Below are 57,671 nucleotides of genomic sequence, written 5' to 3' on the forward strand. Positions count from 1 at the left end.
GGGGTGTGTGGGGGGGGGGGTTGCGGTTTCGCTGTTTGCCTACCGGTGCGGTTGCGTGTGTGTTTTTTTGGGGGGGGGGGTCCCCCGGGGGGGCGGCTTCGTACGAAGCCGCCGCCCGGCTCACCGACAACAAGGCGGAGCAGGACTTCCTTCGACACCGCCGGGACGCGCTGCCCGGCAGCTGACCGGTCCCGGCGACCCGCCGCCTGACCCGTCCCGTCAGTCGTTGACGGCCGTGAGCAGCACCGCGGCGTCCTCCAGGGCGAGCAGCCCGTGCCGTTCCTGCGGGATCGGATGCAGTTGCCCGGCGGCGAGTTCCACATCGCCCGAAGCGGCCGTGAGCCGGACCGAGCCGCGCAGCACCTGGAGGGACGCGGCCGGCGGGGCGTTGTGCTCGTCGAGCGAGCGGCCCGAGGCCAGCGCGATGACGGTCTGGCGCAGCGGGTCCTCATGGAGCAGGAGGTGGGCGCTGCGGCCGTGCGGGGAGGTGCGGGCGGCGGCCAGGTGCTCGTCGGCCAGTGCGTTCAGATCATTGGGTACGTCCATGTGCCCCACTGTGCCGCAGCCCTCGCTCCCCCGCGATCCTGACGGACCCGGCCGTGCTGAGCGCGGCCGGGTCCGTCGGCAGGTGGGTTCTCGGCGGGGCGGTCAGACGCGCAGCCAGACCGCGGTGTCCCGCGGCAGTCTTCCCGTACCGTCCAGGGGGCCGCTGCTCAGCAGAATCCTGGTGTACGGGGGCAGCTCCGCGGCCTCGGCGGCCAGGTTGACCACGCAGACGAGACCTTCGCCCCGTGTGAAGGCGAGCACCTCGGACCCCGTGTCCAGCCAGGTCAGTCTGCGTATCCCGGGCTCGCCCGCCGTTTCGAAGCCCGGTTCGCTCCGGCGCAGCCGCAGGGCCTCGCGGTACAGACCGAGCATCGAGTCCGGGTCGTCGGCCTGGAGCTCGGCGGCATACCGGGACCAGTCGGCCGGCTGCGGCAGCCAGGGTGCGGTGGTGGCGCCGAATCCGGCATGCGGTTCCCCCGCCGACCAGGGCAGCGGGACCCGGCAGCCGTCGCGTCCCGGGTCGGTGCCGCCCTTGCGGAAGTGCATCGGGTCCTGGATGCGGTCCAGTGGGATGTCGGCCTCCGGCAGTCCGAGTTCCTCACCCTGGTAGAGGTAGGCCGCGCCGGGCAGGGCCAGCGAGAGGAGGGCCGCGGCGCGGGCCCTGCGGGTGCCGAGGGCGAGGTCGGTGGGGGTGCCGAACGTCTTCGCGGCGAAGTCGAAGCCGGTCTCCGCACGGCCGTAGCGGGTGACGGTGCGGGTCACGTCGTGGTTGCACAGGACCCAGGTGGCCGGGGCGCCGACCGACGCGTGCTCGGCAAGGGTGTCGTCGATCGCGGTCCGCAGCATCGCGGCGTCCCACGGGCAGGCCAGGAAGTTGAAGTTGAAGGCGGTGTGCAGTTCGTCGGGTCGCAGGTAGCGGGCGAACCGCTCGGTGTCCGGGAGCCACACCTCGCCGACGAACACTCCGTCGTACTCGTCGGCGATGGCGCGCCAGGAACGGTAGATGTCGTGCAGTTCGTCGCGGTCGACGAAGGGGTGCGGGTCGCTGCCCGGGACGAAGTCGGGCAGCGCGGGGTCCTTGGCGAGCAGGGCGGCCGAGTCGATCCGTACGCCCGAGACACCGCGCTCGAACCAGAAGCGCAGCACGTCCTCGTGCTCCTGGCGGACCGCGGGGTGGGCCCAGTTGAGGTCGGGCTGCTGGGTGGCGAACAGATGGAGGTACCACTCCCCGTCGTCCAGCCGGGTCCAGGGCGTGCCGCCGAATTCGGATACCCAGTCGTTGGGCGGGATCTCACCGTCGGCGCCGCGGCCGGCACGGAAGTGGAAGAGGTCGCGCTCGGGACTGCCGGAGCCGGCTTCGAGGGCGGCCCGGAACCATGCGTGCTGGTCGGACACGTGGTTGGGCACGATGTCGATGATGGTGCGGATGCCCAGCCCGCGGGCCTCGGCGATCAGCTTCTCCGCCTCGGCGAGGGTGCCGAACGCGGGATCGATGGTGCGGTAGTCGGCCACGTCGTAGCCGCCGTCGGCGAGCGGTGAGAGGTACCAGGGGGTGAACCAGAGTGCGTCCACGCCCAGTTCGACGAGGTAGGGCAGCTTGGCCCGGACCCCCGCGAGGTCGCCGGTGCCGTCACCGTCGCCATCGGCGAAGCTGCGTACGTAGATCTGGTAGATGGCGGCGTCCCGCCACCAGTTCGCGGTGGCCTCGGACGGACGGTTGGCTGCCACGTGACGTTCCTTTCGGGCAGGTGGGACTCCGCCGCCGGCCCGGCGAGCGGGGCAGGATGGAGGGCCGGCGGCGGAGTGCTGGGGGATGGCGGCCGGACGGGGCCCCCGGCCGGGCGGGGCGCGGTCCTGGAAAGGGCTGCTAGCCCTTGAGGCCGCCCGCGGTCAGACCGCTCATGATGTTGCGCTGGAAGAGCAGGAAGATGAGCAGCGTCGGGATCGACGCGATGGTGAGTGCGGCGATGAGTACGTTCTCGGGCACGCCACTGGCCAGCGAGTAGATACCGACGTTGAGCGTCTGCTTGCTGGGGTCGGGCAGGGTGAGCATCGGCCAGAGGAAGTCCTTCCACACCCCGACGACGGCGAAGATGGAGACGACGCCGAGAATCGGCCGGGAGATCGGCAGGACGATCGAGCGCAGGGTGCGCACGGGCGATGCGCCGTCGATCGCGGCGGCGTCGAGGAGTTCGCGCGGGATGGAGTCGAAGAACCGCTTCAGCAGGAAGATGTTGAAGGCGTTGGTGACCGACGGCAGCCAGATCACCCAGGGCGAGTTGACCAGATTGCGCTGGAAGACCGGGACGTCCAGCACGGTGAGGTATTGGGGTACGACCAGAACGGTGGCCGGGATCATCAGGGTGGCCAGCATCATCCCGAGGATGACCTTGCCGAACACCGGCCGCAGCTTGGACAGCGAGTACGCGGCCGCGACGTCGAAGACGAGCTGGAAGAAGAGCGCGCCGAAGGCGTAGTACAGGGTGTTGAAGAGCAGCTTGGACAGGTCCATCACGGTCCAGGCCTGGCTGTAGTTCTCGGTGTGGAGTGAGCTGGGGAAGGCGGTGGGCGGGCTCTGGACGACTTCCTGGGTGGTTTTGAGGCCACCGGTGACCATCCAGTACAGCGGCCCGAGGAAGGCCACCGTGAACAGGACGACCACCAGGCCGAAGACGATCCAGTAGAAGGCCTTGCCACGGGGTCTGCCGAGCTGGGCCGGTGAGATCAGGGTGCGCTGGCGCCCCGCGTCGGCCGCGCGTCCGGCCCTGCGCCGGCCGGCTCCGCGCCCGTGGCTCCCGCGCCGGGAGACCAGTGTGTTCGATGCCATGGTCGTTCTCCCGTCCTAGTCTTCGCTGTTGCGGCTCAGCCGTACGTACACCGCGGAGAAGCCCGCGAGCACGACGAGCAGGACGAGGCCGAGTGCCGCAGCGCTGCCGTAGTTGTTGAAGTTGAAGGCGTACTGGTAGATGAGGTAGACGACGGTGGTGGTGGAACCTTCCGGTCCGGCGCCGTTGGTGAGCAGGAACGGCTCGGTGAAGACCTGCATCGTGGCGATGACCTGCATGAGCAGGAGCAGGGAGAGGATGAGCCGGGTCTGCGGGATGGTGACGTGCCAGACCTTTCGCAGCAGCCCGGCGCCGTCGAGTTCCGCCGCCTCGTAGAGCTCCCCGGGGATGCCCTGGAGCGCGGCCAGGTAGATCAGGGTCGCGCCGCCCATGTTCATCCAGGTCGCCGCGATGACGACCGAGAGCATGGCGGTGTCGGTGTCCTGGAGCCACTGCTGGGCGGGCAGGTGGAAAACGTCCAGGATGCGGTTGAAGAGTCCGTAGCCGGGGTCGTAGAAGTACTTGAAGAGCAGGACCGAGGCCACCGGCGGCAGCATCACCGGAAGGTAGACGAGCAGTCGCAGATAGCCCTGTCCGTGGCGGAACTCGTTCAGCACGACCGCGACGACGAACGGGACGACGAAACCGAGCAGCAGCGCGAGCACGGTGAACAGCAGGGTGTTGCGCCAGGCCTGCCAGAACGCCGGGTCGTTGAAGACGTAGGTCAGGTTGGACCAGCCGGCCCAGCTGGTCTTGCCGTCCTCGGTCTTCTGGAAGGCCAGGATGAACTCCCTGACCATCGGATACCAGGAGAAGAGCGAGAAGCAGAGCACCGCTCCGATCAGGAAGCCGTGTGCCGAGATGTTGCGGCGCACGGCGCGCAGGAACTCCTCGCGGGCGGAGCTGCGGCGGGCGGGGCCTGGTTGTCCCGGGCGGGCTCCGGTCGCCTTGCGGGCGGACAGGGTAGGGGCCGACATGGTGTGTCTCCTCGGTGCCGGTGAACTTCGAGCGCAGTCGGACGGGTCCGGATGCGGGACCGGGTCCGCGTGACCCGGTCCCGCGCGTCCGTTACTGGTTCGCCAGAACCTGGTTGACCTGCTGCTCGGCGGTGGAGAGCAGCTTGTCGACGTTCGCGTCCCTGTTGGTCAGCACACCGGACATGGCGTTGTCGAGGATCTTGTAGATCTCCTGCGCCTTCGGCGGCTCGGCCTTCCCCTGGACGGGGTTGTCCATGAAGGCCTTGAAGTTCTCGATGGGCATCGAGGCGTTTGCGGTGCGTGACGCGTCGTCCTTGGCCTTGCTGTCCCCGAGGAAGAAGTTCGGCTGCGGAAGCCCGACGGGAAGCTTGTCGGCCTTGGTGCGGGCCCAGTCGAACTGCCCCTTGCCCGGGGTGAGGTTCTTGAAGTTCAGCCAGGCGACGGCGGCCTTGATCTGGTCGGGCGAACTGCCCTTCTTGATCATGTAGTTGTTGCCGCCGAACAGGGTGCCCTTGGCGCCGGGGATCGGGCCCAGGCCGAAGGTCTCGTACTGGGCGCCGAGCTGCTGCACCATGTACGCGATGTCGTCGGGGGCGGCGAGGAACATGCCCAGTTTGTCGCTGGATATCTGCTTCTGCAGGTCGCCCCACTTCAGCAGCTGGGTCTTGCCCATGCTGTCGTCCTCCCAGCGCATGTCGTGCAGCTGCTGGAGGACCTGCTTGCCGGTGGCGTCGTTGAAGGCGGCCTTCTTGCCCGAGGCGTCGACGACGTCCCCTCCGAGGCCGTACTGGGTGGCGGCGAAGTGCCAGCCGCCGTTGTTGCCGGCGCTGTACTCGCCGAAGCCGGCGATGCCCTTGCCCAGGCCCGCGATCTTCTTGGCGGCGGTGCGGACCTCGTCCCAGGTGGCGGGCGGGGTGTTCGGGTCGAGACCGGCCTGTGTGAACAGCTTCCGGTTGATCATCAGGCCCATGGTGTAGTTGCTGGTCGGCAGGGCGTAGAGCTTGCCGTCCTTGCGGGCCACATCGATGACCTGGGGCTGGATGTCCTTGAGCGCGGGGACGGACTTGTCGTTGACGTAGGCGGAGATGTCCTCGGCCCCGTCGTTGTCCAGCACCTGCTGGAGGTCGGTGAAGTACGCGTAGAAGACGTCGGGTTGCGACTTCCCCTTCAGCATGGCGGTGAAGCGGGGCGGCTCGTTGCACTGGCCGGGGGTGGACTTCCCGTTGATCTTGACGTTCGGGTAGGTCTTGTTGAACGTCTTGATGTCCTCGTTCCACTCACGCAGCTCCGCGGCCTTGGCCGCCGGCGGCATGCAGTCGATCGAGATCGTCACCTTCGTCTTCGGGTCCAGCGGAGCCGAAGGGTCGGACGAACCCTTGGACGCACTGCTCGAGTCGTCGTCCTTGCTGCTGCTCGTGCCGCAGGAGGCGAGCGAGGTCAGGGCAAGTGCGGTGACAAGGGCAGCCGCGGAGGCACGGCTGATACGGCGTGTGCGGCGCAACCCAGCACTTCTCATCGATGTTCCCCTTTGGGCATGAGCGTGGATGGCCCTCGGCCGACTCTCTGCCGGGGCGAGCCACACTCAACCAGTGCCGACATGTGAACGCAATATCTCGCGCAGTTTTCGTAAAAGTTTGACAGCTCTTCGCACGCGGCGTGCGAGGGGCGGCGCGCACGCAGCACGGGGCGCCGTCCGGCAGACCGGACGACGCCCCTGGATGCCGTGCCGGCTACGGGTTGATGTTGATCTTCATGGTGGACGTCGTGTTCTTCACGTCCTGGGCGTTGTTGCTGAACTTCAGCCCGTTGAAGGTGACCTCACCGACGGCGGGCCCCTGGCCGGACTCCGGCATCTCGTTGGCCCACAGCCCGAAGCCGGACTTGGCGTCGAAGGCATCCCCGCTCTTACGGGCGCCCGAGATCGAGATGTCGGTCAGGATCGTGTCCTTGATGGGGAACTGGGGCTGGCCCCCGACGTAGTTGGTCTGGAACATGATGCCGCTGTACGTCGGATCGACGATGTCCACGTGGTTGATCCGGATGCCCTGGAAGACCTTGGACGCGGAGAACAGCCAGATCCCGGGGAAGGTCTGCGTCCCCCAGAAATGGCCGCCCGAGCGGACCACCGAGACGTTCTCGACCGTCGTCGGATCGGTCCCGAAGCCGTTCATCGGGTAGCCGAAGTCCAGCGAACTGACGGTGATGCCGGAGTAGACGAGGGTGTCCGCGATGTGGATGTTGCGGAAGGTGTTGTTGTAGCCGCCGTAGACGGCGACGCCCGCCGCACGCCAGGTCAGCAGGGACGTGAGGTTCTCGTAGACGTTGTTCTTCATGTCCGCGCCGCCGGAGTCGATCGCCGAGAACAGCGCGAAACTGTCGTCTCCGGTGGCCCGGGACTCGTTGTTCACAACGTGGTTGTCCGTCGAGCCGTTCGTCATGTTGATGCCGTCGGCGAACGTGTCGCGGATGCGGGAGTTCTTGATGGTGATGCCGTCGGTGTTCGCGCCCCAGTAGAGGCACACCGTGTGCTCGTTCCAGACGTTGTCGATGACGATGTCCGAGACGTTGGAGAAGTCGAACACCTTGCCCGGCCCGTCGATGCGCGAGGTGTAGTTCCCGAAGTACGCGAAGTTCGCGAACGTGGACCCCTTGGCGCTGGCCTCGGCGCGGAAGCCGTTGTCGGTGTTCTCCTGGCCGGAGGGGGCGAAGAACCTGGTGTACCAGGGACCGGCTCCGACGACCTTGACGGCCTTCCCGTAGACCTGGAACTTGCTCGCGGTCTGGTAGTCACCTGCCGGCAGATAGACGCCGACCAGCTTGCCCGTGGTGTCCATCCGGACCTTGTCCAGGGCGTTCTGGACGTCCTGGTGGGTGAACCCGGCGGGAACGGCGTAGGCGGCCGCGTCCGGGTTCGGGATCTGCGTCGCCTGCTCCAGGCTGATGAAGTCGATCGCGTAGGTGCTGGTGTTCGCGGCGTCCTTCTGGAGCCGGATCCTGCTGCCGGCCGGGACCGTCCTGCCCAGCAGCATGTTCGCCTCGTCGTAGATGTGCCGCGGCGAACCCGAACCCGGGGAGTTGCCGGGACCGGTCTCGGCGCCGTACAGCCACGCGTACTTCGAGGTGAGGTCGATCGCCTTGAGGAAGGTGCCGTCCACATAGACGTTCAGCTTGGAGTCGATGCCCCCGCCGCCCGCCGAGTCCGGGACGGAGAAGCGGGTCACCAGGGAGTTGGTGCTCGCCCTGGTGGTGAACTCCACATAGTTGCCGGTGCTGTTGAGGGTGACGGCCTTACGGCCGGACGCCTCGCCCGCGATGTCGCCGACGGTCCTGTTCGGGCCGACGACCTGGGCGCCACCGCCGGTGACCCCGTCCTCCGCCTCGTACATGTCGTACGGCATGTTGGCGCCGCGTCCGACGAAGAGCGAGCTGGTGGCGGTGTTGTTCTCACGCTTGACCGGGAGTTCGTTGGCGTCGTCCGCGATCACCGTCCTCACGGAGTACGAGCCGTTGACCGCGGTCCAGCTGCCCAGGTTCACCGGGGCGCTGGTCGCGCCCGCGGCTATCGCCCCGGAATAGGTGCCGGTGAGGGTCTTCACCGTGGCGCCCTTGGAATCGGTCAGCGTCAGCGTGATGGCGTGGCCGCCGGAGGCGGAGGCCACCGAGCCCTGGTTCCTGACGGCGACCGAGAAGGCGACGTTCTGACCGGCGGACGGCGCCGACGGAGAGGTGCTGACCCCGGTGGAGACCAGGTCCGAGCTGGCGACCGGCTTCACGACCAGGCCCGTCGTGCTGGTGTAGGTGTTGTCGGTCTCGTTCTGCTCGATGACCTCGTTCGCCGGGTCGGCCACCGCGCTCAGTGCGTACGTGCCCGCGTCGCGCGGGCCGATCTCGGCGCTGACCTGGGCCGAGGCCCCGCCCGCCAGCGCACCCACGGACGCGGTGGCGATCTTGGAACCACCGAGCCGGAACTCGACCTTGCTCGCCGGCGCCGCGACCGGACCGCTGTTGCGCACCGTGGCGGTGAGCGTGACCGGGTCCGACTCGACCGGCGCGGCCGGGGCCGCGGTCACCGCGCTGACCTGGAGGTTCGGATTGGGTGCCGGTGAGCCCAGCACCTGGAACTCCGCGACCTGACCGGCGGGCGCGCCGGTGTTGGAGGTGAACTTCAGCTGGACGTCGGCGACCCGGGCGCCGACCGGGATGGTCACCGCGTTGCCGCTTGCCGGGCTGAACGCGTAGTCCTTGGCCGCGACCAGACCGGTGAAGGACGACGCGCCCTGCTCCCGGCCGAGGACCTGGATGTTCTGGGTCCTGGCCCCCCAGCTGCTGTCCGGGTTGAGCTTGACGACGACGCTCTCGGTGTCGGCGTTGGCCCCCAGCTTCACGGTCAGCGTGTTCGGGTAACTTCCCCCCGCGCCTTCCCAGTAGGTGGTCACGCTGTTGTCGTTGGCGTTCTCCGCGGCGAACGTGTGGACCACGGACGAGGCGGTGATGGGCTTGCCGATCGCGAGGTTGGACGCGGCGCCCGTGCTGCCGTTGCGGGTGACGGTGTTGCTGTCACCCGATACGTTGCCCGCCGCGTCCTTCGCCCGGACGGTGTAGGAGACGGTGGTCCCGGCCGACTGGGCGTCGGTGTAGGTGGTGACGTCGCCCGCCACGCTCTTGCGCAGCACGTTGTTGGCGTAGATGTCGTACCCGGTGACGCCCTTGTTGTCGGTGGAGGCCTGCCAGACCAGTTTGATCTGGCCGGCGGTCGCCTCGGTGAAACTCAGGCCGGCCGGCGCGGTCGGCGCCTGGGTGTCGCCGGTACTGCCGGTACGGGTGACGGTGTTGCTGTTCGCCGAGGCGTTGCCGGCCGCGTCCTTGGCGCGGACGTAGTACGACACGGTCGCCCCGGCCGGACGGGTGTCGGTGAACGTGGTGACGGTGCCGGCCACGCTCGTCAGCAGCGTGTTGTCGGCGTAGATGTCGTAGCCCGTGACGGCGGTGTCGTCCGTCGACGCCTTCCAGGTCAGTCGGATCTGTCCGGTGGCCGGTTCGGTGTACGCCAGCTGCGACGGTGCGCTCGGCGCCACGGTGTCACCGGATGCCGGTCCGTAGATCTCCAGCTCGGAGACCTGGGCGCCCGGCTGGACGGAGTTGGCGCTCACGAGCACGCGCACGTAGCGGGTGGTCGTGGCGTCGAAGGAGATCGTCGCCGACTCTCCTGCCGTGGGGCTGAAGGTGTAGGGCGTTGCCTGCGTCAGATCGCTGAAGTCGGTGCCGTTGGAACTGCCCTGGATCTTCAGGGTCTGGCTGCGGGTCTCCCAGCCGTCCGGCAGGCGCAGCACCACTCGGTCCACCCGGACGGATGAACCGAGGTCGGCCTGGATCCACTGCGGCAGCTCGTTGTTGCGGCTCTCCCAGTAGCTCGCCGCGTTGCCGTCGTTGGCGTGGGCGGCGACGTAGGTCTGGGTGTAGCTGCTGGCCGTGAGCGTGCGGCCTGCCGCCAGGTTCACCGACGACTCGGCGGCCGCCCGGACCTCCAGCTCGGCGAGCTGGCCGTTCTTCGAGGCGGAGTTGGCGGTGATGTCCGCCCGCACGAACCGTGCCCGGGTCGCGGGGACGTCGATGGTCACCTTGTTGGAGCTGCCCGGCGCGAAGGTGTAAGCGGCCGAGGTCTTCAGCGTGGTGAAGCTGGTGCCGTCGGCACTGGCCTGGAGCGAGAGGGTCTGACGGCGGCTCTTCCAGCCCTCGGGAAGTTTCAGGGTGACCCGGTCGATGCGGGTGACCTTGCCCAGATCACTCTGCACCCACTGCGGCAGGGCACTGCCCGACCCCTGCCAGTACGTCGACGGATCTCCGTCGGCGATGTTCCCGGCCCCTCTCCCACTGCCCGCGCTGCTCGCTGCCGCACGGTGACCGGCGGCGATGTTCGGGCCGTCGGCGGCCGACGCGTCGAGCGCCGGCCAGCCGACCATCAGCAGGCTGGTCGTGAGCGCGGCGGAAAGGACCCGCCATCGGCGGCGTTGCGTTCTCATATGTCCCCGATCTTCGGCCTCGGCGCAGGGCGCGACCAAGGCGCGGCTCTGTCTGCGTACCTGCTGGAGCATGATTTCCTGCACCAACAGGATGGACTTTTGCGTTTAGCGGTCAGAGAATTGCAGAGAAGTGAGGGATCGTCCACCGTTGCGACAGAAGTGAGAACCTAAACGGACTCCGCCATGCCGCCACAACTAGGCTGACAATTAACGCATTTGACGTGCCCGCGCTCGATCGTCCACGCGGCCGCACTCAGCGCAAGAAATTTGCGCAGATATGAAAGGCGCTGAAAGGTGCCAGCTCGGAACCGGAGCCGAGAGGGGAGGGCCGCTGGACGGCCGGACCGTCGCGCCGAGCGCCGGCACGCGCGACGGGCGGGCGCCGGGTCGGCCATTCATCCGTTCGCCGGGCCGTGCGGCAGGGGGGCGCCCCCGGTCCGACGAGGGCGCAGGCCCGGCGCTAACCTGCGTCACCATGATGCGCGCATGGATTCTGCCGATGTTGCTCGTGCTCTGCGGCTCAGTCGTTGCCACCGCACTGATCGTGCGGGGACGGGCCGGGGAAGCCGCAGCGGTCCTGCCGATGTTCGTGCTGCTCGCAGGGGTGAACTCGCCCCTGGTCTTTCCGAGGTCCATCGGTGCGCTGGAGGCACAACGCCGCAGCGCGGTCGACGGCCGGCCCGTCGTCTTCTGGCGGTCGGGCTGCAAGTACTGTCTGCGGCTGCGCGTCCGGTTGGGCGCGAGCGCCGGCCGATTGCACTGGGTCGACATCTGGCGCGACCCGGACGGAGCGGCAGTGGTGAGGGCGGCCAACGACGGCAACGAGACCGTGCCGACTGTCGTCGTCGCAGGCCGGCCCCATGTCAACCCGGATCCCGCGTGGGTGCGCGAACAGCTCCCCCCGCTCGCATGACCGGGCCCGGGTGGGACGGGGGAACGCCCCTCTGCATGTCCGTTCGCCGCGGCCACCTGGAAGCACGACGAGGAGCGGGGCCCTGCCACGGGACCCCGCTCGTCGTTCCCGTCGCGTACGTCCGCCGGTTCAGTCCGACGGGCTCCAGCGGTATCTGACGTCCGGCTCGTTCTCCTCGTTGCGGCTGCCGTCATCGAATGCGACGGCGGTGAATCCGTGCCGCTCGTAGAAGGCACGGGCGCCCGCGTTGCGCTGGAAGGCGTGGAGAGCGAGCCCCTGCGGGCTGCGCTCCCTGGCCTTTGCCAGCAACAGCGTTCCGATGCCCCGCCGTCGCATGTCCGGGCGCAGATAGAGGTGTTCGAGTTCCTCGCCGTCGAGCGAGACGAAGCCGACGGGCCGTGCCGCTCCCCCGCTCTCGCGGAGCTCGGCCACCCAGACGTCCGTGCCGGGCAGCACGACGTGGGTCATCCAGCCGAGCGTGGCCTCGTCACTGTGCACCCTCGCCAGGTAGGGCATGGCAGCGGCGCGGGAATCGAGGAAGAGCCGGGTGAGGCGTTCGGCGTCCTCGACGCGTGCCTCCCGCAGCAGTACAGCGTCTGGGGGCGCGGGGCTGTCCGATGACATCCGGTTCTCCTGTCCGAAGGGTCCGGGTGACGGGAAAGGTCGGCCGCCCGTGAGCGCGGCGAACTGGCCACCCTGTGATCGAACGTACGTCGGGCCCGGCCCCCATCTCCATAGGATATGGGTGACCGCTCCGCCGTGACACGTCCTCACGGCGCCCGCCCGGCGAAGGAATCGACGTAACGGTGTATCAGCCCCACGTGTTCGCTTTCCCCGGAGACGGCCACCGGATCCCGGCTCCTCTCTTCCCACCGGGCGTCCCCGCGTTGTGGCTGGTTGACGCGGTACGAGACGGCGGGCAGGCGCAGCGGCTAGCGCCGGGGGTCTTCGACGCCGGCGAACTGGACAGGGCGGCGCGCCTGGTGGTCGAGGCCGACCGCACGTGCTACGTCGCCGCGCACGTGGCCCTGCGACTGCTGCTGGGGGCGCGACTGGGCCTCGCTCCGCACGCCGTGCCCTTCACCCGGGAGCCGTGCCCTTCCTGCGGCGGCCCTCACGGCCGTCCCGCGACCGAAGGCAAGGTGCACTTCTCCCTTTCGCACACCCGGGGGGTCGCACTGCTGGCTTTCGCGGACGCCCCTGTGGGGGTGGACGTCGAGCTCGTCCCGAAGCCCGGGACCGTGTCCGAGATAGCCGGTCAGCTGCATCCGGCGGAGTCCCGCGAGCTGGCGGAGCTTCCCGAGAATGAGCGTCCGGCCGCCTTCGGCCGGGTGTGGACCCGCAAGGAGGCCTATCTGAAGGGCGAGGGCATTGGCCTGGCCGACGGTCTCGCGGCCGAACACGTGGGCACCGGCCTCCGGCCCCGGCCCGGCCCCGGGGGCTGGACGGTCACCGATGTCGAGGTCCCCGCGGGATATGCGGCGGCGGTGGCCGTCCGCGCGGCGGGGCAGCCGCCCGCCCGCGAGGGCGACCCACGAAAATGACGGGGCGGGCAAATCGTACCGACCGACCGATACGGAGGAGTGGCAGATGCCGCAGACACGAGCCGGGCAGCAGGCGCGCCCGGAGGATTTGACCGATGTGGCGCGGCTGGTGACGGCGTACTACACGCTGCATCCCGACCCCGCCGAACCGGGCCAGCGGGTCGCCTTCGGTACCTCGGGGCATCGCGGGTCGTCGACGGCCACCGCGTTCAACGAGGACCACATCGCGGCGACGAGCCAGGCGATCAGCGAGTACCGGGCGCGGCAGGGCACGGACGGGCCGCTCTTCCTAGGGGCCGACACCCACGCGCTGTCGGAGCCCGCGCGGGTGACGGCCATCGAGGTGTTCGCCGCGAACGACGTCACCGTGCTCATCGACTCCGCCGACGGCTACACGCCGACCCCCGCGGTCTCGCACGCCATCCTCACGTACAACCGGGGCCGCACCTCGCACCTCGCGGACGGTGTGGTGGTGACCCCTTCGCACAACCCGCCGGGTGACGGCGGATTCAAGTACAACCCGCCGAACGGCGGACCGGCCGGGTCGGAGTCCACGGGCTGGATCCAGGAGCGGGCCAACGAGATCATCGCCGGCGGCCTCAAGGACGTCCGCCGTATGCCGTACGTGCGGGCGCTGGCGGCGCCCTCGACCGGAACGTACGACTTCCTGGGCGGCTACGTGTCGGACCTGCCGTCCGTGCTCGACCTGGACGCGGTGCGTGCGGCGGGGGTGCGGATCGGCGCCGATCCCCTGGGCGGCGCCTCGGTCGCGTACTGGGGCCGGATCGCCGAGCAGCACCGGCTCGACCTGACGGTGGTCAATCCGCTCACCGACCCCACCTGGCGGTTCATGACGCTGGACTGGGACGGCAAGATCCGGATGGACTGCTCCTCGCCGTACGCGATGGCCTCACTGATCGGGCAGCGCGACCGCTTTTCGATCGCGACCGGCAACGACGCCGATGCGGACCGGCACGGCATCGTCACCCCGGACGGGGGTCTGATGAATCCGAACCACTACCTCGCCGTGGCCATCAACTACCTGTACGCGCACCGCGACCGCTGGCCGGCGGACGCAGGCATCGGCAAGACCCTGGTGTCGTCCGGCATGATCGACCGGGTCGCCGCCGATCTCGGCCGGAAGCTGGTGGAGGTCCCGGTCGGCTTCAAGTGGTTCGTCGACGGCCTGGCCGACGGGTCGCTCGGCTTCGGCGGCGAGGAATCGGCCGGGGCGTCGTTCCTGCGCCGTGACGGATCGGTCTGGACGACGGACAAGGACGGCATCCTGCTGGCCCTGCTGGCCTCCGAGATCCTCGCGGTGACGGGCGAGTCGCCGTCCCGGCACTACGCCGCTCTGACCGCCCGGTTCGGTGAGCCGGCATATGCCCGGATCGACGCTCCCGCGGACCGCGATCAGAAGGCTGTGCTGGCACGCCTCTCCCCCGAGCAGGTCAGCGCCGACACCCTGGCGGGCGAACCGGTCACGGCCGTGCTCACCTCGGCCCCGGGCAACGGGGCGGCGATCGGCGGGATCAAGGTGACGACGGAGAACGCCTGGTTCGCGGCGCGTCCCTCGGGCACCGAGGACGTCTACAAGATCTACGCGGAGTCCTTCCGGGGCACCGAACACCTGGCCCGCGTCCAGGAGGAGGCGAAGGCCGTCGTCTCCGCGGCCCTGGACGCCTGACGGAAGCCGCCTCCCCCCGCGCCGGCCGGTGCGGGGGCGAGCGGGCTCCCCCCGCCCCGCACACAGTCGTCTTGCCGGGCACATAACGGTACCGGTCGATAGAATTCAGGCATGGGAGAGCGGCCTGTCGCGCCAACGGCGCCCGAACTCGTACTCGAAACCGACGCAGGGCCCACGGTGATGAGTCCGGGCCGGGAGTACCACGTCGGACGCGACCCCTTGAGCGACATCGTCATCGACGACGTCCGGGTCTCATGGCACCACGCGGTGCTCAGGGCGCTGGACGGCCACTGGTCCATCGAGGACGAGGGCAGCACGAACGGTACCTACACCGGTGGCCAACAGGTCCATGAAGCGGACGTCGGGCCCGGCACCCGCATCCGCTTCGGCCATCCGGAGGACGGGCCGCAGGCCGTACTGAAGGTCCGGCCGGTACCGAAGCCGATCCCCACCACGCCGGACCGGCCCTCGGCCGTCTCCATGCCAGCCGCGACCGGCACCTTCCGGCAGCCGACCACCGTGCGACCCCTGCCGTCCCGCACCGTACGGATCGGGCGCGGCTCAGGAAACGACCTGGTCGTCGACGATCTGAGCGTCTCCCGCCACCACGCCGAACTGCTGGCCCATACGGACGGCACGTACGAGATCGTCGACCTCGGCTCGCACAACGGAACCTTCCTCAACGGTCAGCCGGCCGACCGCGCACCGGTCTCCCCCGGAGACATCGTGGGCATCGGGCACTCCGCCTTCTGTCTGGTCGGGGACACGCTGCAGGAGTTCGTCGACACCGGCGAGGTGTCGCTCGACGTCCAGGACCTGGCAGTCACCGTCGACAAGGGACGCAAGACGCTGCTCGACCACGTCGCCTTCCCGGTGGGCGAGAAGTGCCTGCTGGGTGTGGTGGGGCCGAGCGGCGCGGGCAAGTCCACGCTTCTGAACGCCCTGACCGGACTGCGCCCTGCTGATGAGGGGACCGTCCTGTACGACGGCCGTGACCTCTACCATGACTACGCCGAACTGCGCCAGCGCATCGGCCTGGTGCCGCAGGACGACATCCTGCACGCCCAGTTGACCGTGCGCAGAGCGCTGGGTTACGCCGCGGAGCTCCGGTTCCCGCAGGACACCGCCAAGTCGGAGCGCCGGGAGCGGGTCGACGAAGTGGTGCGTGAACTCGGTCTCGACCAGCGGGCGGGCCAGCCGATCCACAGCCTTTCCGGCGGCCAGCGCAAGCGGGTGAGCGTGGCGCTGGAGCTGCTGACGAAGCCGTCGCTGCTCTTCCTCGACGAGCCGACGTCGGGCCTCGACCCCGGCATGGACCGTTCGGTCATGCACATGCTGCGCGGACTGGCCGACGACGGGCGCACGGTCATCGTCGTCACGCACAGCGTGCTGAGCCTGGACGTGTGCGACCGGCTGCTGGTGCTCGCGCCCGGCGGGAAGATCGCCTACTACGGTCCGCCCGGGGACGCGCTGGCCTTCTTCGGATTCGCCGAGTGGCCGGAGGCGTTCGAGGCGTTCGAGAACGACCGCGACCGGCCCTGGGCCGAGGAGTTCGCCGCTTCCCCGTTCCACCGGCAGTACATCGCCAACGCCACCGCGCAGCCCCGGCTGCCGCACGCGGCGGCGGCGGCCGTCGCCCCACCGCCGAAGACCCGCAGCTGGGGTGCGCAACTGCGGACCCTCGTGCGCCGTTACGCGGCCGCGCTCGGCGCCGACCGGACGTTCCTCGTCATCATGATCGCGCTGCCGTTCGTGATGGGCGCGATGGCCCGAGCCCTGGCCGGAAGCCGGCTGACGCAGGAGACGGCGATGAACGCGCTGCTCATCCTGTGTGTCGGCGGTGTCCTGACGGGCGCTGCGAACGCGGTCCGGGAACTCGTCAAGGAACGGGTGATCTACCAGCGGGAACGGGCCGTCGGGCTGTCCAGATCCGCATATCTGATGTCCAAGGTCGTGGTGCTGGGCACCATCACGGTGCTCCAGGCCATCGTGCTGACCCTGGTCGGTCTCGTCGGGGTCGACCTCAACGCCCCGGGCGGGCAGGGTGTGCTCCTGCCACCTCTGGCCGAAATTACCCTGACGGTGGCGCTGTTGTCCTTCACCGCGATGATGCTGGGCCTGTTGGTGTCCGCCCTGGTACGCAAGGAGGAGGTCACCATGCCCCTCCTGGTACTGCTCGCGATCGTCCAGGTCGTCTTCTGCGGCGCGCTGCTGAAGCTGCACGGCGTGCCCGGCATCGAGCAGTTGTCCTGGCTGATCCCCTCCCGCTGGGCGCTGGGCGCCATGGCGGGGACGATCGGGCTGGCGCGGATCGTGCCCGGGAAGCTGACCGCGGACCCCTTGTTCGAGCACTCCGCCGGGATCTGGCTGCTCAACATGGGGATGCTCGTGGTGCTTTCCGTCGTCTTCGGATTCGCGGTGGCCAGGCTCCTGCGCCGACACGAGCCCGCCATCATGCGGAAGTAGGGGCGGTCCATGGAGACCGAGGACTTCCGCCCCACCCACGTCGTCCCCCAGGACGGGCTGCCCGCCTGGGAGGCTCCGGACGTGTCCCGTCCCACCGAGCCCCTGGACCCGCTGCTCCCCGTCCAACTGCTCGACCGGCGCGGCGACTGGGGGCAGGTCCTGTGCGCCAACGGCTGGTCCGCCTGGGTCGACGGCCGGCTGCTCGTGTCCGTACCGCACGACCCGCCGCAGGCCGGACAGCCGATGGCCCGCACGGCGGACCCACGGCCGCTGATGGCCCGGGTCCAGGAGTCGCTGAACCGCTTCCGACAGGCATCCGAGGAACTCGTCGAGGGCCGCATCGACGGCGAGGCCTTCCGCCGCCGCACCCAGGGGCTGCGCGCCGGCATGGTCGTCGACGGCGAGGCCGTGTGGCTGTTCGACGCGGAGCACGAGCGCTGGCTGTACACGGACGGCACCCGGCTGACGACCTACGCGGCCCAGTCCGCCCCCGGCCGGCCGAGCAGCGCCCCGGCTCCCGCGGCCGCCCCGGAGGCGACCCGGCTCGTCGACGACCCCGGCACGCATCCGCGGACCCGGCCCGGTGACGGGTGATGACCCCTGCCACCGGCCCCCCCGACGACTCCGCGCTGCCCACCGGACGGCCCTCCGACCTGATCGGCCTGCAGATCGCCGACTACCTCGTGGAGGGCGAGATCGGGCGCGGCGGGATGGCTGTCGTCTACCGGGCCAAGGATCTGCGCCTGGACCGCACGGTCGCACTCAAACTGCTCGCCCCGGAGCTCGCCCGCAACGACACCTTCCGCAAGCGCTTCACCCATGAGTCGAGAGTGGCGGCCGCGATCGACCACCCGCACATCGTGCCGGTCTTCGAGGCGGGCGAGACCGAGGGCATCCTCTACATCGCGATGCGTTACGTGGCCGGCCAGGACCTGCGTGCCCTCATCGACCGGCAGGGACCGCTTCCCCTGGGAACCGCGGTCCGGATCGCGGCCCAGGTGGCGTCCGCCCTGGATGCCGCGCACGACCACGATCTGGTGCACCGGGACGTCAAACCGGGAAACATCCTGGTCGCGGCGGGTACGGACAGCGACCATCCGGAGCATGTGTACCTCACGGACTTCGGCCTGACGAAGAAGTCGCTGTCGCTGACCGGTTTCACCTCCGTGGGCCAGTTCGTCGGAACGCTCGACTACGTGGCGCCCGAACAGATCTCGGGCCGTCCCGTGGACGGGCGCTGCGACGTCTACAGCCTCGCGTGCGTCGTGCACGAGACGATGGCCGGCGCTCCGCCGTTCCAGCGCGACGACGACATGGCGTTGTTGTGGGCCCACCAGTACGACCCGCCGCCGGCGCTGACGGAGCTGCGGCCCGATCTCCCGGCAGGCGTCGACTCGGTGCTGGCGAAGGCCCTTTCCAAGAGTCCGGACGACCGCTACGACTCGTGCCTCCAGTTCGTGGCCGCCCTGCGTGCCGCGGCGCGGGGCGACATGCAGGGCGGGCATCCGCCGACGCAGGTGGCCCGGAGGATCGGCACCTGGCAGTCGGGGCCCGAACCGCCGCCCGAACCGCCGCCGTGGGCGTTGCCGGTGTTCCGCGGCTAAGGACTTGCAGATCATTAACACGTTGTTTTGATCTTGTTGTCCTCGCCGGCCTGTGCCTGGACCCGGGCCTGTAGGGCGGCGAGGGCCGTGGGTGGGGTTGTCGCCGGTGGGATGGTGATGCCGTGTGCCTCGAGCAGTCGCCGGTTCTTCAGGAGGGTGCGGTGCATCGCGGTGCGGCTGGTGCCGAACAGCACGGCGAGGGGTTCCGCGGCCAGGGCGGCCTGTAGGTGGAGCACGGTGGCCAGGACCTGGTCGGCGAAGGCCAGCCGAGGCGGCCGACCGCGCCGGATATCCCCGTCCGAGGCCAGGGTCTCGGTGAGGTCGTTCAGTTGCTGGCGGGTCATTCCGGTCAGTGCTGGATCGGAGAGCAAGGCCTGGTCCCACTCCGGATCCGGTGTCTGCGGGTCCCGGGCCACCGGGATTACGGGTGATGGGTGGGGGTGCAGTGCATAGTTCCAGGTGCCCTGGAACGCGTGCCGGGTCAGCGGCAGGGCGGCCATTTCCGCGTCTTTGATGCGGACTCCGGTCGGGTAGGTGTTGGTGTCGAGTTCGGCTCTCACACGCAGTCCGGTCCGGGTGGTGGTCGCGGCGATGGACTGCACGATGACTTCGTGGCTGGTCAGCGGGCGGCCGCTCCAGTTCATGGTGATGTGTGAGAAGAGCCGGTGCTCGATCTTGTTCCACTTCGATGTGCCTGGTGGTAGGTGACACACGGTGATCGTCAGCCCTGTTTCAGCTGCGAGTTGGGCTAGCTCGAGCTTCCAGGACCGGGTGCGGTAGCCGTTGGATCCGCCGGCGTCGGCGGTGATCAGCAGCCGTGTCGCGCGCGGGTAGGCAGCCTGGCCCTGGCCGTGCCACCAGCGGCGGATCGATTCCACTGCGAACGCGGCGGTGTCGTGATCGGTGCCGACGTTGACCCAGCCGGTGTTCGCGGTCTGATCGTAGATTCCGTAGGGGACGGCTTTGCCCAGCTGCGGGTCGGGGAAGTCGTGGACGCTGACCGGGACTGGCTCGCCGGCGGGACGCCACTGGCGGCCGCTGTTCTTGAAGTCGCCGACGAGTTCCTTCTTCTTGGTGTCCACGCTGATGACCGGCTGGCCGGCGTCCCGGTAGTTGCGGGCCTGCTCGTTGAGGTAGCGGAACTGGGCGTCCCGGTCCGGATGCTGACTGCCCTCGAGCGTCTTTGCGTTGGCCTGAAGACTGAACCCTTCCTCCCGCAGCAGGTCGCCAACGGTATCGGCGCTGATCCGGTGCCCGGCCCGGGCCAGCTCCGCCGCGAGCGTGCGGGTCGATTTCACCGTCCACCGCAGCGGCGACATCGGGTCGCCTCTCTCGTCGGGCTCGACCAGGGCCAGTAGTGCCGGCCGCAGCCCCGGATCCAGATCGGCGACCCGTTTGCGTCCTCCGCCGGGACGCCGGACCCGCCCCAACGGCTCCTCTCCGGATTCCAGCTCGAACACGCCATTGCGGACCGTCGTCTCGCTGACCTGGGCCGCCCGAGCGACAGCGCGGATGCCACCATGCCCCAGCAGCCGGGCCTCGGTTCCCATCAGCAGCCGTCGCTGCCGCTCGTCAAGGTGCGGGAACAACACCGCGAACTTCGCGCAGAGTTGGTCACGAGTCTCATCCGGGATGCGCATACCAGACCAACGAGCCTCAGGCCGGGAAGCAACACCTTGATGATCTGCAATCCCTAAGGACTGTCCCGCAGTTCCTGGCGGGCGCACGACGACAGCTACGCCACCTCTCCCCCGTAGCCTGAACGCAGCCTGAACGGCACGGGGGGACCCCCTCCGTTGTCGAAACGCCCGAATACGTCCCGTATGCGGGCACCTCTCCGCCTTGCGATGCACCGCATCCGACGCCGCGCGCGGATCCACCAGGAAGTGCGGGACAACCCTTAGGTTTCGGGACGCACCTCGCCGCGCCGGTGGACGCGGGCGGCCAGCAGCCCGCCGAGGAAGCCGGTGACGAGCCCCCACAGCACGGCGAGTCCGAGTGCGCCCCACAGCCGCGGTCGCAGCAGCACCTCACCGCCCAGCCCACCGCCGAGGTCGCCGAGGCCGAGCAGAGACAGGCCGTAGTGGGCCGAGATCCGGACGAGCAGGCATACGGCGAGCACGGTGAGGGCGAGCGCCGCGGCCATGTGCACGGCATGCTGCCAAGGACGCATCCGGGCCGGGGAGCGCGCGGCCGCCAGGAACGCGGCCGCCAGGGTGGACAACGCCGCGGCGGCGACACACCACCAGACACGACCGTCCTGCTCGGCGAGCGTGCCGACGTTCAGCGTGGAGAGGTCGGGTGTCCGCAGGACGGAGTCCAGTACCTGAGGCATCGGCAGTCCGAACGGCCCTTCCACCTTTCCTTCCCAGGACACCCCGAGGCCCAGGGTGAACACCAGCCAGACGAGGTTGGGCAGTCCGAGCAGGATCACCGCGAACGTCTCGGCAGCATGCCCTCGGGTCGCCGCGACGACGAGGGAGACGACCAGGCCCACCACGACGTAGGCGAGCAGCAGAGCCACCATCGCGTACGCGGCCGGGCGCACGGATTCCTGGAAGCGCACCAGGCGGGCGGGGAGGGGCGCCCCGCGCGAGACGAGCAGGGCCAGGACGAGGACGCCGGCCAGCCAGAGCAGGCCGAGGACCAGGGTGAGCGGGATCTCGGCACGGAAGCCGGCCCTCGGCTCGGCGTCGAGCACGTCACCGATGACCCCGCCCGTCGGGTCGGCCCCCGGCACGGCGAAGGTCTGCCGGGCCAGCAGGCACAGACCGATGAGCACCAGGATCCACAGAGCCGCGATCCGGCCTGCCCATCCGGCCAGTTCGCGGGTGGTGGCCACGGCCCGGTGGCGCAGCGGGCGGAGGAATCCCGCGGCGAGGACGAGCGCGCCGACGAGGGTGACCGAGAGCGGCAGCGCCGAGATGTCCGCGTGCGTTTTGGCCAGTTCCCCCGCGTTCCCCGACAGGGCGACCGATCCGCCCGCCGCCATGACGACAACGGCCGCGACCACGCGGGGGAAGGAACCGCCGGGCAGTTCCGCGGCGCCGGCCGCCCACAGGCCGAGGGCGGCGGTGACGCCCATGACCACGAGTCCGGCGAGAACGGTCAGGACGGCATCGCCCCAGCCGTGTGAGGCGCGGCTTCCCGTACGGTTCCGGCGCTCCGATCCCTGTGTGTTCACGGACCCACGCTAGGCAGCCCCGAGGGGCTCCGCCCCTCGGGTGGGCCGACCGCGTCGGCTTGCGGGCCCCGCGGGTGCCGGGCACACAATGGCTGATACCGGAATAATCCGGTAACGGTAACGAACCTGGCGTGGGAAAGAAGAGCCGTGAGTGACCAGCCGCCGTCTTCCGGCCGCCCCACGGGGCCGCCGTCGGGACCGCTTTCAGGTCCTTCGCAGGAGGGGCCCGTACCGCCGCCTCCCGAGCGCCCGTCCGGCCCGCCGGCCGGCCCGCCTTCCGGCGGCAGCCATGGCGGGCCTCCCGGTCCCGGCGGCCCCGGCGAGTCTCCGCAGGGCCCGGGGCGCGGCCCCCGCTCGCCTTGGTGGCGGTCGGTCCCCAAGGTGGCGACGATCGCCGTCGCCCTGGTGGCGGCGGTGGTGCTGACCGTCGTCCTCACCCGTCCGGACGGCTCGGCCAAGGCCGGCGGGGAGGTGTTCCTCGAGGCGGCCGGTTCGACCGGCCCCGATCCGTTCACCGGTTCGACCGCGCGCAGCAGTGCCGGGGAAGCGACGCCCACCGACGTACCGAGTCCGGTGGCGAGCGCCTCCCGGAACCGGCCCAACGCCACTCAGGGCGTGGACGGTTCGGCTCCCGGTCTGTACGGCGGCACCCGCAAGGTCGCCGCCTGCGACGTGGAGAAGCAGATCACCGCCCTCACGGACCAGCCCGCCAAGAACAAGGCCTTCGCCTCGGTCGAGGGCATCGCCCCGTCCGGTGTCCCGGCGTATCTCCGCGCGCTCACGCCGGTCCAGTTGCGGCTCGACACCCGCGTGACCAACCACGGCTTCGCGAACGGCTCGGCCACTCGCTACCAGGCGGTTCTCCAGGCGGGAACGGCGGTGCTGATCGACGACCGCGGAGTTCCCAGGGTGCGGTGTGCCTGCGGCAATCCGCTGTTGCCGCCGGTCGCCATCGAGGGGACACCGCAGCAGAAGGGCGACGCCTGGCCGGGCTACCGGGCCGGCGACGTCGTGGTGGTGAAGCCGGCCGCGCAGCCGGTGGACGTGTTCGTCATGTTCGACCCCAAAACCGAGGGCTGGTTCGAGCGGGACGCGGGTGACACGGGTGGCGGCGACAAGAAGACCGATCCGCCCGCCGACTCCAGTGCCTCGCCGTGTCCCCCGCGGTCCGGTGGGGATCCGGCGAAGTCCTGCCCCTCGGACTCCTCGCGTCCCCCGTCGTCCGACGAACCGTCGTCACCCACCACGGAGCCCGGTGAACCGTCGGCCCGGCCGCCCTCGCAACCCCCGTCATCCGAGGAACCTCCCCCCTCACCGCCGCCCACCACCGAGGCACCTCCGACATCGGAGTCGGCCCCCGAGCCCGTGACCCCGCAGACCGCGGAGTCACAGGCACCACCGCCGGCGTCCGGCGACGGTTCTTCGGGAGCGACGGTGTAGCGCCCCTCGGCCCGCCGGTGTCCCGGCGGGCCCGTCAGGGCGTGGAGACGGTGGGCCGGGGCGCCGTCGCCATCCCGCTGCCGATGAAGAAGCTGGGGTGCGGCGGCTGGTTGTAGGCCGTGTTCTGCCACGCCAGGGCCGTGCGGTAGGTGGTGTCGTGGAGCAGTGTGGTGATCTTCGTGCCGGTCTCGTACGGCGTGGAGTAGATCCGCAGAGCGGTGTTGTTCGTGGTCGCCCAGACCACTTCCTCACGCCAGTCGCCGAACAGGTCGCCCGAGATCGCCGGGGTGGCCTTGGTCCCGTTGTTCGAGTGGACGGAGGCCCCGGTCAGCTGCCGGGTGTCGCCGGAGGTGCCGTACTTGTCGATGTGGGTTCCGTCGAGGAGCTCCCGGGTGGTGTCGCCGTCCCACCAGGACAGGAAGTTGGCACTGGAGGGCTTGCGGCTCGCGACGACGGCGCCCTTGGGGCTGCGTACTCCGTCGGCCGCGGACGACCATGACTCGGCGCCGGCGCTGCCGGACCAGATGTCGTCGCTGACACCGCGGCCGTTGTCGCCGGAGGCGGGCGTCGACCAGATGATCTGCCCGGTTCTGGCGTCCGCCATCCAGGACGAGGGCTTCGAACCGTCTTCGTCGACCTTGAACTCCTCCAGCCCCGAGCGGGACGGGTCCAGGTCACCGACGTGCATGGCGTCGCCGTGACCGTTCTTCGTGGTCCACAGGGCGTTGCCGTTGTCGTCGACGGCCATGGCGCCGTAGACGATCTCGTCCTTGCCGTCCGCGTCGACGTCGGCGACCGCGAGCTGGTGGTTGCCCTGGCCGTCGTACCCCTTGCCGGAGTTGGTCGAACTGTTGGTGTCGAAGGTCCAGCGCCGGGTGAACGCCCCGTTGCGCCAGTCCCAGGCGGCGATCACCGTACGCGTGTAGTAGCCGCGCGCCATGATCAGCGAGGGCCTGGAGCCGTCGAGATAGGCGGTGCCCGCGAGGAAGCGGTCGACGCGGTTGCCGTAGCTGTCGCCCCATGAGGAGACGGTGCCCCGCGCGGGGACGTAGTCGACGGTGCCCATGGCGGCGCCCGTCTGCCCGTTGAACATGGTCAGGTACTCCGGGCCGGACAGGACGTAGCCGGAGGAGTTGCGGTAGTCGGCCGACGCGCTGCCGATCACCGTGCCCCTGCCGTCGGCACTGCCGTCGGCGGTCTTCATCGCGACCTCGGCCTTGCCGTCGCCGTCGTAGTCGTACACCTGGAACTGGGTGTAGTGCGCGCCGGAGCGGATGTTGCGGCCGAGGTCGACGCGCCACAGCCGGGTGCCGTCGAGCTTGATCCCGTCGACGATCGTGTTGCCCGTGTAGCCGGACTGGGAGTTGTCCTTGGCGTTGGTGGGCTGCCACTTCAGTACGAAGTCGAGTGCGCCGTCCCCGTCGAGGTCGCCGACGGACGCGTCGTTGGCCTCGTACGTGTAGGCGACGCCGTCCGGCGTCGTACCGCCGGCGGGCGGGCTGATGGGCACGTCCTTGTAGCCGCTGCGGAACTGGACAGCGTGCACGGAGTCGCCCTGTTCGACTCCGCCCACGACCGCGCGCACCGTGTAGTCGGCCGAGTTGGGGGCTCCGGCGTGGAAGTAGTTCGTCGAGCCGGTGACGGGTGAGGCGTTGACCTTGGTGCCCGCCCGGTAGACGTTGAAGGACACGGCGTCGGCGTCGGTGGCGAGCCAGCGCCAGCTGATCAGGTTGCCCGCGTCGGTATGGACGCTGACGACGCCACGGTCCAGCGCCTCCGCCTGGCGCGCGGTCGCGGCGTGCGAGGTCTGGCCGGTGACGACCAGTCCTGCGGTGGCCAGCAGACCCGCTGTGAGGGCGCCGAGCACGGTGCGGGTGCGTGTGGTGCGGCGTCTGCGGGGGGATCGGGGATGCTCAGGAGCCACGGTGCGTGCCTTCCGCAGTGGGGGTGGTCGGGTACACCTCAGTGCCCGCCGGAGCCGGAAAGGTTGCCGCCGGGGCGTACCGGATGTGCGACCGGCCCGGTTCACCCGTCTGCCGCAGCGCGGTGGCGGGCCGGGCGCGGCATGCGCAGGCTGTCCGCAGAGCTGCCGATTCGCAGGGGTGGCGGAGCCAGATGGGGGTGCGACGTGCCGGACGCCGGTGCACCGGTCCCAGGGACGCCCCAGGCCGACGGGATGGCGAAGGCGCTGCTGGACACGCTGTTCAGCCAGTCCGCGGTGGGACTGCACGTGCTGGACACGGATCTGCGGGTGGAACGCGTCAACGCCCTGTCCGACGCGGTCGCACCCGAGCGGATCGTGGGCCTGCACTTCACCGAGGCGTACCGGCTGCATGACCCCGAGGAATCGGAAGAGCTGCTGCGCGGTGTGCTGGAGAGCGGTGTGCCCGTCGTGAACCATGTGATCCGCGGGCAGCTCATGGGGGCGCCCGGGCCGGACCGCAGTCTGATGGTCACCGTCCACCGCCTCGACGCCCCATTCGGCCGTCCGCTCGGGCTGCTGGCGGCGGTCGTCGACGTCAACGAACGGGAGAAGTCCCGTGCCCGGGTGGACGTTCTGGCCGCGGTCCGCAGGAACGTGGGCCATTCCCTCGACATGGAGGCGATCTGTCAGGGGGTCGTCGGGGCACTGGTGCCCGCGTTCGCGGACCTGGCCGTGGTCGAGGTGGTGGACGAGGTGCTGCGCGGTTCGAGCGCACCGCTCAGCCCGGTGCCGCCCGACGTCCCCCTGCGTCGCGCCGCGCAGCTGGGCTCGGCCGGGGACACGCCGGTGGGCGTGATGCGGCGGCTGCCGAAGGGCACGCCGTACGCGCTGACCGCCGGTGATCTGCGGCCCCGGCTCGTCCAGCTCGGCCCGGACACCCCGTGGCTGGACTCGGATCCAGTCACCTCGCACGTGGTCAGGGCGACCGGCGCCCACTCCCTGATCGTGGCGCCGCTGAAACTGCACGGTTCCTTCCTCGGTCTGGTGAGCCTGTACCGCTGCCCCGGCTCCGAGCCGTACGACGAGAGGGACCTCACCCTCGCGCTGACGGCCGCCGCCCATACGGCGCTGAGCATCGAGACCTCGCGGCGCTACGCGCACGACCATGTGATCGCCTCGACCGTCCAGCGCAGACTCCTGCCGCAGCACGACGGCGCCCGGATCGCCGTCGAGACCGCGCATGCGCTGCTTCCCGGACGCAACAGCGGCTGCTGGTTCGACACCATCGGGCTGTCCGGTGCCCGGACCGCGCTGATCATCGGCAATGTCGCCGGGTACGGGCTCCAGACCGCCATCACCATGGGGCAACTGCGCACCGCACTCCATGCCCTGGCCGGCCTCGACCTGGACCCCGACGAGGTGCTGGCCCGCCTCAACGACACGGCCGACCGCCTCGCACGGGAGCGCCGGTCGCTTCCCCCAGGTGACTCGCTGCACCGCCAGCCGCTGACGGCAAGCTGTCTGTACGCGGTCTACGACCCCTTCTCCCGGACCTGCACGGTGGCGCGGGCGGGGCACCCGGCGCCGGTCGCCGTCGATCCGGACGGCCGTCCGATCGCCCTCGACGTGCCCGAGGGGCCGCCCCTGTTCTCCGAGGACAGTGCCCCGTTCGCCACCGCGACGATCGAGCTCGACGAGGGCAGTGTGCTGGCCTTCCTCACCGGTTCACTGCTGTCCGGCGACCGGTCGGCGAGCAGGGTGCAGGACGCGCTCGCCTATCCGGACCGCCCCCTGCAGGACCTGTGCGACGCCGTCGTCTACAACCAGCCCGCCGAAGCCCACCCGGACGGTGCCGCGCTCCTGCTCGCCAGGACGGGTGTCGTTCCGCCCGACCGGGTCGCGACCTGGGAACTGGCGCACGACCCGACCACACCGGCCATCGCGCGCACCCTGGTCCGCGACCGGCTGGAGGGCTGGAACCTCGGCGAGGCAACGGTCGAGGCGACCGAGCTGATCGTGAGCGAGCTGGTCACCAACGCGGTCCGCTACGGAACCCCGCCGCTGCATCTGCGGCTCCTGCTGGACCGCGCCCTGACCTGCGAGGTCCACGACACCAGCCCGGTGGCGCCGCACCTGCGCCACGCCCGGACCGTCGACGAGGGTGGCCGCGGCCTGTTCATCGTCTCCCAGCTCGCCACCCACTGGGGCACCCGGTACAGCGCCGGCGGGAAGGCCCTGTGGACCGAGCAGGAGGTACCGGCGGACGAAGGTTCCTGACGGGGCGGCACACGGTCCGGGACCTGACCCACCAGCAGATCGACAGCGCGGTCGGCTACCTGCGCGGCGGAACTTCGTCGCCGTCGGCTGCACGACGATCGGGGACGTACGAGGGCGGAGGCGGCGCTCGACGAGGAGAGGGCGGAGGCGGCCGGCGCCTTGTGACGCGGACATGGGTGCGGCGCACCACGGAGGTCGGGCCGTGGTGCGCCGCGGTCAGGACGCCGGCGGCCGCCCCGGGTTCAGTGGGCGGCCGCCGACGGGTCAGCGGTGGCCGCCGTGACGGTGGCCCCAGGACTTGGAGTCGACCTTGTGGCCGTTCGCGTCCCGCAGGGTCGCCGTGTCGCTGTTGTCCCACACGTAGCGGCGGAGGTCCTGGTAGACGTCGGTGCGGGTGTCACGGCCGACACCGGTGTGCACACGCACCGAGGAGCGGCCGGGCAGACGCAGGTCGAACCGGTAGGTACGGCGGCTCTCGTCGCGGAGGGTCCAGCCACGCAGGTTGACCGAGTGGCGGCTCGTGTTGGTGACGGTGACCCACTCGCCGTTCAGGCTCCGGTTCGAGCCGTTGTCGCGGCCGGGACTGTCGTACTGGATCTTGCCCAGGACGACGGCCGAGCGATTGGCGTGACCGCGGCCGTGGCCGTGGTCGTCTGCGATCGCCGGGAGGGCGGCGGCGGCCACCAGCGCGCCGGAGGCGAGAACGGCAGCGGTGATCCGTCGTGCGGAACGGGACATGAAGACCCCTCAAGTGCAGGCCCGGGCCTTGCGGTCCGGGCGTTGTTCGGCCCCGGCGTCGTGCCGGGAAGGCATACTTTGACCCGGTTGCCCGCGGCCCGTGCACCGCCCCGGTGTGTGTTACAAGATGCAGACATTTCCGTCACACGCGGTTGTACGCGACATCCACCGGATCCTCCGGGTACCTGTCAATCCCTGTCTGCTGCACCCACCCGTCCGGCACGGGGTTGACGGAAGTCCTATCGTCACCGAACGCCCCGCACGCTCCCCTGCAGGCACAGCCGCTCCCACCCGAGGGTCCGTAACAGGGACGACCCGGCCGGATGTGAACACCTGCTCCACTACGCCGGGAAAGCGGCACGGACGTTCCCTCGAACACCGGCCGAATACAGCCAGACCCGGCGTCACGGCCCGGACGTTTCGTCCGCCGCGCCGGCCGGGCGCCTCCCGGACCAGCCGAGCAGGACCACCGAGCAGACGGCGGCGAACGCGCACCAGGTGGAGATGAACTCCAGGCGCCACAGGGCGGCGCAGACCGCAGCCCCGCCCGCGACCAGCACGCCGAGCCACACCAGCACCCGGTCGCCGGACAGCAGCAGCGCTCCCACCGTGGCGAGGAGATAGCCCGCCACGAGCAGTCCGGGACGCGGTAGATCAAGGACGTACCCGAGCGTGTGACCACGGATCTGCGCCGTCACCGTCCGCGTCGCCAGGCTGTGGGCGAGCGCCGCCGAGGCAGCCGCCCCCGCCACCGCAGGCAGTGCGAGCCGCCGCCGGGCCTGCGGCGGGGCGGCGCACAGCACGCCCAGCGGCACCCACAACGCCAGGACCGGCAGGGCGATGACCGCCCAGGCCACGGTGGCCGGTCCCGCTCCGCCGTCCGCCCTCCAGACCACGGACTCGATGATCTGGTGAGCCCCCAGGAGCAGCGGCAGCGCCGCGAGCGGAAGGTCCCGGGCCCGGCGGGTACGGAGCACGCAGGCCGCGCCGATCGCCGTGATCGCCGTTCCCGCGACGAGATCGGCGGTCGCACTCCAGCACATGGCGTCACCCGGGACCTTTCGTTCGGACCCCGCGAGGCCGGCCTGATCCGAACGAAAGGCCCGAGGGGTCTCATGCGCGGCGGCCGGTCTCCGCCGCGGCCGCTCCCCCGGTCACGCTACGGCCCGCCCGGACGGGTGCCGAACCATGACACTCCCACTTCTTGACCGGTCCATGTCGTTGACGTACCGTCACGGCTGTTCTCATACAAGAACTCGGTTCACCATACGGAACATTGCGAGTCGTGGTTCCGATGGTCGAGGGATTGCCTACCACCGCACCAAACCACTCATTGGTGCCTGCGGAGGACACCGCAGGCGGTGAAAGGAATACCCAGTGCGTATCAGAAATCAGCATGCCAGACGCAGAGGCGGCCGGGCAGCCGCCTCGTTCGTCGCGATAGCGTCGCTCGTTCTCGCGGGGCTCACTGCGCTCTTCGCGACCGGTTCCGCGACGGCGGCGCCGGCAGCCGGCTCGTACAGCCTGTCGAACGCCGCGAGCGGACTGTGTCTGGAGGTTCCCGGCGCGGGGGCCTCCGACGGCGTCCAGCTCGGCCAGCGGTCCTGCAGCGGAGCCGCGAACCAGACCTGGCAGCTCAAGACCTCCGGCAGCGGCTACACCCTGGCCGCCGCGCACAGCTCCAAGTGCGCCGGCGTCCGTGGCGCCTCGACGAGCGCGGGCAAGGCCGTGGAGCAGCAGAGCTGCACCGGCGGCGCGGGCCAGGTGTGGACGCTCACCCAGGTCAGCGGCAGCACGTACCAGGTCGTCAACGCCAACGGCGGCAAGTGCCTGAACGTGAAGGACGGTTCGACCGCGGCCGGCGCCCTCGTCCAGCAGAATTCCTGCGACTCCGTGACCAGCAAGCGCTGGACGTTCACCGCGGCCGGGACGACTCCGACCGACCCGCCGACCGACCCGCCCACGGACCCGCCGACGGACCCCGGCTCGCCGCCCGCCTGGCCGACGGCGACCGGCAGCCAGGCCGTGTCCTCGACGATGAAGCTCTCCGGCACCTACGACGGCAACCTGAAGCGCTTCTACGGCAGCGGCGACCTGGGCAGTGACGGCCAGGACGAGGACCAGCCCGCCCTGATCGAGCTGGCGGACGGCGCCACACTGCAAAACGTCATCCTCGGCTCCCCCGCCGCCGACGGTGTGCACTGCCTGGGCGCCTGCACACTGAAGAACGTGTGGTGGGAGGACGTGGGCGAGGACGCCGCCACCTTCCTCGGCGGCTCCTCCTCGCTGGTGCGCACGATCGACGGCGGCGGCGCGAAGCTGGCGGACGACAAGGTGTTCCAGCACAACGGCGGAGGCACCCTGATCATCAAGAACTTCCAGGTCAGGGACTTCGGCAAGCTCTACCGCTCGTGCGGCAACTGCTCGACCCAGTACGGCCGCCACGTCCAGGTGCAGAATGTCTGGATCACCGCGCCCGGGGACGGGCTCGTGGGGATCAACCCCAACTACGGTGACACGGCCCGCCTCTCCGGCGTGACGATCTACGACGACGGCGACCGTGACATCGACATCTGCACCAAGTACAAGGGTGTGACGAGCGGCGAGCCCAGCAAGACGGGCACCGGCCCGGACAGCACGAACTGCCTGTACGCCACCTCCGACATCACGTATGTCGACTGATCACGGGTGACGTGCCGGGCCCGCCCGTCCCGGACACCGGGGCGGGCGGGTCCGCATCCGCGACCCGCCGACGGGAGCCGGACCGGTCTCAGGGCGTCGCGTCCGACCAGGCGTACGGCGGCGGCACGGGCCCGTCCCCCGGCCCCGCGCCCGCCCGGCCCAGCTCACGGTCGGCCACACTCATCAGCTGACCTGCGACATCGCGCATCGCGCGGCTCGCTGCCAGCTCGTCCCCGATGGTGGGCACGTCCGGGTCCTGCGGGCTGCATCGGGCGACCCCGTGGCCGGTGAGTTTCGCCGTACCGGTGTCCAGCACCGCTTCCGCCTTCGTCGTGCCGTCGTCCTCCGACAGATCGACTCGGACCGTCCACTCCATCGTGCGGTTCATCGCGCACCTCCCGGCCCGCACCGGCAGGCGGGCGCCCGCCGCCGTACAGGTCCGTTCCCAGCATCCACCCAACCGGGCCCGCACGCGCGCTCCCGCCCCGCTGCCGCTCGGCCTGCGAGGATGCCCGGACCGAAATAGGATGCAGGGACCATGCCCGCAGCAGCCGGGCCGGGCGCCCTTGCCCTCCGGGTCACCGGCGTCGATCCCACGGATCGGCCCGCCACGACGGATGTGGTGCGGACGGCCACCATCTGCCCTGCGGAGCGGCCCATGAACCGGCGTCGTCCTCCCCGCCCGGCCAGTGCCGAGGAGTTGCTCACCACCCTCCAGGACCTCACCTCGCGGGCCCGCCGGGAGGTGGAGCTGCATCAGGCGCGGGTGGAGCTGGCCGAGGCGTTGCAGCGCGGGATGCTCCCCCCTGCCCTGCCGTCCCTGCCCGGACTGCAGACCGCGGCCCGTTACACCCCCGCGCGCAACGGCCTGGACATCGGTGGTGACTGGTACGACGGGTTCCTCCTGCCGGACGGTTCACCGGCCTTCGCCATCGGGGACGTGCAGGGCCATGACGTCGAGGCCGCGGCCTTCATGGGCCAGGTCCGGATCGCGATGCGGGCGATCGCGACCACGGCGACCGATCCGGGCGAGGTGGTGCGCCGCACGAACGACCTCCTGCTGGCCGTCGACTCCGGTCTCCTCGCCACCTGCACCTTCGTCCGGCTCGATCCGCGGACCCGGGAACTCCAGAGTGCCCGAGCCGGTCATGTGGGCGCGGTGTGGGCCACGGCGGACGGGCGCTCGGGCGTCACCGAGGACGAGGGCGGTCTGCCGCTCGGGATCCAGAGCGGGGAGGACTACCCGGTGACCACCCGGCGGCTCACGGCGGGCGGCGCCTTCGTGCTGCTCACCGACGGCGTGATCGAAGGGCCCTCGTACCCGATCGACGAGGGACTGGACGCCGTCGTGCGTCTGGTGCGCTCGCGGGTCGGCGACGACGCGGACGAGCTGGCAGACGCGATCCTCGGCACGGCGGAGCGCACCGGTCACGAGGACGACGCCGCCGTACTCGTCCTGCGGCACGAGGCGTTTCCCGCCGCCCCCGGATGAGGCCGCGGGGACCGGCGCGTGTCACGCAGCAGCCACCTGTCGCCGCCGGTGTCTCATGAGAACCGTGATCCACAGCGAGAAGAACCGACAAAGGGCCATGGCTTTACTGCGCGTCCTGGCCGTCGCCGGTGCCTACTACGCGGCTGCGGACCTCGGCCTGCTCCGGCAGGTGACCGTCAACGGGGCGGTGGTCACACCGCTGTGGCCGCCGACGGGAATCGCACTCGGCGCCCTGCTGTACATGGGGTTACGCGTATGGCCCGGGATCGCACTCGGCTCCCTCCTCGTCATCGCCACGCTCAGCGGATCGGTTACGGCGTCCACCACCCTCGTCGTGGCAGGCAACACGCTCGCGCCCGTCTGTGCCTTCCTGCTGCTGCGCGGCGTGGGCTTCCGCCCCGAGCTGGACCGGCTGCGCGACGGGGTCGTCCTGGTGTTCCTGGGAGCGATGGCGGGCATGGCGGTCAGCGCGACCACCGGGACCGCCGTGCTGCTGGCCGACGGGAAGGTGCCCGCGAGCGGGTTCTGGCCGGTCTGGGCCGCGTGGTGGGCCGGGGACGTGATGGGCGTCCTCGTGGTCACCCCGCTGCTGCTCGTGCTGCGCCGGCTGCGGATGCCCCGGTCCACCGACCGGTGGGTGGAGGGGGGCGCGCTGCTGGTCGTCGCGGTGCCGGGCACGCTGCTCGCCACCCGCAGCTCGCTGTCGATGCTCTACCTCGTGTTCCCGATCCTCATCTGGGCGGCGCTGCGCTTCCAGCTCGCGGGCAGCGCTCCGTGCGCCCTGCTGATCTCGGTCCTGGCGATTGTCGCGGGGACCGACCGGGTGGGCCCGTTCGTGGACCACACCATGCTCGAAATCATGGTCAACCTCACGGTTCTGAACGGGGCCGTTGCGCTGACCGCGCTCCTGCTGGCCGCCCTCGTCGCCGAACAGCAGAGCGTGCGGCACCGGATCGAGCATGCCTGCGAGGAGCTGGCCGCCCTGGTGGACCAGCTCGCCCCGGGCAAGTCCGCGACGGCCTGGCCGTCCCGGTCGAGGGACGAACGCGAGAGCCGCTGACCCTCCCGTAAGCGGGCCGGTCAGCGCCGGAAGTGCCGGTCCAGGAAGTCGTTGCGGAAGGTCCCTGAGGGGTCGTAGCGGGCCATCAGCTTCTCGAAGTCCTCGTACTGCCCGTACAGCGTGCGCAGGAGATCGGGAGCTGTGCCGAAGACCTTGCCCCAGTGCGGGCGGGCACCGAACGGGGCCAGCGCCTCCTCGATCTCCCCGAGCACCGGCGCGACGGCGGCGCCGACGGGGACCCAGGTGAAGTGGAAGGCCACCGAGTCCCGGCCGGACGCGGGGCTCAGCCACAGGCCGTCGCCGGCCACGGTGCGGATCTCGGAGATCTGGAGCAGCGGGGAGATCCGGTCCCGGAGCCGGCCCACGGCTTCGTACGCGGCCGCGGCGTCCTTGCGGGCCACGAAGTACTCGGACTGCAGCTCGTCGCCGTTGCTGGGGGTGAACTCCAGCCGGAAGTGCGGCAGCCGCTGGTGCCACGGCCCGGGGGCACCCTGCTGGCGCGTGCAGTTCCCGGCCGGAACTCCGGGGATCGGGTGGCGCGGGCCGTCCGCGAGCCGGGCGCCGAGCCATGCGGCCGGGGCCTCCTGCGTGCCCTCGTCGCCCACCCGCTGCTTGAGCCACACCTGGCCCACGGGCCCCGGACGCCAGTCGGTGAAGACGCTGACGCTGTACGCGGCCGACATCACCTCGTCGAACCGGCCGCTCAGCACGGACTCGGGCAGGTCCTCGTAGACCCACTGCCGGACGTCGAACGCGGGCACCAGGTCCAGGGTCAGCCGGGTCACGACGCCGAGCGCGCCCATGGACACCACCGCACCCGGGAAGTCCGCGTCGCCGCGCCGCAGGGTGACCGTCCCGCCGTCCGCCGTCACCATCTCCAGGGCCCCGACGGCCCCGGCGAGGGAGCGGTTGCCGACACCCGAACCGTGGGTTCCGGTCGCACAGGCACCGGCCACCGAGATGTGCGGCAGCGAGCCCAGATTGTGCAGCGCGAAGCCGCTCTCGTTCAGCTCACCGGCGAACTCGCCGAAGCGCAGCCCCGCGCTGACCGTGACCGTCCGCGCCGCCCGGTCGATGTCGACCACTCGCGGCAGCCCGGCCACCGAGACGAGGTCCCCGGAGGTGTCGGCGACCGTGTTGAACGAGTGCCGGGTACCCAGCGCACGCACCGTGGTGGAGGCGGCGACCGTCTCCCGCAGTTCGGCCTCGCTACGGGGTATGCACAGCCTTCTCGCGCCGAACGTGATGTTGCCGGCCCAGTTCGTCTCCGCGGGAGTCACCGTGCGTTCCTCTTTCGCTCGTGCCGGGCGCTGTCCCCCGGCACCACATTCTCCCAGACGGCGGCGGGGCTCGCGGCGGCGAGCAGGCTGTTCCCTCAACCCGACGGACACGTAGCGTAGTTGGCGGTCAGCCGTACATATCCGCACACCATCCGGTTCCGGTGCGTCCCAAATACCAACAGCCGCCCACAGAACCTGAGATCCAGTACGGAACGGGACGAGTCCCGGGCCGATTCGCCTGTCTGAACTTCACTGGAACTCCAGCGAAATGGCACGTGTGTGGATATCGTGCACCGAGCGAGGGCGCATCCGTCAGTCCACAGGATCGGCGGATGCGCCCCGTTTGTGGAGATGCAACTGTGACTGGGGGGTTCATGGGGCATGTCGAGCTACCCGAATCCGAAATATCAGGACCCGTGGGACTGGCGGGGGCGCCTCGTCCACGGACTGCTTCGCACCGGCCTCGCCGACAGGAGTTCGACCGCCTGCGGCACGGCCCGACCGTACAGCGCGACCGTCTCGTCCGGCCCGGGCCGAAGCACAGACCGGGCCGGTACCTGCCACTCGTCATCGGCTTCGACCTCTTCGGCCTGGGGATTCCCGCCTGGCTCGTCCTGCGCACCGACGGACAGCCCAGGGCCCTGGCCGGTGCTGCGGCCGCCGCGATCGTGTGGTCCGGCGTTCGGGCCGCGCGCGGCCGGTACGCGGTGCGCGGCGCGGTGGGACGGCCTCCGGGTGCGCTGACCGCCGCCGGGGACTGGCTGCTGCTCATCGGGCTGATGGCCGTGCTCTGGACCGTGGCCGACGGCACCATCGATCCGGCGACGGCCGTCGTGGCACTGATCCCGGGTCTGCTGGCCACGGCTGCGGCTTCCGGGGCACGGCGGCTTCCGTGGCCCTGGCGGCGCCGGCCGGTCCGGCGGGTACTGGTGGTCGGTGAGGCCTCGGGGGTGGACCGGGCCGTGCGGATGCTGAGCTCCCGCGCGGATCACGGCTACCTCGTGGTGGCAGCGGTGCCCGTGGGGACGGCGACCCTGTCCTGCGAGGCCCCGATGCCGGGGCGGCTCGCGCCGCAGCCGGCCGACGACGACGCCTCGACCGTCCTGGGAGCGGCGTTCGCGCACGAGGCGGACCTGGCCCTGGTGGTGCCGGGACCGCAGCTCGCCGAGGAGCGGATACGACAGCTGTCCTGGGGACTGCACGACGGCGGGCTCGACCTGTCGGTACTGTCGCACCTCTCCGAGATCGCCGAGAGCCGGGTCCGGACCTCGTCGGCCGCCGGACTGACCCTGCTCCACATAGTGCCGCCGCTGCGGCGCGGCCCGCAGCAGGCCCTCAAGGCCGCGGTGGACCGCACCGGCGCCGCTCTCGGCCTGTTCGCCCTGGCCCCGCTGCTGGTCGTGGTCGCGGCCGCGGTCCGGTTCACGTCGGCCGGGCCGGTCTTCCACCGGCAGGTCCGTCAGGGTCAGCACAATCAGCCGTTCACCATGTGGAAGTTCCGCACGATGGTGGTGGACGCCGAACAGCACAAGGCGCAGCTGGTGACGTCGAACGAGAACGACGGTCCGATGTTCAAGATGCGCCGGGACCCCCGGGTGACCCGTGTCGGCCGGCTGCTGCGCCGCTCGTCCCTCGACGAGCTGCCCCAGCTCTTCAACGTGCTCATGGGTGACATGTCCCTGGTCGGCCCGCGGCCGCCGCTGCCGGACGAGGTGTCACGCTACGACGAGCGTGAGCTGAGGCGGCTCGCGGTCAGGCCGGGGCTGACCGGCCTCTGGCAGGTCAGCGGACGGTCCGACCTGTCCTGGCAGGAGACCGTCTCGCTGGACCTGTGGTACGTCGACAACTGGTCCGTGGCCACCGACGTGGGACTCATGGCCCGAACGCTGCGTGCCGTCACCGACGGCCGCGGGGCCTACTGAGGGCGGGCCGGGTCGGATGAGAGGGAAGAGGGAGCGCCGGGTGGAGGGCCGCACCACCGCGGCCGTCCACCCGGCCCCGGGGCCCGGCCCCGGGGGGCGGTCAGACCTGTGCGCCCTGCTGTTCCAGCCACCAGGCATAGGTCCGTGCGATTCCGTCACGCAGCGGGACCTGCGGTTCGAAGCCGAGGGAGGACAGCCGGGACACGTCCAGGAGCTTGCGGGGGGTGCCGTCCGGCTTGGCCGTGTCCCACTCGACCCGCCCCTGATAAGACGTCACCTCACCCACGAGCGCAGCCAGTTCGCGGATCGTGAGGTCCTCGCCGGTGCCGACGTTGACGGGTGCGTCACCGTCGTACCGCTCCAGCAGCAGTACGCAGGCGGCGGCCAGGTCGTCGACGTGCAGGAATTCCCGGCGGGGGCTGCCCGAGCCCCAGAGCGTCACGGCAGGGGCGTCGCTCTGCCGCGCCTCGTGGAAGCGGCGGATCAGCGCGGGCAGGACGTGGGAGGTCTCCACATCGAAGTTGTCGCCCGGTCCGTAGAGGTTGGTGGGCATGGCGCTGATGTAGGCGGCGCCGTACTGGCGGCGGTAGGACTGGGTCTGCACGATTCCGGCGATCTTCGCGAGGGCGTAGGCCTCGTTGGTCGGCTCCAGCGGGCCGGTGAGGAGCGCGGTCTCGGGGATGGGCTGCGGGGCAAGTCTGGGATAGATGCAGGACGAGCCGAGGAAGAGCAGCCGCTCGGTCCCGGCGGCGTGCGCGCCCGCGATCACACTCAGCTGGATGTGCAGATTGTCCTCGATGAACTGCACGGGATAGGTGCTGTTGGCCATGATTCCGCCGACCTTGGCAGCGGCCAGCACCACGGCGTCGGGGCGCGTCTCGCGCAGAAAGGCGGCGGTCCGCCCGGCGTCGCGCAGATCGAGGAGGTCGCGCCCGCGGGTGATCGCTTCATGGCCGTCGGCGGTCAGGCGGCGCACCAGCGCCGAACCCACCAGACCGCGGTGGCCGGCGACGAACACCCGGGCGCCGGGGCGTAGCAGGGACGGGACGGATTCCTGGGGAGGGCCGGGGAGATCAGTCGTCATGGCTCGGATTGTGCCAGCAGCTCCATGACGCGGGGACGCTTTGCCGCAGATCGCTCAAACTCTGAAATTTCGGTTGACCGACCGCCTTTCAGGCGACCACAGAAGGGGGAGACGTGGCGAAGACCGCGCTCATCACCGGCGTGACCGGACAGGACGGTTCGTACCTGTCCGAGCTGCTGCTCCAGAAGGGATACACGGTCCACGGCCTCATACGCCGTTCGTCGAGTTTCAACACGGAGCGGATCGACCACATCTACCAGGGGCCGGAGGAGGAGAACCGCTCGTTCGTGCTGCACCACGCCGATCTCGCCGACGGGGTCGCGCTGGTGAACCTGCTGCGCGACATCCGTCCCGACGAGGTCTACAACCTCGGCGCGCAGTCGCACGTCCGGGTCTCCTTCGACGCCCCGCTGTACACGGGCGACATCACCGGTCTGGGCACGATCCGGCTGCTGGAGGCCGTACGTGCCAGCGGCATCGACACCCGGGTGTACCAGGCGTCCTCGTCGGAGATGTTCGGCGCCAACCCGCCGCCGCAGAACGAGAAGACGCCGTTCCACCCGCGCAGCCCGTACAGCGTGGCCAAGGTCTACTCGTACTGGGCGACCGTCAACTACCGTGAGGCGTACGGAATGTTCGCGGTCAACGGCATCCTGTTCAACCATGAGTCGCCGCGTCGCGGGGAGACCTTCGTGACCCGGAAGATCACCCGCGGGGTGGCCCGGATCAAGGCGGGTCTGCAGACGCATCTGCACCTGGGGAACCTGGACGCGGTGCGCGACTGGGGGTACGCACCCGAGTACGTCGACGCGATGTGGCGGATGCTCCAGTGCGAGACCCCGGACGACTACGTGGTGGCGACCGGTGAGGGCGTCAGTGTCCGGCAGTTCCTGGAGTACGCCTTCGAGCACGCCGGTCTCGACTGGCGCGAGCACGTGCGCTACGACGCCAAGTACGAGCGGCCCAGCGAGGTCGACGCGCTGATCGGGGACGCGTCCAAGGCCGCGGAGATGCTGGGCTGGAAGCCCGCTGTGAAGTCGCGGGAGCTGGCCCGGATCATGGTGGACGCCGATGTCCGGCAGCTGACCGACCAGCTCACCGGGGCGGCCGTGCGGGTGGACCGATGAGCCGCCCCCGACGTCTCAGACGCAGCCGCGGTGGTGTCTTCGCCGCCGTCCTGGCCCTCGCGGCCGGGGTCCTGACCGCCTCCGCGGTGACCGTCCCCCCGGCCGCCGCGCTCACTCCGCCCGTCGGCTTCACCGCCGACAACCTCGCCACGTACCAGACCAACGGCATCGTCTGGTCGCTCGCCGAGGCGAACGGGGTCGTCTACGCGGGCGGCACCTTCACCAACGTCCGCCCGGCCGGCTCCCCCGCCGGGAGCAACACCACGTCGGCCGTCAACTTCGCCGCGTTTAACGCGGCCACCGGGGCGCCCACCGGGTGCTCGCTCTCCTTCACCCGCTCCAGCGGCACCGCGACGGTGCGGGCGCTGGCGGTCTCCGCCGACAGGTCCACGTTGTACGCGGGCGGCTACTTCAACGCGGTGAACGGGAGCCCCGCCAACGGCCTGGTCGCCATCAACACCGCTACCTGCAGCCTGCGTTCAGGGTTCGCCCCGGAGTTCGGGGCGACCGTGCGGGCGCTCGACGTGGCGGCGAACGGCACCGTCTACGCGGGCGGCGACTTCCAGAGCGTCAACGGACAGACCCGCCGCTTCTTCGGCGCGGTCACGGCCACGGGGGCGCTGACGGCCTGGAATCCGGACGCCGATGATCCCGGGCGGACCCTGAAGGTCACTCCTGACGGGCAGAGCGTGCTGATCGGCGGGGACTTCGTCACGGTGGGCGGCGCGAACTCGCACGCGCTCGCGGTGACCGCCGCCGGTACGGGCGCGCTGACCCGCGCGTACCCGAACGGCTTCATCCCGTCGTCCGCCGTGATCAAGGACATCGTGACCGACTCCGTGTCCGGGGGCTGGTACGTGGGCGGCGAGGGGGCCGGCGGCGCCTCGTTCGACGGGCGGCTCGCGATGGATCTCACCACGTTCGACCAGCGCTGGCGCGACACCTGTCAGGGTGCCACGCAGGCGCTGCGGGTCTACCGGGGGGTGCTGTACGCGGGGAGCCATGTCCACGACTGCTCCACCATGGGCGGCTTCCCCAACCAGGTCCGCAAGCACCTGACCGCGCAAGCCGTCGACGATCCGGCGATGCTCGGGTGGCTGCCGGACACCAATGACGGCATCGGTGAGCCGGTGGGGCCGCGCGCGCTGACGGTCTCGTCCCGCGACGGTCGCACTTTCCTTTGGGTGGGCGGCGAGTTCACCACGGTCAACGGTGTCGCACAGCAGGCTCTGACCAGATTCGCCGACTCCCCCGACACCGGGGCGCCGTCCGCGCCGGTGGTCAGCCTCTCCGCACCGCGAGCCGGTGAAGTACGTGTGAGCTGGCGTTCGAGCCTGGACCTGGACGACAGCCGGCTCACCTACCGGGTGTACCGCGACGGTGGCACGACGCCGGTCCACACGACGACGGGCTCCTCGCTCTTCTTCAGCCGGCCGCAGCTGACCTTCACCGACACCGGCGTGGTGGCGGGCCGCAGTTACGCGTACCGGATCACCGCGAGCGACGGCACCAACACCAGCGCCCTCTCCGCCAACGTCTCCGTCACAGCGTCCGGTTCGGCCGGTCCGTACGCGGAGCGGGTGCTCGCCGACGGGGCGGATCTCTACTGGCGATACGACGAGGCGGGCGGCGCGTTCGCCTCCGACGCCTCCTCAGCCGACGACGGCGGGGTGTACATGAACGCGCCGTCGTACCGTTCGACGCCGTCCGCCGTGACCGGCTCCACCGCACTCGCCCTCAACGGCACCGACGAGTACGTCTACAGCGACCGTCTGCACCGCTACACCTCGCCCACCCCGTACTCCATCGAGACGTGGTTCCGTACGAACACCACCCGCGGCGGGCGGATCGTCGGGTACGGGAGCAACATCGGCACCGCCCAGGGGCACACCAGCGGCATCTCCGACAAGATCCTCTACCTCACCGACAACGGACGCCTCGCCTTCGGTGTCCAGGTCGGCAGCTCCAGCAGCCGCCCCACGATCACCTCGGCCGCGTCGTACAACGACAACGTCTGGCACCACGCGGTCGCCACCCAGGGGCCGTCCGGTATGCGGTTGTACGTGGACGGTACCCAGGTCGGCACCAACGCCACCACCGGCAACCGCTCGTACAACGGGTACTGGCGCGTCGGCGGGGACGCCATGGCCACCGCCTGGCCCAACCGTCCCACCAGCACCTACTTCGCGGGGCAGGTCGACGAGACGGCGGTCTACCCGTCGGCGCTGAGCGCCGCCCAGGTGGCCACCCACCACGACCTGGCGGACACCCCCTCCGGTCCCGGGGACACCACGGTCACGCTGACGCCGACGGAGGACGCGTACGTCAACGGGGTCGCCGCGAACACCACCTACAACGACAACCAGCTCGCCTCCCGGGGAAGCACGCCGTACCTCGGCTACCTCCGCTTCGCCCTGCCCGCCGCACCGGCCGGGCAGGAGCTCAAGAGTGCCCGGCTGGACTTCCGTACCTCGTCGGACTCCACGGCGGGCTCGGCCGAACCCCACACGATCGTGCCGGTCACCGGCGCGTGGACCGAGGCCGCGGTCACCTACACCACCCGCCCGTCGCTCGCCCCGACGGTGCTGGGGACGATCTCCGGCGCAACCGCCGTCTCCACCGACTACACGGTGGAGCTGAACGCGCCGGTTCTGGGCGGAGCCCTGGGCTCCTCCTACTCACTCGCTGTCACCAACAACGGTGCGGACAGCCTCCGCATCTGGTCCAGCGAAGTCGCAACCGCGGCCTACCGGCCGCAGCTCGTTCTCACCTTCGGAGCTGAATGATGAACGAAAGTACGGGGCGCAGTCCGGGCGCCCGCGGCCGCACGCGTGCGGCGGCCGCCGCGCTCTGCCTGCTCGCCGGAGCGCTGAGCGCCGCTGCCGGGGGTTCCCCGGCAGCAGCCCTCACCCCGCCGGTCTCGATCACCGCGGACGATCTGTCCACCTGGCAGACCAACGGCATCGTCTGGTCGATGGCCGCCTCCGCCGACGGGGTGGTCTACGCGGGCGGCACCTTCTCCACCGTGCGGCCGCCGGACGCGGCGGCCGGCACGTCGGAGCAGCCTGCGGTGAACTTCGCCGCGTTCGACGCCGCGACCGGCGCACCGACGGGCTGCAGCCTGTCGTTCACCCTCTCCTCCGGAACCGCGACCGTGCGCTCCCTCGTCCTCTCCCCGGATGGTGACACGCTCTACGCGGGCGGTCAGTTCGGCTCCGTCAACGGGGTCGGCGTCAGTAACATCGCGGCCATCGACACGGCCACCTGCACTCCGCGCGGGGACTTCAAGGTCGCCGTGTCCGCGACCGTGCGGGCGTTGGCCGTCACCGACGACACCGTGTATCTCGGCGGGGACTTCAACAGCGTCGCCGGGCAGACCCGGAACAAGTTCGCAGCCGTGACCACCGGCGCCCAGCTCAAGCCGTTCACCGCGAACACGGACGAGGTCGGCAGAGCCGTGGAGGTCACCCCCGACGGGCAACACGTGCTGATCGGGGGCGACTTCTTCACCGTCAACGGGACGAACTCGCACGCGCTGGCCGTGGTGGACGCCACCACGGGGGCCCTGGACAAGAGCTATCCGGGATTCATTCCGAACACCTCGACGGTGCAGGACCTCACCTCGGACGCCACTCAGTTCTACACCGCCAACGAGGGCACCGGCGGTGGCGTCTTCGACGGCCGCATCGCACTCGACCTGAGCACGTTCTCGCAGGTCTGGCGCGACACGTGTCTGGGTGCCACCCAGGCGATCCTGGTGCACGACGGCGTGCTGTACAGCGGCAGTCACGCCCATGACTGCGCTTCCATGGGCGAGTTCCCCGACCAGCCGCGTAAGCACCTGCTGGCCCAGGCGGTCGACGACCCGAAGCTGCTGCCCTGGTTCCCGGACACCAATGACGGCATCGGCGAACCGGTCGGTCCGCGCTCGATGGCCCAGACGGACAAGGGCGGCCGTCACTATCTGTGGGTGGGCGGCGAGTTCACCACCGTCAACGGCTCGGCCCAGCAGGGCCTCACCCGGTTCGCCGACGGCCCCGACACGGGAGCGCCCTGGGTGCCCAACGCCAGTGTCTCCACGGTCCGGCCCGGCGAGGTGGACGTGAACTGGCAGACGAGTTTCGACACCGACGACGGGGAGCTGACGTACCGGATCTACAAGGACGGCGCGAGTACGCCGGTGCACACCACCACGGGCTTCTCGGTGTTCTGGAACCGCCCGCAACTCACCTGGAAGGACACGGACGTCGCCCCGGGTGAGACGCACACCTATCGGATCAGCGCGAGCGACGGCACCAGCACCAGCGCCAAGTCGCCGGCGGTGACCGCGGTCGTGGCGTCCGCGGCGGAGGCGTATCCCGCCAGGGTGATCGCCGACGGTGCGTCGTTGTACTGGCGCTACGACGAAGCGACCTCGACGTTCGCCGCCGATGCCTCGGGGAATCTGAACAACGGCTTCCTGCGCAACGCTCCCTCCTACCGGCAGGCTCCGGCCGCGATCGCCGGACCGTCGACCGCCATCGGCTTCAACGGCACCGACGAGTACGCGTACGGAAACAGGCCGCAGCCCTCACCTGCCACGTTCTCGGTGGAGACGTGGATCAAGACGACGACCACGCGGGGAGGGAACATCATCGGCCTCGGCAATCTGACCATGGAACTCAGCGGCCAGCACGACAAGCACCTGTACATGCGCAACGACGGACGTCTGAGTTTCGGGGTCTACAGCGGGGGCTACCGGGCTGTGGCCACCTCCGCCGCCTACAACGACGGGGCCTGGCACCATGTGGTGGCCACCCAGGGCTCCGGAGGTGTGGCTCTGTACGTCGACGGGCAGCTCCGCGCCACCAATCCGCTGTACACCGGCAACCGGAACTATCAGGGCTACTGGCGGGTCGGCGGGGACAACCTGTCCGGCTGGCCCAACCGCCCCACGAGCAACTTCTTCGCCGGGCAGGTCGACGAGACGGCGGTCTACCCGAGTGTGCTGAGCAGCTCGAAGATCACCGCCCACTACGCGCTGAGGACGGGTGGATGAGGTATCCGTCCCTGGCCGGCGCCGCCGCCGTCGTCGTGATGGCGGCGGCGCTGGCCGCCTGCGGTTCGCCCTCCGACGACGGAGGCGGGGAGAGGACGACGGGTGCCGCCCCGGCGGTCTCGTCGGGGCCGGAGGCCGGAGCCGGGAGTACCGCCTCCACGGGGCCGCAGGCCTCCCCCTCCCCCACCAGCGAACCCCCGAAGGTGCCCACCGACCAGCTCACCCCGGCCACCGGCACGTTCACGAAGAAGCAGAAGGGCTACCTCGTCGACCGGGTGCCCAAGGGCATGGACCCCGCCGCAGTGCTCCAGACCGGACAGGAGACGTGCGACCGGCTGACGTACCTCGTCAAGGTGGACCGGGACACGGCGGCCGGCGCGATCCTCACGGGTGAGATCGCCGACGCGAAGCCCGCCGTCGAGCACCTGTGCGTCCAGCACAAGGACCTGCTGGAGCGGGCGTCCCTGGGGTACGCCGATGGCACGCACCAGGGCAAGCAGCTGCGGCCGGGGCGCTACCGCGACGTCTCCCCCACCAAGGCCTGCAGCTGGCAGGTCACCGGCGCGAACGGCAAGGTCCTGGCGTCGGGCTCGTCCGACGACGGGAAGCGGACCGTGATCACGATTGCGACCGCGGCCCGCGCCTTCACCTCCACAGGCTGCTACGCCTGGCTGCCCGAAGGAGACAACCGATGACCAGACTGCCGATAGCCGTGGCCATCCCCACGAAGAACGAGGGGCTCAACATCGCCGAGGCGGTGAAGTCGGTGCTCGGCCACTTCGAGGCGGTCGTCGTCGTCGACTCGCACAGCACCGACGACACGGCGAAGATCGCCGCGGAGTGCGGGGCCGAGGTCGTCATGTACACCTGGGACGGCGGACATCCCAGGAAGAAGCAGTGGTGCCTTGACCATGTCCGTACGGACCTGGACTGGATCCTGCTGCTCGACGGCGACGAACGGCTGAGCCCGGGTCTGCTGGCCGAGCTGCGGGAGGTCTTCGCCGATCCGGAGGCGCCGAGGCCCGCGGCGTACGACATACCGCTGGGGTACTGGTTCTCGGGCAAGCGGCTGCGGCACGGCTACACCATCCGCAAGCGCTCACTGACCGACCGCACGCGCAGCCACTACCCGGAGGTGGGGGATCTCGACGCGCCCGGCATCGGTGAGGTGGAGGGGCACTACCAGCCGGTCGCGGAGAGCGCGGGAGCACTCCGCAACCCGATCGAGCACCAGGACCTCGACCCGGTGACCGCGTGGTTCGAGCGGCACAACAGGTACTCGGACTGGGAGGCGTGGCTGGAGCACCATCCCGACGTCAAGGAGCAGGTGCGCCGGGTCAAGTCCCGTCAGGGGCAGCTGTTCCACAAGGCGCCGTTCAAGCCGCTGGTCTCCTTCGCGTACATGTACGTGTACCGGCGGGGCTTCCTGGACGGAAGGGCGGGGCTCGACTTCGCCCTGGCGATGAGCTTCTACCGGTGGCAGATCGCTCTCAAGTCGCGGGAGAGACCCTCGACATGAGTCACGGGCGCTTCCGGCGGGCCACCACGTCCTCGTAGGTCCGCCGGAGCGTCCGGGTCACGACATCGATGGTGAAGCCCCCGTTGACCAACTCCCAGGCGGACCGCCCCGCTTCGGCGTTCGCCTCGGGCTCCAGCAGTTCCAGGACCGCCTGTGCCACCTTCTGCGCGTTGGCCTCGTCCTCACCCACCCGGCTGTCGATCACCCGGCCGGCTCCGGCCTGCGCGACGTCCGGCCCGAGGCCGCAGGTGCGGGTGATGACCACGGGGGTCCCGACGGACATCGCTTCGAGGACCGAGACACCCAGCGGCTCCTCGATCGACGGCAGCACGTAGACATCGGCCTGCCGCCCGGCGGCCAGCACCTCTTCGTGGCCCAGTGGTCCGACGTGGTCGAGGGACTCCAGCACGCCGAGGCCACGGGCCAGCCGCAGTGTGCCGGGGAGTGCGCCGGTGTCGGGCCCGGCCAGGACGAAACGTGCGTCCGGGTGCTTGGCCAGGACCGCGGGCATCGCGGCCACGAAGTCCTCCGGGCGCTTGCGCTCCTGGATCCGGGCGAGGAAGAGCACGCTCGGCGGGCGGCCCGGGTCCCGGGCGGGCTTGAGCTCCTGCGGGCGTACGCCGTTGACCAGGCGCACGGTCCTGGTCAGCGCGACGGGGGCCGCGACGGCGTTCACATCGATCCGTTCCGCCTCGGTCAGGTGCAGCACCGCGTCCGCGCCTCGCAGGACCTTCCGCACGCCCAGCAGGTCGGTCAGTTGCGCGACCCGCTTGTCGGTGGGGTCCACCATGCCGTGCGTCTGGACGACGAGCGGGGTGCGGGTGGCCAGCGCGAGGAGCGCGGCGGGCAGCGTCACCAGGTCGCGCATCAGATGGACGTGTACGAGGTCGGCGCCTCGCATCATGCGGTGCGCCGTCCGCAGGAGGGCTCCGGAGGTGATGCCGCTGACCTCGAACATCGGCAACAGGTGGCGTGCCTGGAAGAGATGGACGGGCACCCCCTCCACCTCGTCGGGCAGCGGACCTGCGAAACCGTCGCCCAGGGCCATGATCCGGGCGTCGTCACCCCCGGCGCGCTGGACCTTCGAAAGGTTCAGCGCCACCCGGGTCGGACCGCCGAACGCGTGGTCCGGCGTGTGCAGCGTGACGATGTGCAGGATCTTCACCAGGGTTCCCCTCGACCTCGGCCGGCTGTTCACAGACTAGTCATCACATCACCTCAAGTGGGTTGATTCGTTAAGGTGTTCACAGGCTCGATGGTTCACGGAACGGGGGAACGATGACGTCCGTGCACGAGGGGCCGCCACCCGCGCTCTCGCGGGAGGGAGGTCCGCGCCGTCCGATCGAGCCGCCCGCCAAGCCGATGTCCTGGGCGATGCTGTCGCGGGCGATGGCCCTGCCGCTCATCCTGGGGCTGGTCTGCTTCCTTCCGGCGCTGATCGCCGCCCAGCCGGGCACCGGATCCCGGGACACGGCGTACTGGCTGCAACTCGTACTGACGTGCTACGCCGGGGCGCGGCTCGCGACCATGATCCTGTCCACCCGGCGGCGGCTGCTGCAGGGCGTCTTCTGGATGTTCGTGTACATCGCGATGGGGGTGGCGCCGTTCGCCCAGGCGGTGATCGGGCAGACACCGACGCCGGTGGTCGGACCGCGCTCCGATCTGGTCACGGCGATCGCGCTGATCCTGGTGGGGTGCGCCGCCTTCGACCTGGGGGCGCTCCTGGCGTCCCGGCGTCCGCTGCGGCGGCGCACCACAGCCCGCGGGGGCCGTGGCGGCCCCGCCACGGCGCACCCGGTCAGGCTGCGGCTGCTGGTGCTGGTCGCGTTCGCGGCGAGCGGATACTACGTGCTGAAGCTGGGCGGCCCCGCCGTGTTCTTCTCCAGCAGGCAGGAGATCAGTGCGTCGGTCGCCGAGAGCGGCGTCGCGTCCGGGGAGTCCAACGTGGGCTCGGCGTTCCTGAAGGGCTTCGGAACGGTCCCGGCCCTGCTGGCGCTGCTCTTCTACACCCGGCGGCTGGTGACCTCGCGCCGGGCCCGGCGCTCGCCGTCCACCGTCCTCGTGTGGATCGCGCTGGCGGCGGTCAACCTCGTGGTGAACAACCCGATATCCAACGCGCGTTACTGGTTCCTGACGGTGCTCGTCTCGCTGTTGTTCACGGCCTTCCCCAGCAGCGCCGCGATGTACCGCTCGGTGCTGGCCATGGGGGTGGTCGGCGCCCTGGTGCTGTTCCCGTACGCGGACAGGTTCCGCTACGACGACTCCGGGTACCGGCCGGTCCAGTCGTCGTCGGTGTTCGAGCCGCTGGCCACCAAGGACTACGACCAGACGGTGATGTTCGCCAACACCATCTCGTGGGTGGACACCCGTGGCCACACCTACGGACGCCAACTGGCCGGCTCCGCCTTCTTCTTCGTGCCGCGGGGGGCGTGGAGCGGGAAGCCGGAGGACACCGGGGTCCGGGTCGGGCAGTGGATGGGGATGAACATGACCAACCTCTCGGCGCCCCTGTGGACCGAACTCTGGGTGGACTTCGGGGCGCCGGGCCTGATCGGCGGGCTCGCCCTGATCGGTTACGCGGCGGCGCGCACCGACCGCCGGTATGCGAGGGCGGTGTCGCGGGACGGTCCTGGGCCCGGCAGCGTCCTGGCGATCGCTGCGCCACTGATCGCGGGATACACCTTCATCCTTCTGCGCGGGCCGCTGCTCCAGGCCGTCGGGAAGCTTGCCATCGCAGCGTTGTGCCTGGTGCTGATCACGAGTTTCACGGACCGGAGCCGACGGCGGTCGCGCTGAACGGGGCACGTCCCTGTTCGGCCCGGCGGGTGAGGCGGGCCACCCGGGTCCAGGTGGCGACGGCCTTGCAGACGGATCCCAGGCACAGTCCCCAGGCGGCGCCCGTCACCCCGCCGAGCAGGTAGCCGCCGGTGAGGAAGGCGACCGCGGCGAGGGAGAAGACCACCTGGATGGGAAGTGTGGTGCGCGGATCCAGCAGTCTGAGGGCCAGCAGCCCGCAGGTGCCGACGGCCATGGCGGCGTACTGACTGCCCGTTGCCGGGAGCAGCGCCGCCGCCGTCGGCCAGGTGTCGCCGAGCAGATGACGGCCGACCGAGTCGGGGAGCAGCGCGAGGACCGTGGCCCAGCCGGCGGCGGTGATTGCCAGGAGGCCGGCCAGCGCCGCGGTGGCCCGCACCCTGAGGCGATCGGTGGCGAGCCGCCCGAGGAGCGGGGGGCCGAAGCCGGTGGCCGAGGTGAACAGCACGTTCAGCGGGCCGAAGAGGGTGGTGGCGCCGCGCAGGGCGCCGACGACGAGGGGGTTGCCCACCGCGCCGAGCCCCAGCACGGAGAGCTGGCTCGTCGCGTTGCCCACGCCGAACTCGACGACGAACCGCCGCCCGAGGTGGCCCTTCCTCAGCAGGGGTCTCAGCCGCGCCGGGGTGCCGGCCGTCCTGCGGTGCAGCACGGCCGCGGACAGCACCAGCGCGGGAAGGGCGGACAGACCCCACACGAGGACCAGCCGGGCCGCCGGGGCGCCGTGCGGCTGCAGGGCCAGCGCCCCGAGGACGCAGACCAGCCGGAGCGTGTCGGCGGCCAGCGCCAGGTGCTGGGCGTGCAGCGTGGCGAAGGCGTAGCGCGCCGTGTCCTGCGCGAGGACCACCGGAATCACGAGCCCCAGCATGGTGAGGGCGTGTGCCGTCTCCCCCGGCAGCAGTACGCAGACGGCGGCGAGCAGGCCGCCGGTGACGGCCGAGACGAGCAGGGTGAGCAGGACCGCGGACCGGCAGGCTCCGCGCGTTTCGTCACCCGCCCCCCGGCGCAGGACCAGGGGCTGGCCCGTGTAGGCACCGGACACTCCCAGCAGTACGGAGAAGACGAGGTAGACGGCGGAGAAGCGGGCGAAGTCGGCGACGGTGGAGAGCCGGGCGGCCACCACCAGGACCAGGATGTTGGTGAGTGCCGCCACCCCCTGGTCCGCGACCGAGCAGACGACCGCGGCGCGTGCCCTCATCTGTGTCCCGCGGTACTGCTGTGGTCGCTGCCGCCGCGTCCGTTGCCGCTGTCCAGCGTGCGCAGGCCGAGCGTCTCGGTGGGGTCGCCGGTGTGCCCGGCGCCGTCCGCCCCGTCGGGACCGCTCGCTTCCGCGCCGTCCGTCGGCTCGTTCGGCAGCGCCGACCGGCCGCGACCCGGGCGTTTGGCCGCCTTCCGCCGGGCCCGGCGCTCCAGGCGTCCGTATCCGGGGTGGAGCAGGGTACCGAGTACGGTGCCGCCCGCGGCGCCGATGATCTCGCGGATCCGCTCCAGGTCGCTGCGGTGCACCTCGCGCGGGTCGCAGACCACCACGACGCCCTCGACGCGGTCGATGAGCGCGACGGCGTCGGCGTACGAGAGCACGGGCGGGGCGAGCACGATGACGACGGCTCCGGGCCGGCCGCCCTCGGCGAGGATGCGACTGACGGGCGCGGAGGTCAGTGCGCGCGGCACGTTGTCCGTACGGCGGCCGGCGACGAGCGCGAAGGCCCCGGAGCCGGGCACGTCCACGTTGGTGCGGCTGTCGGAGGGCCAGGTGCGCTCGTCGCGTTCGGCGGCCCAGCTGGGCCGGCCGGCACGGCCCGCCGCACCCAGTTCCCTGGCCAGGGACGGGGCTCTCAGATCGGCCTCGACCAGCAGGACGTCGCGCCCCATCTCGGCGAAGGCGGCCGCGAGGTTGGCTGCCGCGGCGGTCGCCATGCGGTTGTCGCCACGGGGCGCCGTGACCAGGATGCGGCGGCGCTCGGTGAACGAGGGGTCGTAGGCGAGCCGGAAGGCCACCGCCCGGTACTCCTCGGCCAGTCTGCTTCCTCCGCGTCCGATGGCGAGCAGGGTTCCGGCCGCGGCCCGTTCCCTGGGCAGGGTGCCGAGCAGGGGGGCGCCGAGCGAGCGGACGAGTTCCCTGGTGGAGCGGACGGCGGGGTCGAAGACGAGCCGCACCCAGGACAGCAGCAGGCCGAGCGCGAGTCCGACGACGCCGCCGAGTCCCAGGAGCAGGGGCAGCCCGGCGCCGCTCGGCGCCTCGGGTACGACGGGCTTCTTGTTCAGATAGCCGGGTGTGGTGTCCAGGGCCCGCAACTCCGATATCTTCTGGCTCAGTTCGGAGATGGAGACGATGAGGTTGGCGCGGGCGCTGGTGACGTCGTTGCCCACGGCGCCGGTCTCCTGTTCGGCCAGCCGGTCACGCTGCTCGGTGAGCGGCTTCAGCTGGGCGCGGTAGCCGTCGACCATGTTGTCGATGCTGTTCTCGGTGCGTTCCCGGCGTATCTCCAGATAGGCCTCGGCGAGCGCCTGGGCACGGGCCTTCGCCAGTTCGGGAGTGCTGCCGGTGTAGGAGAACCTGAGCACCAGGGTGTTGGGCGGGTTGGTGACCTGGAGCCCGGAGAGCAGCGTCCCCACGTCCACGGCGTCGCCGCCCTTGACCAGGGAACCGACGGCGACGGTGCCCACGGCGTCGCTGACCGCCGTCTGGCGCTCGGAGCCGATGTTGATGCCCTTGTCGGCCGAGGCGCCGGCGGCGAAGGGGTCGGAGGTGGCGGAGCGCACCGAGACTTCGCCGGTAGAGGTGTAGGTGTCCTCGCCGCTCAGGGCCAGCCAGCCGGCCCCGAGCAGTCCGACGACGACCCCGCACGCGAGCAGGGAGCGGTAGCGCAGGAGCTGGCGGAACTGGTCCCGCAGCAGCGCGGGCTCGTCCTGGTCCTCCAGGGCGCGGATCGGGTGGGTCATCGGCGGTCTCTCCCTTCGGCGTCCTGAAGGACCTCGGTGAGCAGTGCGTCGAAGCGGGCGAGACCGGCTTCCCGGCCGAGGTGGCGGGCCACGTAGCGCGGTCCGTTGGAGCCGAGTTCGTCGGCTGCTTCCGGTTCCTCGATGAGCTTGCGGACCGCCGCGAGTACCGCGGCCGGGTCCTCGGGGGCGACGAGGAGTCCCGCGCCCGAGCGCTGCACCTCCAGGGCGGTGCCGCCCCCGTCGGCCACGGAGGCGATGACGGGGCGGCCCGTGACGAAGTACGAGGTGAGCTTGGAGGGCACGCTCATGTCCAGCACGGACGCGCGCTGGGTCACGGCGAGGACGTCGGCGGCGGCCAGGATGTCGGTGAACTCGTCCTCACCGGCGGGCGGCAGGACGTCGAGGTTGGGCAGGCCGGACGCACGGGCCAGCAGGGCGTCACGCTGATTTCCGTCCCCCATCAGCACCACGCGTATCTCCGGGGCGAGCCGTGCCGCGTCGACGAGGACCTCCAGTCCCTGTTTGAGTCCCATGTTGCCGGAGTGCAGGACCACGGGTGTGCCCTCCCGCCAGCCGAGGCGGGCCCTGGTCGTGGCGCGGTCCGCGGAGGGTGCCGGTACGTGGCTCCAGTTGGGGACCAGCCGGATGCGTTCCGGGGCCACTCCGTAGGCCGTGACCCGGGGTACGAAGCTCTCGTGGATGACGCCGACCAGTGTCGCGGCCGTGAGCGCGTACCGCTCGGCCCGGGATGCCAGGGCTGCCGCCCTGTCGCCGCCCCGGATACCGCTCTGCGCCGCCGCGGCGCCCATCAGGTCCTGGACGACGGGTATGTAGGGGATGCCGTGGCGGCGGGCGAGCCGGGCGCCGATGACGCCGCCGGCGAGGCTGGGCAGCTGGGAGATCACCGCATCGGGCCGCAGCGGGGGCGGGGCCGCGAGACCGTGCGCGAGCACGCTCGCCTCGAAAGCGGCTCTGCGAAGGGCGCTCTGACGGGACGGCACATAGTGTCTTCGCCGGTGGACGGTGACACCCGAGCGCTGCTCCTTCGTACGCCACACTCCTCGGTACGCCGACTCGGTCCGCCAGGAAGGGTAGTGCGGCATGCCGGTCAGCACATGGGTGTCGGCCCCGGACCGGGCCCAGTGCTCGGCGAGCTGGGCCGCGTACGGGCCGATGCCGGTGAGCTCGGGTGCGTAGTTCGTGGAGACCACCAGCAGTCGGCGGCCGTCGAGCGGCTTGTGGTGTGCTGTCTCGGTCATCGGACGATCGCCTTCCCCCCGGAGCCACCTGTGTTCCCCCCAAGGAACAGCCCCAAAAGTGAGCTTATCCGTTCACGAGATGCGTAAGTGGTCTTCACAGTAAGGTCGTTGCACCATCAACACCGATACCGATATCCCGCCGGACCGGATGCCATGTCCGGACACCTTCCGGCGGGACACGGACATCACGTTCACACCGTGGGGGGAGAGAACGGATGGTGCACAGGGTCGGCTACGCGCCGGGGGTCTACGACCTGTTCCACATAGGTCACCTCAACATCCTGCGGCATGCCCGCAGTCAGTGCGACTACCTGGTCGCGGGGGTCGTCTCGGACGAGATGGCCGCGCTCGCCAAGGGCCACAAGCCGGTCATTCCACTGCCTGAGCGGCTGGAGATCGTCCGGAGCGTGCGCTACGTCGACGCGGCGTTCGTCGAGACCGTCCCCGACAAGGTCGAGACCTGGCAACAGGTCAGGTTCGACGTCATCTTCAAGGGGGACGACTGGCGCGACACGGAGAAGGGCAAACGACTGGAACGCGACTTCGCCGAGGTCGGCGTGGAGGTCGTCTACTTCCCGTACACCGTGCACACGTCCAGCACCCAGCTGCGCCGGGCGCTGGACACGCTGGTCAGTCTGCCCGGAGCGCTCTCAGCTCCCTGAACCACTTGCCGAGGAACGCCACGAGGAACAGCGCGTGCACGGCGGCGAGTACGGCGTATCCGGTCCGGAACGCCGTCTCGTCGCCGAGCAGCAGGAACACCAGGCAGAACACCCCGTAGTCGGCCGGCAGCAGCGCCACGGCCCGCAGCCGGGAGGCGGGCCCGGGCGACGCCGCGCCCGCCGGCGCGGACCGGGCCGCGGCCTTGCCCAGCTGCTCGCGCAGCAGCCCGGCGCAGAAGGTGAGCACCGCGACGAACAGGAAACCGAGCGGCAGGAGCAGCCAGGCGTCGGAATCCGGACCGAAGTAGCGGTAGAACGAGATCAGTACGACGGTGTGGACCAGGATCATCTTCGCGCAGTCGACGACATGGTCCAGCCATTCGCCGTCAAGGCCGCCACGGCCTGTCAGCCGGGCGAGTTGCCCGTCGGCCGAGTCGAGGGCGAAGCCCACGGCGAGCCCCAGGCAGACCAGGACCCCCAGCCCCCAGGCGGGGCGGACGAGAGCCACCGCCGCTAGGGCGGCGAACGTGAACACCGCACTCGTCAGGGTGACCTGATTGGGCGTCATGCCGAGACGGTACGCGACTGCCGCGAATACCCGGCCCGCCGGCCGGTTCACGTACCGCGAGTAGAGCGACACTCCTTTGGCCGGCTTCTGCGCCCCGCGCAGCTCACGCAGCACCGCACCCGTGCTTTTCATACGCCCCCCAGCGTGTTGCCGTTCCCCACAGCTCCGGTGACGATTCAGCCCTCGCCGCCGGAGCCGCATCATGGCATGCGCACCGCCCCGCGCGGGCGGGATCACCGGTGCCGGGCCGAATGGCGCCGCCCGGGCGGAGGCTTCGCACGCCGGCGCGCGCCGCGTCAGGCAGTGGCGGCCCGGCACTCCGGGTGGCCCCAGCCGTGGTCGTTCTTGGCGATCATGTCCTTGGCCGCGTACGGCTTTCCGCAGTGGCACCGGCCGGCGAACTTCGCGCGGATGGTCGCACCACCGGAGCGGGTCGCGCTCCCCGCATTCTTCTTCGCCGCTCCCCCGGTCCGCCGCCCTTCGGTGGCTCGGGAGGGCGCGGGGACGGGCAGGTCCGCCGAGCCCTGCGACGTGCCCGCCGCGCGCTGGGTCACGGCCACTTCGCTCGCAGCCTGGTCGGCCAGTGCGTTGAGCGGGTCACCGTCCACCTGATGGGCGGCCACGTGGACGAAGTCGACGGTCCGGCCGGTGAGCAGGGAGTCGATGCGGGCCACGAGGTCGCGGTTGGCGACGGGTTTGCCGGCCGAGGTCTTCCAGCCGTTTCGCTTCCAGCCCGGCAGCCACTTGGTCACGGCGTTCATGGCGTACTGCGAGTCCATACGGACCTCGAGCGCCACGGCCGGGTCGAGGGACTCCAGCAGTTCCTGGAGGGCGGTGAGCTCGGCGACGTTGTTGGTGGCGGTGCCCAGCGGCCCGGCCTCCCACCGCAGCGGCCTGCCGTCCGCGTCGGCCACCACATAGGCCCAGGCGGCCGGTCCCGGATTACCCTTCGACGCCCCGTCACACGCGGCGATCATGCGCTCGTTCATACCCCTGATCATGCCAGCGCCCGGACTCCCGGCTCACGCCGGTCACGACCGGGGCCCCGGGCCGCGGCGGCCGGGCCCTCACACCCTCCCCACCTGGCACTCTCACCATCAGTAACGCTTCGGGGTGCGCCGCTCACGCAGCGCTGCTTCTCTGAAGGGGCCCGCTCTTCCCTACCGTTCAAGGAGCGACGATGAGCGTTGCAGGAGAAACCGGCCGAGCCCAGCAGATGCGCGAGAAGGCCCGGCACATGACCGAGGCCGCGGAGCGCACGAGCGACCCCGAGCAGCGGCGCCGGCTGGAGGAGAAGGCTCGCAAGCTGCACGAGCAGAGCGAGCAGCACGCCGGCCGGGCCGGCAGCGACCGCCCTGCCTAATCAGCCGCGGCGCACACACGACCGATGGGCTGCCACCCTTCCATGAGGGGGTGGCAGCCCATCGGCGTGTCCGCCTCCGCAGACGCCTCCGTCCCGGCGGCCGAGGCCCGCCCGGAGCGGCGCCGGTCACCGTCCTTACGATGAAGCCTCATCGAGGGCGCCGCGCCGGCGTCGCACGAAGGGGGACCTTGCATGAGCCGTCTTTCCGTCACCGTCGTCACCGGGGGCAGCCGGGGTATCGGAGCCGCCGTCTGCGCACGTCTGGCGTCCGACGGCCATGACATCGCGCTCGGTTACCACTCCGACGCCGAGGCGGCGGAGAAGGTCGCCGCGGTCGTCCGCGCCACGGGCCGGCGTTGCGTCACGGTACGGATGGACACGTCCGACGAGGCCGGGGTCGACCTGTTGTTCGACACCGCGGCCGGGGAGCTCGGCCCCGTCACCGGGCTGGTCAACAATGCCGGGGTGAGCGGCCCGACAGGAGCACTCGCCGATGCCGACGCGGCCGGTCTGCGGCGCGCCCTGGACGTCAACGTGGTTGGCTACCTGCTCTGTGCGCGGCGCGCCGTGCGCGACATGAGCCGGTCGGGCGGCGGGGCCATCGTGAACATGTCGTCGGCGGCCGCCACGCTCGGAAGTCCGGGCGAGTACGTCCACTACGCCGCGGCGAAGGCCGCCGTGGACACGATGACCGTCGGCCTGTCGAAGGAGGTCGGGGCGGCCGGAATCCGAGTCAACGCGGTGGCCCCCGGCATCGTCCGGACCGGCTTCCACGCGGATCCGGAGCGCCCGGACAAGGCCGCCGCCGGGATTCCGCTGGGCCGGCCGGGGCAGCCCGAGGAGATCGCCGGTGCCGTCGCCTGGCTGCTCTCGGACGACGCCTCGTACGCCACCGGAGCGATCCTGCGGGTGGCGGGCGGGCGCTGAGCCCCGGTCAGTTACCGGCGTCCGGCAGTAGGGTGCGGCGGTGACCGGTTCCGACGGGCTTCCTCTGCTCTTCCTCGACGTCGACGGCCCCCTCATCCCGTTCGGCCCGCGCACGGGCGGGCACCCGGTGTACCCGGGAGGGCCGGGGCCGCCGGGAGCAGGAGCCAATCCGCTGCTCGACAGGATCGACCCGGCGCTCGGGCCCCGCCTGGCCGCGCTCGCATGCGAGCCGGTATGGGCTTCGACATGGGAGGACGAGGCGAACGCCGTCGTCGCACCCAGGCTCGGGCTGCCGGCTCTCCGTGTGGTCACCTGGCCCGCTCCTTCGGACGAGGACGAGCGGGACGTGCGGGCGGGGCTGCACTGGAAGACACGCACGCTCGTCGGGTGGGCGGCGGGGCGCGCCTTCGCGTGGGTGGACGACGAGATCACCGAGCGGGACCGGCGGTGGGTCGCCGCGCACCACGGCGGTCCCGCGCTGCTCCATCGCGTCGATCCCGGGCTGGGCCTGACGGACTCCGATCTCCGGATGCTCGACCGCTGGCTCCGCGCGGTGTGAGGGCCGCGGAGCCGGATCACACCGGGGCGGTGCCGCGGACCAGCAGGAGCGTCACGTCCGCCGCCGCGATCACGGCCGCTGCGGCGAGCGGCGCCTTGCGCCAGGTCCGGGCGAGCAGCAGCCCACCGAGTGCCGCGGGCGCCGCGGCCGCGAGCGTCACCGCGCCCCACGGACCGGCCGGCCCCGCCGGGCCGAGGGCCAGGACCGCGGAGGCCGCCACGAGGGGCACCGGCAGCAGCAGTCCGGTGGCCGCGGCGCCCATCCGCTGCGGAAGGCCTCTCACGCCGTCGCGCAGATCGTCCTCGATGTCGGGCAGGACATCGCCCAGGTGGGCCGCAAGGCCCAGCAGCCCGCCCGCGGTCACCGCCCACCACGTGGGCCCGGGGCGGCCGGGCAGGGTCAGCGCGGCCACGGCGGGCAGGGCACCGAACCCGATGACGTACGGAAGCCAGGACAGGGCTGTGGCCTTCAGCCTCAGGTTGTACGCCCAGGCGGCCGCCACGGCCGTCACATGCACCGTGCCCGCGAGCGGGCCGCAGGCGAAGGAGAGCGGAACACAGAGCAGGGCGGCGGTGAACGCCGCCGCCCAGACCGTCCGACGGCTCACCGATCCCTCGGCCACGGGTTTGCCGGTGCGTCCGGCCGCCGCGTCCCGCCGGGCGTCGAAGGCGTCGTTGCACCAGCCCACGGAGAGCTGGCCGCTCAGCACGGCCGCGACGAGGAGGGCGCAGCGGAGGCCGCCGAGGCCGACGCCCACGCCCAGGACGCCCGCGATCGCGGTCACCGCGACGACCGGCCCCGGGTGACAGGAGCGGGCCAGCCCTGCCGTACGGCTCGGTGGCCACGCGGTCGCGGGGTGGGCGCGCGACGGTTCCGGAGTGCCCATCACGTGATCGTAGGGACTCCGGACCCGGCGGACCTGACAGCCGCACGGGTTGTTTGCGGTGTTTTGTCCCTCGGGTGGGGCAGGGATGGGCCATGACGCCTGAGAAGCAGGGTCCGGGATGACCCGGATCGCAGCCGTGCACGGCACGCCGGCCCCGTACCGCCACACCCAGCGCGAGGTCACCGACATGGTGGCCCGCACGTGCCTGCCGCAGGGAGCCGACCGGCGGGTCCTGGACCGGCTGCACGAGAACGCCCAGGTGCGGACCCGGAACATGGTGCTGCCGCTGGAGCGGTACGCGGAGCTGGACGGTTTCGGGGACGCCAACGACGTGTTCATCAAGG

Annotated in this window: 45 protein-coding genes (1 of these 45 running past the window's edge); 23 read left to right on the plus strand and 22 right to left on the minus strand. The window is 70.8% G+C overall.

The genetic code is table 11. The features are described 5' to 3' along the window. Positions 1-219: 219 nt before the first annotated feature. The 6 genes from ABZ434_RS22735 to ABZ434_RS22760 form a co-directional block, all read right to left on the minus strand. On the minus strand, positions 220-546 hold the full coding sequence (locus tag ABZ434_RS22735; protein WP_359139740.1) for a cupin: 327 nt from the start codon (positions 544-546) through the stop codon (positions 220-222). A 102-nt stretch (positions 547-648) separates the two neighbouring features. Further along, positions 649-2,274 carry a glycoside hydrolase family 13 protein gene (locus ABZ434_RS22740; protein ID WP_359139743.1) on the minus strand — a complete coding sequence of 542 codons (1,626 nt, stop codon included), beginning with the start codon at positions 2,272-2,274 and terminating at the stop codon, positions 649-651. Positions 2,275-2,413: 139 nt separating this feature from the next. Further along, a complete protein-coding gene (locus ABZ434_RS22745; protein ID WP_359139746.1) occupies positions 2,414-3,373 on the minus strand; it encodes a carbohydrate ABC transporter permease in 960 nt (319 codons plus the stop codon). Positions 3,374-3,388: 15 nt separating this feature from the next. Then, positions 3,389-4,348: a sugar ABC transporter permease gene (locus ABZ434_RS22750; RefSeq protein ID WP_359139749.1), complete on the minus strand. Its 960-nt coding sequence runs from the start codon at positions 4,346-4,348 to the stop codon at positions 3,389-3,391. A gap of 91 nt (positions 4,349-4,439) precedes the next feature. Next, positions 4,440-5,864 (minus strand): extracellular solute-binding protein, encoded by a 1,425-nt coding sequence (locus ABZ434_RS22755; RefSeq protein ID WP_359139752.1) that lies wholly within the window; start codon positions 5,862-5,864, stop codon positions 4,440-4,442. Between the two features lie 214 nt (positions 5,865-6,078). Further along, on the minus strand, positions 6,079-10,368 hold the full coding sequence (locus ABZ434_RS22760; protein WP_359139755.1) for a discoidin domain-containing protein: 4,290 nt from the start codon (positions 10,366-10,368) through the stop codon (positions 6,079-6,081). A gap of 475 nt (positions 10,369-10,843) precedes the next feature. Between ABZ434_RS22760 and ABZ434_RS22765 the strand changes: the two genes are divergently transcribed. Next, positions 10,844-11,281: a glutaredoxin domain-containing protein gene (locus ABZ434_RS22765; RefSeq protein WP_359139758.1), complete on the plus strand. Its 438-nt coding sequence runs from the start codon at positions 10,844-10,846 to the stop codon at positions 11,279-11,281. 129 nt (positions 11,282-11,410) lie between these two features. On the opposite strand, the gene ABZ434_RS22770 is transcribed toward ABZ434_RS22765, so the two are convergent. Continuing rightward, entirely contained in the window at positions 11,411-11,905 is a 495-nt protein-coding gene (locus tag ABZ434_RS22770; protein WP_359139761.1) for a GNAT family N-acetyltransferase, read from the minus strand. Positions 11,906-12,102: 197 nt separating this feature from the next. Here ABZ434_RS22770 and ABZ434_RS22775 point away from each other — a divergent pair, with 197 nt between their 5' ends. From ABZ434_RS22775 to ABZ434_RS22795, 5 genes are all read left to right on the plus strand, one after another. Further along, positions 12,103-12,825: a 4'-phosphopantetheinyl transferase superfamily protein gene (locus ABZ434_RS22775; protein WP_359139764.1), complete on the plus strand. Its 723-nt coding sequence runs from the start codon at positions 12,103-12,105 to the stop codon at positions 12,823-12,825. A 46-nt stretch (positions 12,826-12,871) separates the two neighbouring features. Beyond that, on the plus strand, positions 12,872-14,512 hold the full coding sequence (pgm, locus tag ABZ434_RS22780; protein ID WP_359139767.1) for a phosphoglucomutase (alpha-D-glucose-1,6-bisphosphate-dependent): 1,641 nt from the start codon (positions 12,872-12,874) through the stop codon (positions 14,510-14,512). 111 nt (positions 14,513-14,623) lie between these two features. Further along, positions 14,624-16,978: an FHA domain-containing protein gene (locus ABZ434_RS22785; protein ID WP_359139770.1), complete on the plus strand. Its 2,355-nt coding sequence runs from the start codon at positions 14,624-14,626 to the stop codon at positions 16,976-16,978. 9 nt (positions 16,979-16,987) lie between these two features. Further along, positions 16,988-17,572: a hypothetical protein gene (locus ABZ434_RS22790; RefSeq protein ID WP_359139773.1), complete on the plus strand. Its 585-nt coding sequence runs from the start codon at positions 16,988-16,990 to the stop codon at positions 17,570-17,572. After that, on the plus strand, positions 17,572-18,582 hold the full coding sequence (locus ABZ434_RS22795; protein ID WP_359139776.1) for a serine/threonine-protein kinase: 1,011 nt from the start codon (positions 17,572-17,574) through the stop codon (positions 18,580-18,582). The genes ABZ434_RS22790 and ABZ434_RS22795 overlap by 1 nt, the downstream gene beginning before the upstream one ends. A gap of 14 nt (positions 18,583-18,596) precedes the next feature. Here the strand turns inward: ABZ434_RS22795 and ABZ434_RS22800 are convergent, their stop codons facing one another. Then, positions 18,597-20,222: an ISAzo13 family transposase gene (locus tag ABZ434_RS22800; RefSeq protein WP_359139963.1), complete on the minus strand. Its 1,626-nt coding sequence runs from the start codon at positions 20,220-20,222 to the stop codon at positions 18,597-18,599. A 260-nt stretch (positions 20,223-20,482) separates the two neighbouring features. Continuing rightward, positions 20,483-21,667, minus strand: coding sequence for a streptophobe family protein (locus ABZ434_RS22805; protein WP_359139966.1), 1,185 nt, complete (start codon positions 21,665-21,667; stop codon positions 20,483-20,485). A gap of 246 nt (positions 21,668-21,913) precedes the next feature. Here ABZ434_RS22805 and ABZ434_RS22810 point away from each other — a divergent pair, with 246 nt between their 5' ends. Continuing rightward, the gene (locus ABZ434_RS22810; protein WP_359139778.1) at positions 21,914-23,206 is read left to right on the plus strand and encodes a DUF6777 domain-containing protein; all 1,293 of its coding nucleotides are present in this window, start codon (positions 21,914-21,916) and stop codon (positions 23,204-23,206) included. A 34-nt stretch (positions 23,207-23,240) separates the two neighbouring features. On the opposite strand, the gene ABZ434_RS22815 is transcribed toward ABZ434_RS22810, so the two are convergent. Then, a complete protein-coding gene (locus ABZ434_RS22815; protein ID WP_359139781.1) occupies positions 23,241-25,130 on the minus strand; it encodes a rhamnogalacturonan lyase in 1,890 nt (629 codons plus the stop codon). Positions 25,131-25,382: 252 nt separating this feature from the next. Here ABZ434_RS22815 and ABZ434_RS22820 point away from each other — a divergent pair, with 252 nt between their 5' ends. Next, a complete protein-coding gene (locus ABZ434_RS22820) occupies positions 25,383-27,407 on the plus strand; it encodes a SpoIIE family protein phosphatase (RefSeq protein ID WP_359139969.1) in 2,025 nt (674 codons plus the stop codon). A gap of 264 nt (positions 27,408-27,671) precedes the next feature. Here ABZ434_RS22820 and ABZ434_RS22825 read toward each other — a convergent pair whose 3' ends face one another. Next, positions 27,672-28,145 carry a lamin tail domain-containing protein gene (locus ABZ434_RS22825; protein ID WP_359139784.1) on the minus strand — a complete coding sequence of 158 codons (474 nt, stop codon included), beginning with the start codon at positions 28,143-28,145 and terminating at the stop codon, positions 27,672-27,674. A gap of 404 nt (positions 28,146-28,549) precedes the next feature. Continuing rightward, the gene (locus ABZ434_RS22830; protein WP_359139787.1) at positions 28,550-29,188 is read right to left on the minus strand and encodes a DUF6629 family protein; all 639 of its coding nucleotides are present in this window, start codon (positions 29,186-29,188) and stop codon (positions 28,550-28,552) included. A 334-nt stretch (positions 29,189-29,522) separates the two neighbouring features. Between ABZ434_RS22830 and ABZ434_RS22835 the strand changes: the two genes are divergently transcribed. Next, positions 29,523-30,827 carry a pectate lyase gene (locus ABZ434_RS22835; protein ID WP_359139789.1) on the plus strand — a complete coding sequence of 435 codons (1,305 nt, stop codon included), beginning with the start codon at positions 29,523-29,525 and terminating at the stop codon, positions 30,825-30,827. A gap of 88 nt (positions 30,828-30,915) precedes the next feature. On the opposite strand, the gene ABZ434_RS22840 is transcribed toward ABZ434_RS22835, so the two are convergent. Further along, positions 30,916-31,215, minus strand: a complete 300-nt coding sequence (locus ABZ434_RS22840) for a DUF1876 domain-containing protein (RefSeq protein ID WP_359139792.1) — start codon at positions 31,213-31,215, stop codon at positions 30,916-30,918. A 270-nt stretch (positions 31,216-31,485) separates the two neighbouring features. On the opposite strand from ABZ434_RS22840, the gene ABZ434_RS22845 reads away from it, so the two are divergent. Together ABZ434_RS22845 and ABZ434_RS22850 are read left to right on the plus strand one after the other, a co-directional pair. Next, positions 31,486-32,319, plus strand: a complete 834-nt coding sequence (locus ABZ434_RS22845; RefSeq protein WP_359139972.1) for a PP2C family protein-serine/threonine phosphatase — start codon at positions 31,486-31,488, stop codon at positions 32,317-32,319. Positions 32,320-32,383: 64 nt separating this feature from the next. Beyond that, complete coding sequence (locus ABZ434_RS22850) at positions 32,384-33,379, plus strand: MASE1 domain-containing protein (RefSeq protein ID WP_359139795.1); 996 nt, start codon at positions 32,384-32,386, stop codon at positions 33,377-33,379. A 20-nt stretch (positions 33,380-33,399) separates the two neighbouring features. Here ABZ434_RS22850 and ABZ434_RS22855 read toward each other — a convergent pair whose 3' ends face one another. Then, positions 33,400-34,659, minus strand: a complete 1,260-nt coding sequence (locus tag ABZ434_RS22855; RefSeq protein ID WP_359139798.1) for an FAD-binding protein — start codon at positions 34,657-34,659, stop codon at positions 33,400-33,402. A 416-nt stretch (positions 34,660-35,075) separates the two neighbouring features. On the opposite strand from ABZ434_RS22855, the gene ABZ434_RS22860 reads away from it, so the two are divergent. Next, positions 35,076-36,581 (plus strand): sugar transferase, encoded by a 1,506-nt coding sequence (locus ABZ434_RS22860; RefSeq protein WP_359139800.1) that lies wholly within the window; start codon positions 35,076-35,078, stop codon positions 36,579-36,581. 100 nt (positions 36,582-36,681) lie between these two features. Here ABZ434_RS22860 and ABZ434_RS22865 read toward each other — a convergent pair whose 3' ends face one another. Next, a complete protein-coding gene (locus tag ABZ434_RS22865; protein WP_359139803.1) occupies positions 36,682-37,665 on the minus strand; it encodes a GDP-L-fucose synthase in 984 nt (327 codons plus the stop codon). 113 nt (positions 37,666-37,778) lie between these two features. Here ABZ434_RS22865 and gmd point away from each other — a divergent pair, with 113 nt between their 5' ends. The 5 genes from gmd to ABZ434_RS22890 are packed head-to-tail and all read left to right on the plus strand — an operon-like array spanning position 37,779 to position 45,349. Continuing rightward, positions 37,779-38,792, plus strand: a complete 1,014-nt coding sequence (gene gmd, locus ABZ434_RS22870) for a GDP-mannose 4,6-dehydratase (RefSeq protein ID WP_359139806.1) — start codon at positions 37,779-37,781, stop codon at positions 38,790-38,792. Then, positions 38,789-41,578 (plus strand): LamG-like jellyroll fold domain-containing protein, encoded by a 2,790-nt coding sequence (locus tag ABZ434_RS22875; RefSeq protein ID WP_359139809.1) that lies wholly within the window; start codon positions 38,789-38,791, stop codon positions 41,576-41,578. The genes gmd and ABZ434_RS22875 overlap by 4 nt, the downstream gene beginning before the upstream one ends. Further along, positions 41,578-43,830: a LamG domain-containing protein gene (locus ABZ434_RS22880; protein WP_359139975.1), complete on the plus strand. Its 2,253-nt coding sequence runs from the start codon at positions 41,578-41,580 to the stop codon at positions 43,828-43,830. Before ABZ434_RS22875 ends, ABZ434_RS22880 begins: the two co-directional genes overlap by 1 nt. Beyond that, positions 43,827-44,525, plus strand: coding sequence for a hypothetical protein (locus ABZ434_RS22885; protein WP_359139811.1), 699 nt, complete (start codon positions 43,827-43,829; stop codon positions 44,523-44,525). Before ABZ434_RS22880 ends, ABZ434_RS22885 begins: the two co-directional genes overlap by 4 nt. Beyond that, the gene (locus ABZ434_RS22890; protein ID WP_359139813.1) at positions 44,522-45,349 is read left to right on the plus strand and encodes a glycosyltransferase family 2 protein; all 828 of its coding nucleotides are present in this window, start codon (positions 44,522-44,524) and stop codon (positions 45,347-45,349) included. The genes ABZ434_RS22885 and ABZ434_RS22890 overlap by 4 nt, the downstream gene beginning before the upstream one ends. A 1-nt stretch (position 45,350) precedes the next feature. Here ABZ434_RS22890 and ABZ434_RS22895 read toward each other — a convergent pair whose 3' ends face one another. Then, complete coding sequence (locus tag ABZ434_RS22895) at positions 45,351-46,514, minus strand: glycosyltransferase (RefSeq protein ID WP_359139816.1); 1,164 nt, start codon at positions 46,512-46,514, stop codon at positions 45,351-45,353. Positions 46,515-46,711: 197 nt separating this feature from the next. Between ABZ434_RS22895 and ABZ434_RS22900 the strand changes: the two genes are divergently transcribed. Next, positions 46,712-48,145 (plus strand): hypothetical protein, encoded by a 1,434-nt coding sequence (locus ABZ434_RS22900; RefSeq protein ID WP_359139978.1) that lies wholly within the window; start codon positions 46,712-46,714, stop codon positions 48,143-48,145. On the opposite strand, the gene ABZ434_RS22905 is transcribed toward ABZ434_RS22900, so the two are convergent. Genes ABZ434_RS22905 through ABZ434_RS22915 form a run of 3 tightly spaced genes read right to left on the minus strand, consistent with a single transcriptional unit; the run spans position 48,114 to position 52,362 of the window. Next, entirely contained in the window at positions 48,114-49,358 is a 1,245-nt protein-coding gene (locus tag ABZ434_RS22905) for a hypothetical protein (protein ID WP_359139819.1), read from the minus strand. The genes ABZ434_RS22900 and ABZ434_RS22905 overlap by 32 nt on opposite strands. Beyond that, positions 49,355-51,103: a lipopolysaccharide biosynthesis protein gene (locus ABZ434_RS22910; protein WP_359139822.1), complete on the minus strand. Its 1,749-nt coding sequence runs from the start codon at positions 51,101-51,103 to the stop codon at positions 49,355-49,357. Before ABZ434_RS22910 ends, ABZ434_RS22905 begins: the two co-directional genes overlap by 4 nt. Further along, complete coding sequence (locus ABZ434_RS22915) at positions 51,100-52,362, minus strand: glycosyltransferase (RefSeq protein WP_359139824.1); 1,263 nt, start codon at positions 52,360-52,362, stop codon at positions 51,100-51,102. The genes ABZ434_RS22910 and ABZ434_RS22915 overlap by 4 nt, the downstream gene beginning before the upstream one ends. A 215-nt stretch (positions 52,363-52,577) precedes the next feature. Here ABZ434_RS22915 and ABZ434_RS22920 point away from each other — a divergent pair, with 215 nt between their 5' ends. After that, the gene (locus ABZ434_RS22920) at positions 52,578-53,024 is read left to right on the plus strand and encodes an adenylyltransferase/cytidyltransferase family protein (protein WP_219568850.1); all 447 of its coding nucleotides are present in this window, start codon (positions 52,578-52,580) and stop codon (positions 53,022-53,024) included. Here ABZ434_RS22920 and ABZ434_RS22925 read toward each other — a convergent pair. After that, on the minus strand, positions 52,993-53,724 hold the full coding sequence (locus tag ABZ434_RS22925; RefSeq protein ID WP_359139828.1) for a CDP-alcohol phosphatidyltransferase family protein: 732 nt from the start codon (positions 53,722-53,724) through the stop codon (positions 52,993-52,995). The two genes, ABZ434_RS22920 and ABZ434_RS22925, sit on opposite strands and share 32 nt — an antisense overlap. 164 nt (positions 53,725-53,888) lie before the next feature. Next, a complete protein-coding gene (locus tag ABZ434_RS22930; protein WP_359139831.1) occupies positions 53,889-54,581 on the minus strand; it encodes a ribonuclease H in 693 nt (230 codons plus the stop codon). Between the two features lie 191 nt (positions 54,582-54,772). Between ABZ434_RS22930 and ABZ434_RS22935 the strand changes: the two genes are divergently transcribed. The 3 genes from ABZ434_RS22935 (at position 54,773) to ABZ434_RS22945 (ending at position 56,441) form a co-directional block, all read left to right on the plus strand. Next, positions 54,773-54,955 carry a DUF6381 family protein gene (locus tag ABZ434_RS22935; protein WP_359139834.1) on the plus strand — a complete coding sequence of 61 codons (183 nt, stop codon included), beginning with the start codon at positions 54,773-54,775 and terminating at the stop codon, positions 54,953-54,955. Positions 54,956-55,147: 192 nt separating this feature from the next. Further along, positions 55,148-55,882 (plus strand): SDR family oxidoreductase, encoded by a 735-nt coding sequence (locus tag ABZ434_RS22940; protein ID WP_359139836.1) that lies wholly within the window; start codon positions 55,148-55,150, stop codon positions 55,880-55,882. Between the two features lie 40 nt (positions 55,883-55,922). Continuing rightward, a complete protein-coding gene (locus tag ABZ434_RS22945) occupies positions 55,923-56,441 on the plus strand; it encodes a hypothetical protein (protein ID WP_359139839.1) in 519 nt (172 codons plus the stop codon). A 16-nt stretch (positions 56,442-56,457) separates the two neighbouring features. On the opposite strand, the gene ABZ434_RS22950 is transcribed toward ABZ434_RS22945, so the two are convergent. Continuing rightward, entirely contained in the window at positions 56,458-57,327 is an 870-nt protein-coding gene (locus ABZ434_RS22950) for a UbiA family prenyltransferase (RefSeq protein WP_359139842.1), read from the minus strand. A 118-nt stretch (positions 57,328-57,445) separates the two neighbouring features. Between ABZ434_RS22950 and ABZ434_RS22955 the strand changes: the two genes are divergently transcribed. Continuing rightward, a protein-coding gene (locus ABZ434_RS22955) for a 3-oxoacyl-[acyl-carrier-protein] synthase III C-terminal domain-containing protein (RefSeq protein ID WP_359139845.1) crosses the window boundary here: on the plus strand, positions 57,446-57,671 show its 5' end (the start). The gene runs 827 nt beyond the window's last position; the window shows 226 of its 1,053 coding nt (coding positions 1-226); it begins with the start codon at positions 57,446-57,448; its stop codon lies off the right edge, out of view.

This window comes from Streptomyces sp. NPDC005761, assembly GCF_040630635.1.
In the GTDB taxonomy this organism is placed as follows: Bacteria; Actinomycetota; Actinomycetes; order Streptomycetales; family Streptomycetaceae; genus Streptomyces.

What these genes read in the sequence shown, in the direction of transcription:
- ABZ434_RS22940 (WP_359139836.1), top strand. Translation starts at nt 55,148, where the DNA reads ATGAGCCGTCTTTCCGTCACCGTCGTCACCGGGGGCAGCCGGGGTATC.
- ABZ434_RS22865 (WP_359139803.1), bottom strand. Translation starts at nt 37,665, where the DNA reads ATGACGACTGATCTCCCCGGCCCTCCCCAGGAATCCGTCCCGTCCCTG.
- ABZ434_RS22760 (WP_359139755.1), bottom strand. Translation starts at nt 10,368, where the DNA reads ATGAGAACGCAACGCCGCCGATGGCGGGTCCTTTCCGCCGCGCTCACG.
- ABZ434_RS22830 (WP_359139787.1), bottom strand. Translation starts at nt 29,188, where the DNA reads ATGTGCTGGAGTGCGACCGCCGATCTCGTCGCGGGAACGGCGATCACG.
- ABZ434_RS22890 (WP_359139813.1), top strand. Translation starts at nt 44,522, where the DNA reads ATGACCAGACTGCCGATAGCCGTGGCCATCCCCACGAAGAACGAGGGG.
- ABZ434_RS22880 (WP_359139975.1), top strand. Translation starts at nt 41,578, where the DNA reads ATGAACGAAAGTACGGGGCGCAGTCCGGGCGCCCGCGGCCGCACGCGT.
- ABZ434_RS22840 (WP_359139792.1), bottom strand. Translation starts at nt 31,215, where the DNA reads ATGAACCGCACGATGGAGTGGACGGTCCGAGTCGATCTGTCGGAGGAC.
- ABZ434_RS22930 (WP_359139831.1), bottom strand. Translation starts at nt 54,581, where the DNA reads ATGAACGAGCGCATGATCGCCGCGTGTGACGGGGCGTCGAAGGGTAAT.
- ABZ434_RS22750 (WP_359139749.1), bottom strand. Translation starts at nt 4,348, where the DNA reads ATGTCGGCCCCTACCCTGTCCGCCCGCAAGGCGACCGGAGCCCGCCCG.
- ABZ434_RS22790 (WP_359139773.1), top strand. Translation starts at nt 16,988, where the DNA reads ATGGAGACCGAGGACTTCCGCCCCACCCACGTCGTCCCCCAGGACGGG.
- ABZ434_RS22900 (WP_359139978.1), top strand. Translation starts at nt 46,712, where the DNA reads ATGTCCTGGGCGATGCTGTCGCGGGCGATGGCCCTGCCGCTCATCCTG.
- ABZ434_RS22785 (WP_359139770.1), top strand. Translation starts at nt 14,624, where the DNA reads ATGGGAGAGCGGCCTGTCGCGCCAACGGCGCCCGAACTCGTACTCGAA.
- pgm (WP_359139767.1), top strand. Translation starts at nt 12,872, where the DNA reads ATGCCGCAGACACGAGCCGGGCAGCAGGCGCGCCCGGAGGATTTGACC.
- ABZ434_RS22755 (WP_359139752.1), bottom strand. Translation starts at nt 5,864, where the DNA reads ATGAGAAGTGCTGGGTTGCGCCGCACACGCCGTATCAGCCGTGCCTCC.
- ABZ434_RS22735 (WP_359139740.1), bottom strand. Translation starts at nt 546, where the DNA reads ATGGACGTACCCAATGATCTGAACGCACTGGCCGACGAGCACCTGGCC.
- ABZ434_RS22910 (WP_359139822.1), bottom strand. Translation starts at nt 51,103, where the DNA reads ATGACCCACCCGATCCGCGCCCTGGAGGACCAGGACGAGCCCGCGCTG.
- ABZ434_RS22875 (WP_359139809.1), top strand. Translation starts at nt 38,789, where the DNA reads ATGAGCCGCCCCCGACGTCTCAGACGCAGCCGCGGTGGTGTCTTCGCC.
- ABZ434_RS22805 (WP_359139966.1), bottom strand. Translation starts at nt 21,667, where the DNA reads ATGGGCGTCACCGCCGCCCTCGGCCTGTGGGCGGCCGGCGCCGCGGAA.
- ABZ434_RS22800 (WP_359139963.1), bottom strand. Translation starts at nt 20,222, where the DNA reads ATGCGCATCCCGGATGAGACTCGTGACCAACTCTGCGCGAAGTTCGCG.
- ABZ434_RS22885 (WP_359139811.1), top strand. Translation starts at nt 43,827, where the DNA reads ATGAGGTATCCGTCCCTGGCCGGCGCCGCCGCCGTCGTCGTGATGGCG.
- ABZ434_RS22915 (WP_359139824.1), bottom strand. Translation starts at nt 52,362, where the DNA reads ATGACCGAGACAGCACACCACAAGCCGCTCGACGGCCGCCGACTGCTG.
- ABZ434_RS22920 (WP_219568850.1), top strand. Translation starts at nt 52,578, where the DNA reads ATGGTGCACAGGGTCGGCTACGCGCCGGGGGTCTACGACCTGTTCCAC.
- ABZ434_RS22765 (WP_359139758.1), top strand. Translation starts at nt 10,844, where the DNA reads ATGATGCGCGCATGGATTCTGCCGATGTTGCTCGTGCTCTGCGGCTCA.
- ABZ434_RS22925 (WP_359139828.1), bottom strand. Translation starts at nt 53,724, where the DNA reads ATGAAAAGCACGGGTGCGGTGCTGCGTGAGCTGCGCGGGGCGCAGAAG.
- ABZ434_RS22935 (WP_359139834.1), top strand. Translation starts at nt 54,773, where the DNA reads ATGAGCGTTGCAGGAGAAACCGGCCGAGCCCAGCAGATGCGCGAGAAG.
- ABZ434_RS22745 (WP_359139746.1), bottom strand. Translation starts at nt 3,373, where the DNA reads ATGGCATCGAACACACTGGTCTCCCGGCGCGGGAGCCACGGGCGCGGA.
- ABZ434_RS22820 (WP_359139969.1), top strand. Translation starts at nt 25,383, where the DNA reads ATGGCGAAGGCGCTGCTGGACACGCTGTTCAGCCAGTCCGCGGTGGGA.
- ABZ434_RS22845 (WP_359139972.1), top strand. Translation starts at nt 31,486, where the DNA reads ATGAACCGGCGTCGTCCTCCCCGCCCGGCCAGTGCCGAGGAGTTGCTC.
- ABZ434_RS22795 (WP_359139776.1), top strand. Translation starts at nt 17,572, where the DNA reads ATGACCCCTGCCACCGGCCCCCCCGACGACTCCGCGCTGCCCACCGGA.
- ABZ434_RS22825 (WP_359139784.1), bottom strand. Translation starts at nt 28,145, where the DNA reads ATGTCCCGTTCCGCACGACGGATCACCGCTGCCGTTCTCGCCTCCGGC.
- ABZ434_RS22770 (WP_359139761.1), bottom strand. Translation starts at nt 11,905, where the DNA reads ATGTCATCGGACAGCCCCGCGCCCCCAGACGCTGTACTGCTGCGGGAG.
- ABZ434_RS22905 (WP_359139819.1), bottom strand. Translation starts at nt 49,358, where the DNA reads ATGAGGGCACGCGCCGCGGTCGTCTGCTCGGTCGCGGACCAGGGGGTG.
- ABZ434_RS22950 (WP_359139842.1), bottom strand. Translation starts at nt 57,327, where the DNA reads ATGGGCACTCCGGAACCGTCGCGCGCCCACCCCGCGACCGCGTGGCCA.